Origin of the sequence: Massilia cellulosiltytica (genome assembly GCF_047325105.1) — a bacterium.
In the GTDB taxonomy this organism is placed as follows: domain Bacteria; phylum Pseudomonadota; class Gammaproteobacteria; order Burkholderiales; family Burkholderiaceae_D; genus Telluria; species Telluria orientalis.
In genome coordinates this window covers 6,566,526-6,624,196 of the sequence record NZ_CP168562.1, presented here as the reverse complement: position 1 = coordinate 6,624,196, position 57,671 = coordinate 6,566,526, and the positions used below count along the sequence as shown (strand labels likewise).

Here is a 57,671-nt window from a genome sequence, read left to right as displayed (position 1 = left end):
ACAATCCGCCGATGTACGGCGAAGCCTGCGCCGCGCTCGTCAACCAGCTCGTCCAGTCCGGCCAGTTCACGAACAATGATTTGCTGGCGCAATTACGCCTGGCCGGTGAGATGCATGCGACCGGGCCGTCGCGCCGCACGGCGCTGCTGCTGGGTGCGTCCGACACGCGCGCGGCGCAGGCCGTCGACCTGCCGGCCGTGGCGATGGCGCGCGGCATCGGCAGCACGCGCGCCGACCACGAGATCTACCTCGTCGCCATCGGCCGCATGGCGCGCACGAGCCTGAAACTGGCGACGGTGGCGCTCAACAAGAACGCATCGAAACTGTCGGCCGAGGAAAGGGCGATCGGCTGGGCGAACATCGCGCTGGCAGCGTCGCTGACCTTGGCGCCCGAAGCGTATGACGACTGGAAGAAGGCGGAAGCGGCGCCGCTGACGTGGAACCAGCTGGAGTGGAAGACGCGCATCGCGCTGCGCCGCGGCGACTGGAAGACGGTGCGTGCGACGATCGAGGCGATGCCGCCGCAGCAGCATGACGAGCCCGCCTGGACGTACTGGCTGGGCCGCGCGCTGCAGGCAGAAGGCCGGCGCGAGGATGCGCAGGCCTTGTACCGCGGCATCGCCGACCAGAACAGTTTCTATGGCCAGCTGGCGATGGAAGAGCTGGGCATGCAGATCAGCATCCCGCCCAGCGCCGCGCCGCCCACGCCGGCCGAGCTGGCGCAGGTGGCCACGAACCCCGGCTTCAAGCGCGCCTTGAAATTCTTTTCGATGCGCATGCGTTTCGAAGGCACGCGCGAATGGAATTGGGCGCTCACCGGATTCACGGAACGGCAATTGCTCGCCGCCGCCGAATTCGCGCGCCAGAACGATATCCTCGACCGCATGCTGTCCACGTCCGAACGCACGCGCACCGAGTTCGACTACACGCAGCGCTTCCCGGCGCCGCACAACGACATCCTGCATCCGACGGCGCAGGGCCTCGGCCTGGACCAGGCCTGGGTCTATGGCCTGATCCGCCAGGAATCGCGTTTCGTCTCCGATGCGCAGTCGGGCGTGGGCGCGTCCGGGCTGATGCAGGTGATGCCGTCGACCGGTAAATGGGTGGCGGAAAAGATCGGCCTGACGGACTACGGCCACGGCATGCTCAGCGATATCCGGACGAATATCGTGCTCGGCACCAATTACCTGAACATGGTGCTGAACAGTGCGGAAGGCTCGCAGGTGCTGGCGACGGCCGCGTACAACGCCGGACCGGGGCGCGCGCGTACGTGGCGCGGGCTGTTGACGGCGCCGATGGAAGGGGCCGTGTTCGTCGAGTCGATCCCGTTCGAGGAAACGCGAACCTACGTGCGCAACGTGATGTCGAACGCGACGAACTATGCCGCGCTGTTCGACAAGCGTCCGCAATCGCTCAAGGCGCGCCTGGGTACGATCACGCCGCGCGGCGGGGGCATCGGCCTCCCGTAAGGAGAGCGAACAACGAGCAGGAGGACAGCATGCACGCGCAATCGGTCGTATTGTTCGGCGGGACCGGATTCATCGGCAGCCACCTGGCGGCCAGGCTGTCCGAGCACGCCATCGACATCGTCGTGCCCACGCGGCACGAAAGCCACGCGATGCACCTGATGCCGCTGGGCGTCGACATCGTGCAGGCGGATCCTTACGACGACACGGCGCTCCGCAAGCTCGTGGCCGGGCGCGATGCCGTGATCAACCTGGTCGGCATCTTGCACTCGCGCCGCGGCAATCCGTACGGGCCGGACTTCCGCCGGGCCCACGTCGATTTGCCGCACCGCATCGCCGCCGCCTGCGCGCTCGAGGCCGTGCCGCGTTATCTGCACATGAGCGCGCTGGGCGCTGCCCGCAACGGCCCCTCGATGTACCAGCGCTCGAAGGCCGACGGCGAGGCGGCCGCGGCGAGCCAGCCCAGCGTCGCGGCGACGATCTTCCGGCCGTCCGTCGTGTTCGGCCCGGAAGATAAATTTCTCAACATGTTCGCGCGCCTGCAGCGCCACCTGCCCGTCGTCCCGCTCGCCTGCGCGCATGCGCGCTTCCAGCCCGTGTACGTGGGCGACGTGGCCGAGGCGTTCGTGCGTGCGCTGCTCGATCCGCACACGGCCGGCCTCACCTATGAACTGGGTGGGCCGCAAGTCTACGAGCTGGCGGAACTGGTGCGGCTGGCGGGGCGCTATGCGGGGCACGAGCGCAAAGTGATCGCCTTGCCGGATGCGCTCGCGCGGCTGCAGGCGATGTTGTTCGAGCTGCTGCCGGGCGAGCCCGTCATCACGCGCGACAATCTCGATTCGATGAAGGTCGACAATGTGCTCCAGCCGTCCAGGGACAATAAAGTCTTGACAACAGCGGCGCTGGGAATCAAGCTCACGGCGCTCGAGGCCGTCGCGCCGCAGTACCTGGCGCCGCCCGGCGGACTCGACGCTCTGCGCGCCCGTGCCGGGCGCTGACCTCAACGATCACGCCACACCATGCAGACTCTCGAACTCGACCCGACATTGACGCAGACCCTCGACAACGCACGCCAGGCCGGCCTGACCCTGGTCATCGGCAACAAGAATTACTCTTCGTGGTCGATGCGCCCCTGGGTGGCGCTCGTCGCCGCCGGCATCCCGTTCACGGAAGTGCGCGTCCTGCTCGACCAGCCGGACACGGCCACCAACATCGCGCAGTATTCGGCTTCCGGCCGCGTGCCCGTGCTGCTGGCCGGCGAGATGACCATCTGGGACAGTCTCGCCATCTGCGAATACGTAGCAGAGCAATTTCCTGAGAAGCATATGTGGCCGCAGGACGTGGCCGCCCGCGCGCTGGCCCGCTCCGTCGTGGCCGAGATGCATTCCGGCTTCGGCGACCTGCGCACCGCGATGACGATGAACATCAAGGCGCGCCTGCCGGGCCGCGGCCGCACGCCGGGCGCCCAGGCCGACATCGGCCGCATCTGCGAGATCTGGGAAGAGTGCCTGTCCCGCTTCGGCCACCACAACTTCCTGTTCGGCGATTTCTCCATCGCCGACGCGTTCTTCGCGCCCGTCGTCACGCGCTTCCAGACCTATGGCGTGGCGCTGGCGCCCGCGCTGCAGGCCTATTGCACGCGCGTGCTCGCGCACCCGGCCGTCGCGCGCTGGGTCGAGGAAGCGATGGCCGAAACGGAAATCGCCGGCCTGCACGAAGACGAGTTGCCGGACTGATGACGATGCAGGCGTACGTCGTCGGCGGCGCCGTCCGCGATGAGCTGCTGGGGCTGCCCGTGCAGGACCACGACTGGGTCGTCGTCGGGGCCACGCCCGAGGACATGATCGCCAAGGGGTTCCGGCCCGTCGGCAAGGATTTCCCCGTGTTCCTGCACCCGCAGACGCACGAGGAATACGCGCTCGCGCGCACCGAGCGCAAGACGGCGCCGGGCTACCACGGCTTCGTGTTCCACACCGCCCCCGACGTCAAGCTCGAAGACGACCTGATCCGGCGCGACCTGACGATCAATGCGATGGCGCGCGCCGAGGACGGCACCATCGTCGACCCCTACGGCGGCTTGCAGGATCTGCAGGACCGCGTGTTCCGCCACGTGTCGCCCGCGTTCGCCGAAGACCCCGTGCGCATCCTGCGCCTGGCCCGCTTCGCCGCGCGCTTCCCGGCATTCACGGTGGCCGACACGACGCTCGCGCTGATGCGCCAGATGGTCGAGGCGGGCGAGGTGGATGCGCTCGTGCCGGAGCGCGTGTGGCAGGAACTGTCGCGCGGGCTGATGGAGCAAAAGCCGTCGCGCATGCTGGCCGTGCTGCGCGACTGCGGCGCGCTGGCGCGCATCCTGCCCGAGCTCGATGCGCTGTGGGGCGTGCCGCAGCCGCCGCTGCACCATCCCGAAGTCGACACGGGTGTGCACATGATGCTCGTGATCGATTACGCAGCCGAACAGGGCTACGACCTGCCCGTGCGCTTCGCCGCGCTCATGCACGACCTGGGTAAAGGGTCAACGTCGCCCGAACACTGGCCCAAGCACCATGGCCACGAAGGCATGGGGCCGCGCCTGATCACGGAACTGAGCAAGCGCCTGCGCGTGCCGACGGACTGCCGCGACCTGGCCGTGATGACGGCGCGCGAGCACGGCAACGTGAGCCGCGCGCTCGACCTGCGGCCGAACACGATCGTGACCCTGTTCGAACGCTGCGACGCGTTCCGCAAGCCGGACCGCTTCGCGCAGATGCTGCTGGCGTCCGAATGCGATGCGCGCGGGCGCGGCGACGAACGACATGAGATGCGCAGCCGCGCCTATCCGCAGGCGCCCTGGCTGCTGCGCGCGCTGGACGCGGCGCGCGGCGTGAACGCGGGCGAGGTGGCGGCGCGCTACGCCGAGAACCGCGAAAAAATCCCCGAAGCCGTGCACGCCGCGCGGGTGAGCGCCGTGAAGGCGGCGCTGGGCGACGTGCGCGACTGAACCTAGGCCGCCGCGGTGTCGGCCCCGAACCTGCACCACGTGTCGCGGCCCGCTTCCTTGGCGCAGTACAGCGCCGTATCGGCGTTCTTGTACAGGGCGTCCGTGTCCACACCGTCCCGCCAGGCCACGGCGGCGCCGACGCTGGCGCTGACGCGCATGTCGTGGGCGCCGAACGCGATCGGAGCGCGCATCGAATCGACGATGCGCTGGGCCACGTCGCCCACGATGGCGTCGCTGGCCGGCGTCAGCAGGACGGCGAATTCGTCGCCGCCCAGCCGCGCCACGCAGTCGGTCTGGCGCACGGCCGCACGCAGGCGCTCCGCCGCCGCGACCAGCAGCGCGTCGCCCGCATCGTGGCCGAGCGTATCGTTGATGTGCTTGAAGCGGTCCAGGTCGATCAGGAGCAGCGCGAACGGGTCGCCGCCGCGCCGGCCGAGGGCGGCCAGGCGCTGCAGTTCGTCGTTGAAGCGGCGCCGGTTGGGCAGGTCCGTCAACGCGTCGTTGTAGGCCATGGTTTCCAGTTTCAGCTGGGTGGCGCGCAGCTCGGCGGTGCGGCTGGCGACCACGGCCTCCAGCTCGCGCTGGCGCCGGCGCAGCAGCGACGTGCGGGCCTGCATCAGGGCGGCAAGGATGCCCAGCACGGCGATCGCACCCATTGCCCGCACCCAGGCCAGCTGGTGCCAGGCGGGGAGGACGCGGACCGGCAGCTCCAGGTTGACGGTATCGTCGCTGTTACCGGAGGCACGCACGCGCAGGCGGTAGTTCCCTGGCGGCAGGTTGTTGTAGCTGGCACGGCGCACGGTCGTGTCGGCTTCGATCCATCCGGTGTCGAAGCCTTCGAGCTGGTAGGCGTAGTGGCGGTGCTCGGCCGGCATGTAATCCAGGGTCGCGAACTCGACCGCGAAACCGCGTTCGCGATCGGCGGGCGTGACGGTCAGCGCGGCGGGCTCGCGGCCCGATGCAACCGGCGCAAGCGCACGGATCGCACGCCCGCCGAGCATCAGTTGCGTGATGGCGAGCGGGGGCAGGGGACGGCGGGTGTCCAGCCGGTCGGGGAATACGACGGAGAGGCCGGTGAAACCGCCGAACAGCACCTCGCCGTCCGCCCCCAGCGCGCCCGAGCTGGTCCAGTAACTCGGCACGTGGGCGCCGTCGGCCTCACCCAGCCGGCGGACCTGCAGGGTGTCGGGGTGCACGCCGGCCAGGCCGAGGTCGGTGCTCAGCCAGATCTGCCCGCTGCGGTCCTGTACCAGCATGTTGACGCTGTTGTCGGGCAGGCCGTCGGCCGTCGTCAGGCGCCGGAACCAGCGGCGCCCGCCGGCATCGGTGCGATCGAGGATGGCGACGCCGTTGCCGAACGAGGACACCCACAGGCGGCCCGTGCGGTCGACGAGCAGGGACGAGACGAAGCCGTTCGGCACGCGCGTGCGGTCGGCGTTGTCGGTCGGCAGGCGCTCCACCGTCGTGCCGTCCCGGTCCAGCCGCACGACGCCGCGCCGGGTGCCGATCCACACGCTGCCGTCCGCGAGCGGCAGCAGGGCGGTGACGCGGCGGTCGCCCAGCGCCTCGTCTTCGTGGCGCAACACGGTCGCCGGCCCGGCGGAGGACGGCCGCACCGCCCATGCCCCGTCGAGCCCGCCCAGCCACAGGAGACCGTCGCGCCATGCCAGGGCCCAGACGGACGCGTCGGGACGGCGGCCCGCAATCTCGACGTGCCGTACGGTACGCCCGGTGCCGTCGCTGCGATACAGGCCTTGCTGGGTGCCGATGTAGACGCTGCCGTCCGGCGCATTCGCCATGGCGAGCACCCGGCCCTTGGGCAGGGCATCGGCGTCCGCCCTGATCTCGGCCAGCGCGCCGGTGTGCGGCTCGACGATGCTCACGCCACCGCCGGGAACGCTCAGCCATACCTTGCCGTCCGGGCGGGGCAGCAGATGATAAATGTTGAGGCCGGTAATGCTGCCGATCGTCCGCACCGTCACGATGCCGCGCGGGAGGGGATCGTGCTGGCTCAGGGTGCCGCCGGTGGCAACGAAGATCTGGCCGCCGCGCTCGCGCAGCATGGCGAGGATCTCGTCGCTGCGCAGGCTGTCCGGCACATCGCCGCGGTAGCGCAGGCGCCGCGTCGTGCCCTGGCGTACGTCGACCTCGACGATGCCGCCGCTCTCCGTGCCGAGCCAGACGACGTCGTCATCCTTTTGCACGATCGTGAACACGCGCTCGCCCTGCAAGGCGGGCTGCGGACCCGTTTCCACGATGGGACGGGGCGCCGCGCCCCGCGTGGCGATGACGAAGGCGCCATGGGTGCGGGTGCCGATCCATACGCGCCCCGCGCTGTCCTGGTACAAGGCGTTGATCGACGGTTCGTTCGGCGCCGGCAGCCCCAGGTGCACGACCTCCAGCCGGTCGTGGTCGCCGGACCGGTAGAACAGGCCCTCGCGGGTGCCGATCCAGAGACCGCCCTGGCGGTCGCGCAACAGCACGTCCACCCCATCCGGTGCGAGCACGGATGCGGCCAGCTGCGGGGCGCCGCTGGCGGCGGCATGCACCTTGCCGGCGGCGTCGACGCGTCCCAGTCCCGCGCCGGTGCCGACCCAGATGCCGCCGGCGCCGTCGTCGACGATGCTGGAGACGCGTGCATGGCCCAGGCCGCCCGGGCCGGCCGGGATGACGGTGAAGCGATCGCGCGCCGCGTCGTAGCGCGCCAGGCCGCCCGCGCTCGTACCGATCCACAGGCGGCCGCCCGCGTCCACGTGCACGCTCTGGATATAGCCGTCCGGCAGGCTACCTTCCCGCGCCGGATCGGCCACATAGCGCCGCACCCGGAAACCGTCCCAGCGAACCAGGCCGGTCTGCGTACCCAGCCACAGGAAACCGTCGCGATCCTGGGCGAGAGACGTGCCGAAACGCAGCGCTTCTTCGGTGTGATGCCGGAACGAGACATGAGAAAATGGTTGCCAGGCTGCGGATGCATCTGCGTTGGCTGCGGTGGACGGAAACGCGAGCAGCGCGCTCATCCAGAAGATCAGGCAGGGCAGGGCCTGGCGAAAAAATGGCATGCGACACTCTCGATTTCTCTTTAGAATCAAGTATATGCCGCTTTACCCTTGGTATCCCGTTCGCAGCGATAAGTGATCAAATTCTGTTGTATCGACGCAAGAATAGAGCGCCCATGCAGGACCATCCACTCCGCCGCTGGCTGAACCACCTGATCAAGAAGAAGGGTCAGGCCGTGCTGGTCAAGGCATTGGCCAGGCGCGACCGGCGGCGGATCCTGCGCCACTTCCTGGCCCTCGACCGCGACGACCGCCTGCTGCGCTTCGGCAGCGTGTTGCCGGACGAGCTGATCGAAGCGTATGTCGCGAAACTCGATTTTTCGAAGGACATCGTGTTCGGCGTCTACAACGGGCGGTTCCAGCTCGTGGGCGTCGGCCACCTCGCGTTCACGTCGCGCGAGGCGCATCCGGACAGCATCCATTACACGGACAAGGAAAAGGTGGCCGAGTTCGGTGTCTCCGTCTCGGCATCCGCGCGGGGGCAGGGCGTCGGCACGCGGCTGTTCGAACGGGCCGCCATCCACTGCCGCAATTCCGACGTCGACACGTTGTACATGCAGTGCCTGTCGTCGAACCGCACGATGATGCACATTGCGAAGAAGGCCGGCATGGAGATCCGCCGCGAATACGGAGAAGCGGACGCCCACCTGCACCTGCCGCCGCCCAGCCCGGGCAGCGTGCTTGCGGAGGCGCTGGAAGAGCAGTTCGCCAAGATCGATTACACGGTCAAGGCCAATGCGCGCGCTGCCGTCAAATGGTTCCGGCCGAAGCGCTGAACGTTCCTAAGCCGAATCGCGCGGCACCAATCCGCCCGTAAACCGCTTGCGGTACGGCGCCACGTCGGCGCCGTCCAGCTGCGCCTGCAGGCATTCCATCGCCGCGACGCCGATGGCCGCGACGTCCTGCCGGAACGTCGTCAGCGGCGGGTAGAGGTAGGCGGAGATCGGCAGGTCGTCGTGGCCCACGATCGCGAGGTCCTTGCCCGGTTCGAGGCCGAAGCGGCGGCACGCGGACATCGCGCCGATGGCGAGCCTGTCGGTGCCGCAGGCGAGCGCCGTGACGCCGGCGCGCTTCCACGCGCCGCTCGCGAGCCAGTCGAGCACGTGGCGGAACGCGTACGCTTCGAAATCCCACGACGGCTGCGTGCTGGCCGGCACGAGGTACGGCTGCATGCCGGCTTCCGCCATCGCGTCCTGGTAGCCGGCCAGCCGTTCTTCCGGCGACGGATGCGCGACCGGCGGCGCGCCCAGGTAGGCCGGACGGTGGCCGCGGCCCAGCAGGTAGCGGGTCAGCATCGCCATGCTCTGGCGGTTGTCGTTCATGACGTAGTTGCAGTCTTCGTGGACATAGCTGTCCATGTAGACGATGCGCATTTCCTGCTCCAGCCGCAGCAGCAGGTCGAGGTTCGCCGTCGACGCGACCGCGGTCAGGATCACGCCCGCCACCTTCATCGACCGCATCGTCATCAGCGCCGCCGCTTCCTCGGCCGGGTCGTTGTACGAGCACTGGATGATCACGTCCATGCCCAGCGCCTTGGCCTTCGCCTCGATCGCGCGCAGCGCCTCGGCGAAGAACGGTTCGTTCACCACCGGCAGGATGACGCCGACCATGCGCGAGCGCCCGCGCACGAGGCTCACGGCGTGCGGGTCGGGCACGTATTCGAGGTCGCGGCAGGCCTGCTCGATGCGGGCCCGCGTATCGGCCTTCAATCCCTCGCGGTCGTTGAAATACTTCGACACCGTGGCGCGCGACACGCCGGCCCGCGCGGCGACGTCGTGCATGGTCACCGGGCCACGAGAGGCTGGGCCACGGGGATTTTGCGCTGTTTTCATCAGTTTGTTGACTCGTGTAAAGTAAGCGCCCGCCGACAGGCGCGTCACCATCATAGCAAAAATACTTGCGTGCAATAAGAGCGCGGATTCCCCTAGCACACGCGCCATTCGCCCGCCGTGGATCACGTGTTGTTGTGGTCACTCAACCATTAAAAATTTTGTAAAAAAATCTGTTGACGACAAAAAGTCGACACGTGTAAAGTTCTTTCGTCAGGCAGTATCCCATACCTAAAACAGCTCGGAGACACCGTCATGAAAAGATCCGCCGTGTTCGCGTGCATCGCGGCATTCGCCTTCTCCCTGGCCGGCGTGGCGCACGCCGCGCGCCCGCTGAAGTCCGTCGGCGTCGCCGTCAGCGACCTGGCCAATCCATACTTTGTCGCCATCGGCAAGGGCGCGCTTGACGCCGCGAAAAAGGTCGGCGGCGACAAGGTCAAGGTCACCACCGTCTCCAGCAAGTACGACCTCAACACCCAGGTCGGCCAGATCGAAAACTTCATCGCCAACAAGGTCGACATCCTCATCGTCAACGCGTCCGATCCGAAAGGCATCGCGCCCGTGCTGCAAAAGGCGCGCAATGCCGGCATCGTGGTGGTGGCCGTCGACGTCGGCGCGGACAATGCGGATGCGACGGTCATGTCCGACAACACGATGGCGGGTACCGAGTCCTGCAAGCGCATCGCCCTTCGCCTGCACGGCAAGGGCAATGTCGTCATCGTCAACGGGCCACCCGTCACCGCCGTGATCGCGCGCGTGGCCGGCTGCAAGCAGGCCTTTGCCGGCACCGGCATCCGCATCGTGTCCGACAACCAGGATGCGAAGGGCAGCCTCGATGGCGGCATGGAAGTGATGACGAACCTCCTGATCGCGCACCGCCGCATCGATGCCGTCTTCGCCATCAACGACCCGTCCGCGATCGGTGCCGAACTCGCGGTCAAGCAGGCGGGCCGCCCGGACGTGCAGATGGTCGCGTCGGTCGACGGCGCGCCGGATGCGGAAGCGGCGCTCAGGTCGAAGAACAGCATCTTCGCCGTCACCACCGCGCAAGACCCCTACAAGATGGCCACGCTGGCCGTCGACATCGGCTACGGGATCATGAACGGCAAGCGTCCCGCGAACCCGGTCGTGCTGATTCCCACCCCCGCAATCACCAAGCAGAACGTACTGGCCTACAAGGGCTGGGCCAGTCATTAAAAGACACCTCTCATTGGAGGAGACATGGCAACAATTAATCCACCGCCCGTGCTGGAGGTCGCCGGCATCCGCAAGCGGTTCGGCGCCGTCACGGTGCTCGACGGCGTCCAGCTGACCATCCGCCCCGGCGAGATCCACGCGCTGATGGGAGAAAACGGTGCCGGCAAGAGCACGCTCATGAAAATCCTCGCCGGCGTGTACCAGCCGGACGCCGGCGAGATCCGCGTGGCCGGCAAGCCAGTCCGCATCGGGTGTCCCGCCGATGCGCGTGCGTGCGGCATCAACCTGATCTACCAGGAGCTGTCGGTCGCGGCCAATCTCACGGTCGCGCAGAACATCTTCATGGGCGCGGAACCGCGCGGACGCTTCGGCGTCGTCGACACGGCGCAGATGAACCGGTGCGCGGCCGAGGTATTGAAAAGTCTCGGCGCCACGTTCGCGCCGAACCGTCTCGCGAGCGGCCTGTCGATCGCCGACCAGCAGCAGGTCGAAATCGCCCGCGCCCTCGTGCACGACAGCCGCGTGCTGATCATGGACGAGCCGACGGCCGCGCTGTCCGAGCGCGAGACCGAGCGCCTGTTCGACGTGATGCGCGCCCTGCGCGAACGGGGCATCGCGATCATCTACATCAGCCATCGCATGGCGGAAGTGCGCATGCTGGCCGACCGCGTCACCGTGCTGCGCGACGGCACGTGGATCGGCGAGCTGCCGCGCGACGAAGCGACGCCGGACACGGTCGTGCGGATGATGGTCGGCCGTGAGATCGGCGGCTTCTACGAACATACGGAGCGGCGCGTGCCGGGCCCCGTGCGCCTGAAGCTCGCCGACGTGCATGGCGCCAGGGTGCATCCCGTGTCGCTGGACGTGCGCGCCGGCGAGATCGTCGGCCTTGCGGGCCTCGTCGGCGCCGGCCGCACGGAACTGGCGCGGCTCGTGTTCGGCGCGGACCCTCTGTCCGGCGGCACGCTCGAAGTCGATGGCCGCGCAGTGGCGATCCGCACGCCGGGCGATGCGATCCGCCTCGGCATCGCCTACGTGCCGGAAGACCGCAAGGGGCAGGGCCTGTTCCTGCAACAGTCGCTGCTGGCGAACGTGACGATGAACGTGCTCGGCAAGCATGCCCGCTGCGGGGTACTCCGGCGCGGGGAACTGCTGGACGTCACGCGCGGCGCGATTGCCAGACTGTCGGCGCGCGGCGCGGGGCCGGACGGCATCATCGGCGGCCTCTCGGGCGGCAACCAGCAAAAGCTGCTGCTCGCGCGCTGGCTGGAGATCAAGCCGCGCGTGCTGATCCTCGACGAGCCGACGCGCGGCGTCGACATCGGCGCCAAGCACGAGATCTACCGGATCATCCACGAGCTGGCGGATGCGGGCGTGGCCGTGCTGTGCATCTCGAGCGAGCTGGCGGAAATCATCGGCGTGTGCGACCGCGTGCTCGTCATGCGCGAAGGCTGGCTGTCCGGCGAGCTGCTTGGCGAACGCATCACCCAGGAAAACATCATGGCACTGGCCACCCAGGCCCAGGCCGCATAGGAGACGACATCATGCAGACCCTCAAATCATCCCTTCCCACGGCGCCGCGTGCAAGCGCGCACGGCGGCATTGGCCAGGCCTTTTCCCGCATGTTCGCGACGATGGGCATGCTGCCCGTGCTCGTCGCGCTGTACATCGTGTTCTACTTCCTGACCGGCTACTTCGCCGAAGACGGCGTGTCGAATTTCGCGACGACGGCCAACACGATGAACGTGCTGCGCCAGAGTTCCATCAACGTCGTGCTGGCGACGGGCATGACGTTCGTGATCCTCACGGGCGGCATCGACCTGTCCGTCGGCTCCGTGCTGGCGGTGTCCGCGGTGCTGGGCATGATCGCGTCGCTGCCGGGCCACGCGCCCGCGCTGTCGCTGCCGATCTTCCTGCTCGCGGGCCTCGGCATGGGCCTGCTGAACGGCACGCTCGTCGCCGTCTTCAAGATCAACCCGTTCGTCGTCACGCTTGGCACGATGACGGCGCTGCGCGGCACGGCGTACCTGCTCGCGGACGGCACCACGATCCTGAACCGCGAGATCCCGACCTTCGAATGGATCGGCAACGATTCGTTCGCCGGCCTGCCGTGGCTCGTGTGGGTCGCCGCCGCGCTCGTGCTGGTGGCCTGGTTCATCCTGCGCCGCACGGTGCTGGGCATGCATGTGTACGCGGTCGGCGGCAATCCGCAGGCGGCGCGGCTCACGGGCATCAAGGTCGGCCTGGTCCTCGTCTTCGTCTATGCGTTCTCCGGCCTGTGCGCCGGCACCGCGGGCGCGATGTCGGCCAGCCGCCTGTATGGCGCGAACGGCAACTGGGGCTCGGGCTACGAGCTCGATGCGATCGCCGCGGTGGTCCTCGGCGGCACGAGCCTGATGGGCGGCGTGGGCACGATCTGGGGCACCGTCATCGGCGCGCTGATCATCGGCCTGCTCAACAACGGTCTCACGATCCTCGGCCTGTCCTCGTTCTGGCAGTACGTGGCGAAGGGCACGGTCATCGTGCTCGCCGTGATGCTCGATAAATGGCGTTATCAACAACAGGCGAACTGACATGCAAGCACAACGACTCCCCCGCTACGTGGTCTTCGGCGAAGCGCTGACCGACATGATCCGCCAGGACGACGGCACGTGGCGCTCGCTGCCCGGCGGTTCGTGCTGGAACGTTGCGCGCGTCGGCGCAAGGCTCGGGCTGCACACGGGGTATGCCGGCGCCGTCAGCATGGATGCCTTCGGCGACGAGATCGCGGACGCCGGCGCGCAGGCTGGCCTGGACGAACGCTTCCTGCAGCGCGTGGACGCGCCGCCGTTCATCGCGATGGTGACGTCGCGCCATCCGCCCCGTTACGTCTTCCTGGGCGAGAACAGCGCGGACCTGCACTTCCGGCCCGAGCTGCTGCCGGACGGCTGGCTGGAAGCGGCCGACTTCATCCACGTGGGCAGCCTCGCGCTCGCGCGCGGTCCGCTGGCGCGGCGTCTCGTGGAGCAGGCGCTGATGGCGCGCCAGGCCGGCAAGCGCATCGCCTTCGATCCGAACTTCCGCAACGCGATGCGCGACGCGGCGTACCGGCCCACGTTCGAACTCATCGCGGGTCTCGCCAGCCACATCAAGGTGTCGGACGAAGACCTGGAAGGTTTGTTCCCGGGCTTCGAACAGCGCGACGCGCTGGCCGCGCTGCGCGCGCTGGCGCCCGATGCCGAGATCCTGTACACGCGCGGTGCCGATGGCCTGTCGCTGATCCGCGGCGACGAGGTGCTCGATGCGCCCGCGCGCCGCGTGGACGTCGTCGACACCGTCGGCTGCGGCGACGCGTCGATGGCCGGCTGGATCACCGGCCTGCTGCTGCATCCGGAGATGCGCGCGCCGTGCCAGCTCGCGCGCATCGCGGCGGTGGCCGCCACGGCCGCCATGCATGCCGGGCCGTATGCGCCGACGGCGCAAGAAGTCAGCGCACTGCTCGACTAAGCCGTCATCCGATCCTGTTCCGTTGACCTGCCGCGGCATCTGCGCCGCGGCCGGACGGGATCCGCTTTGCCCATAAAAACAATCAGGAGATACCATGCGCATGCCAACCATCGCGCCGGCGCTGCTCGCGCTCGCGTTTTGCATCCCTGCGTCCGCCGTGGACGTCCAGAATTACCTGCGCGCCAACGCGGCCGCGAATTCCGAAGGCGGCGGCCAGACCTGCTTCGGCCTGGCCGGCGCGGGCGCCAAGTACCGCTTGGGGAATGAATGCGGCGTCTACGGTGAGATGCTGCTGGGCCAGCACCTCGTGCGGGGCGACGCCGGCGAGGACGTGAAGGCGTACGCCATGCTCAACCTGGGCAACGCGGCCGCGTCGAGCAATGCAAGGCGGCCGCAGGGCGGCTGGAAGATCGGCCTGCCGCAAGCGTACCTCGCCATCGAACACGTGAGCGGACTCGGTGACGCCGCGCTGTGGATCGGGCGCCGCTACTACAAGCGCGAAGGCGCGAACGTCAACGATTTCCTGTACTGGAATCCGTCCGGCATGGGCGTCGGCATCGAGGACGTGCCGCTGGGACCCATGAAGTTCAGCTACGCCTACCTGCACGACGACCAGCAGACGATGCCGATCATGCGCGTCGGCGACACGGCGAACCGCCACGATGTTCAGCTGCGCGGCGTGCCCGTGAATCCGGGCGGCACGCTGGAACTGGGCCTGGCGCTGATCCGCAGCGATGGCCAGCGTGATCATCACGGCGGTTCGATGATCACGGTGCAGCACCGCCAGCGCGTGCTGGACGGCGCCGGCGACAACCGTCTCGCGGTCCAGTGGGGCACGGGCGCCGGCACGGACAATGGCGCGACGGGCGACATCACGAGCGGCGACGACGTGCACCGGCTGCGCATCGTCGACAGCTGGTACGCGCAAGTCACGCGCCGCTTCGGCGGAGAACTCGTCGCCGTCTGGCAGCGCGATTCGGCTCACACTTCGGCACACGATCCGGCCAAGGCAAAAACGTGGGCCTCCGCCGGCGGCCGCATGTCGTATGCGCTGTCCGACAAGATAAAACTGCTGGCGGATATCGGCCATGACCGCGTGGCGCCGCAGAACGGCGACGTGCGCCGGCTGACCAAGGTCACGGGCGCCGTCGCGCTGATGTCGAAGCCCGGCTATTTCGACCGTCCGGAATTGCGCCTGTTCGTCACGCACGCGCGCTGGAACGAGGCCGCGCGCGCGGCCGCGCGGATGAACGATCCGCTGGCCGCGAACGGCATCCATGGCACGACGCTGTCCGGATTCACCGTCGGCGCCACCTACGAAAACTGCTGGAAGTGATCAGGCGTGCATCCCGGCCAGCAAGGTATCGATGGCGGCCAGCGACGGCGGCGTGGCGCCGGCCGCGAGGCAGGCCGCGGCGCCCGCCGCCACGGCGAAGCGCAGGTGGGCGAGGCCATCGCGTTCGGGCGCATGCAGCATGCTCCACGCCAGCGCGGCGATGCTGGCGTCGCCCGCGCCGACCGTGTCCACGGGCGTGATGCGCGGCGCCGCCATCTCCCACGATCCTGCCGGCGTATGCAGCGAGGCGCCGGCCGCCCCCTTCGTGTACAGATAGGTGGCGTCCGGGTTCCAGCCGCGCAGCGTCGCGAAGGCGGCATCGGCGTCGTCCGTCCGGAGGAGGCCCACGAGATCCTCTTCCGAGACCTTCACGACGTCGGCCAGGGCCGTCATGCGCCGGAGTGTCGGGTCGTAGTTCTCGTCCATCAGCGCGCGGAAGTTCGGGTCGTAGCTGATGCGCACGCCCCGCGCCTTCAACGTTTCGGCCAGCGCGACGAGCTTGCCGGCCAGCGGCTGGCGCGCCAGGCTGATGCCGCCGAAGTGCGCCCAGCGGCAGGCGCCCATCCAGTCTTGCGGCAGCTGCGCGGCGTCGAAATGCAGGTCCGCGCTGTCGTCGCCGACGAAGAAATAGCTGGGCGGGTCGAGGCGGTGCACGATCGCGAGCAGCGGCGATTTGTCCAGGCGCTGCAGGAAGCGCTCGTCCAGGCCTGCATCGAGGGTGGCGCGCCACAGCTGGTCGCCGAACACGTCGCGGCTGACGGCGCCGGCGAAGGCGCTGGGCGCGCCCAGCTTGGCCATCGCGCGCGCCACGTTCCACGTCGAGCCGCCCGTCACGCTGTGCCAGCGCGTGGCGCCGGCGTCGTCGACAATCATGTCGGTCAGGGCTTCCCCTGCCGCGACGAATACGGGAAAGTCCGCCATGTCAGTCCTTCACGAGAACGGTCAATACTTCATAGCAGGCGCCCATCGTGTGGTAGTCGACCTTGCCGGCCGGGCTCTTCTCGTCCGTGAGCTTTTCGTTCGCCGGGCCGAGGATGCGGTACCAGCCGCCGTGTTCGTGATCGACGAAATGTTCCCAGCTGTAGGCCCAGATGCGGTCGTACCAGTCCCAGTACGCTTTATCTCCCGTGCGCGCGCCCAGCAGCGCGGCGGCGGCGAGGCTCTCGGCCTGCACCCAGAAGTACTTGTCGGCGTCGCAGATTTCGTTTTCCGGACCGAAGCCGTAATGGATGCCGCCGTGCTTCGCGTCCCATGCCTTGGTCAGCGCCGCGTCGAACAGCTGGCGCGCGCGCGGCACGAGCCAGTCGGACGGGCCGGCCATCTGGTCCTTGTGGCGTTCCATGATCAGGAGGAGCTTGGCCCATTCCGTCAGGTGGCCCGGCTGGTAGCCCCACGGGCGGAAGATGTTCGTCTTGTCGTCGCGGTTGTAGTCCGGGTCGACGGACCAGTCGCTGTTGTAGTGTTCCCAGACCAGGTTGCCGTACAGGGCCGCCTGGCGCACGGTGATGTTGTGCGCGAGCGTCTCGGCACGCCACAGGAATTTCGTGTCGCCCGTCGCGTCGAACGCGGCCAGCATCGCTTCGCACGCATGCATGTTGGCATTCTGGCCGCGGTACGGGTACAGCGTCGACCAGTCGCCGCTCGCTTCGTCCGCGTACAGGCCGTGCGCCGGTTCCCAGAAGCGGCGTTCCATCAGGTCGTACGTCTCGTCCAGCCAGGCGCGCGCTTCGTCGACGCCGGCCATGACCGCGTGGGCGTACGCCAGCAGCACGAAGGCCAGGCCGTAGCAGTGGTTCGTGTCGTCCGTGACTTTCTTCTGTCCGTCGTTCCAGTCCAGCGTCCAGGCATAGCCGCCCGTCTCCGGGTTGCGGTGCGCGTCGCGCAGGAAGCGCAGGCCGTGCAGCACGCGTTCGCGGTCGGCCGGCTCCTGGAACTGGCGCCACGCCATCGAAAAATTAAACACGAAGCGGGTGCTGCTCACCAGGTGGCGCGTGCGCGCGTCGTAGATCGCGCCGTCGTCCTTGTAGAAGTGATAGAAGCCGCCGCTCGGGTCGACGCAGCGCGGGTCGTAGAACTGGCGGGTGTGGCGGATGTGCTGCAGCAGCGTCGAGCGGGAATGGAAATCGGGAAGCATGGTGGGTGTAGGTGGATAAAAAGTGACTTACTTACGGATGCGGAAGTCTTCGCACACGGTGCTGGCGCGCACGACGAGTTCCACGGGCGCCACCTGTTCCAGCGGCGGATCCTGCGGACCGCGCAGCAGCAGCTCGACGCCCAGCGCGCCCAGCTCCTTCTTGTTGATGCGCAGCGTCGTCAGCGGACGGTGGCCCAGCACGGCGCCGGGGATGTCGTCGAAGCCGACGATCGAGATATCGTGCGGCACCGTCTTCCCGGCCGCGAGGCAGGCGCGCATCGCGACGAGGGCGGCGGCGTCGTTGTAGCAGAACACGGCGTCGGGCGGGTGGGGCTGGTCGAGCAGCGCCTGCATCGCTTCGTAGGCGCCCGTCTCGAGGTCGACGCCGTCCGGCAGGCACGTCTCCAGGCGCGGGTCGGCCAGCATGCCCGCTTCGTACAAGGCCTGGCGGTAGCCGCGGTTGCGCTCGCGGATGCTGTAGTGGCCGAGCGAGCCGGAGATCATGGCGATGCGTTCGCGTCCCAGCGAAATCAGATGCCGGGTGGCGAGGTAGCCGCCCATGTGGTTGTCCGGGTTGACCGAGCTGTAGCCGCGCAGCTTCATGTCGATGAGGACGAGGGGCTTGCCGCTGGCGCGCAGGGCGTTCAGCAGTTCGGGTTCGAAGAAGCCGGCGCACACGATGGCGTCCGGCGCGTGCATGCGCAGCTGTTCCGTGACGCCGTCGGCCGGGCCGACCGCCATGAACGACAGCACGATGCCCTGCTTGCGGCAGGCTTCCTCGGCCCCGTGCAGCACGGGCGAGTAAAACGGGCTGCTGGCGGCCGTATTGTGTTGTCGATGCAACAGGAACGTGAGGCGGCGGATGCGCTTGCGGCGCAGCTTGCAGAAGTCATACCCCAGTTCGTGGGCTGCCGACAACACCATCTGGCGCGTGCTTTCCGTGAGGCCGGGCTCGTTTTTCAGGGCGCGCGAGATCGTGCCGGCCGAGACGCCGGCGTACTTGGCCAGGTCGCGGATCGTGACCGGTGCGGGGCTGTCGCCCGCCCGGGGGCGTGAGGTGACGGGATTCACGTTGTCTCCGATATCGTTGCTGCGCACGCCTTGGGCGTCGCTCATTTGAATGGAGTCTTGCATATGAAAATTCCCTTGGTCAAACGCGAAGGTGCATTTACAGGGAAGTTTAGTCGGCTTTACTAAACAGCTGTTTGCCCGGTATATTCTCATGTAAGAAACCGATTTCATAAGAGGGGAGGCCGTGTTTAGTGGCACCTGACTAAACTTCGCGGCGAATCGCATACCCCGTTTGACCCCTTTACCCTGCTTCTGCAGAATCTTTTCACAATAAAAGTTGCCGTCCTGTTAGCGGTAACATCTCAAGGAGACTTATCCATGGAACGTGCACCACAGGCTGTCGTCGAGCCTGCTAACCGGGCCCAGCCCAGCTACACCTTTCCGCTGACCGTCGTCACCGCACTGTTTTTCATGTGGGGCCTGCTGACGTCGCTGAACGACATCCTGATCCCGCACCTGAAATCGGTCTACAACCTGACGTACGTACAGGCGATGATGGTGAACCTGGCCTTCTTCAGCGGTTACTTCCTGCTGTCGATCCCGGCCGGCGCCCTGATCCGCCGCATCGGTTACAAAGCCGGCGCCGTCGTCGGCCTGGCCGTGTGCGCCGTCGGTGCCGCGCTGTTCTACCCGGCCGCCACCAGCGTGTACGCGCTGTTCCTGTTCGCCCTGTTCGTGCTGGCCGGCGGCATCACCATCCTGCAGGTGGCCGCCAACCCGTACGTCACCGTACTGGGCCCGCCGGCCACCGCGTCGAGCCGCCTGAACCTGACCCAGGCCCTGAATTCCTTCGGCACCTTCGTCGGCCCCCCGATCGGTGGCTACCTGATCCTGTCGCACATCTCGACGGTCGCCGATCCGAACAACATGACCGCCGCCGAGAAGCTGGCGCAGGCGCAGGCCGTGCAGGGTCCGTACCTGGGCCTGGCCGCCACGCTGGCGATCCTGGCCATCCTGTTCGCCGTGATCCGCCTGCCGATCATCCGTGACGAGGACACCGGCACGGTGCGCACCGGCTCGATCCTCAAGCAGAAGCGCCTGATGCTGGGCGTGCTGGCGATCTTCGTGTACGTCGGCGCCGAGGTGAGCATCGGCAGCTTCCTGATCAACTACATGGGCGACTCGTCCATCGCCGGCTTCTCGCCGGAAGTCGGCGCGAACTATGTCGCCTACTATTGGGGCGGCGCGATGGTCGGCCGCTTCATCGGTTCGGCCGTGATGCGCACCGTCAGCCCGGGCAAGGTCCTCGCGTTCAACGCCGCCGTGTGCATCGCGCTGCTGGTGGCGACCACGTTCGGCCATGGCCACTTCGCGATGTGGGCCGTGCTGGCCGTCGGCCTGTTCAACTCGATCATGTTCCCGACCATCTTCAGCATGTCGGTGCACGAACTGGGCCCGCAGACCAGCCAGGGCTCCGGCCTGCTGGTGATGGCCATCGCCGGCGGCGCCGTGGTGCCCGTCATCCAGGCCCAGGCCGCGGACATGATCGGCCTGCAGACGTCGTTCCTGATCCCGGCCGTCTGCTACGCCTTCATCCTGTACTTCGGCGCGAAATACGCCCGCATGTACGTGGACATCAAGGCCGTCTGACCGCCTGATCCGAATTGCCGCCGCGTGGTTCTCACGCGGCGGCACATTGCATATCCAAAGCGTCGCATACCTATAACGATCCGTACCCTAAGAGAGCCTCGTCCCATGCGTTTGAATCAACTGACCCTCGTTGCCGCCCTGGCTGCCGCCTTCCCCCTGTTCGCCACCGCCGCCGACGCGCCCGCCGCGCCGGCCCAGAAGCCGTGGCTGGACCGTTCCCTCAGCGCCGACAAGCGCGCCGAACTCGCCGTCAAGGCCATGACCCGCGAAGAAAAGCTGCGTTGGGTGTTCGGCTATTTCGGCACGTCGTTCGCCCCGAAGGGCACCACGCCGCCGAAAGACGCGATCCCGTTCTCGGCCGGCTTCGTGCCGGGTAACCCGCGTCTCGGCCTGCCGGACCTGCTGGAAACGGACGCCGGCCTCGGCGTCGCCACCCAGGCCACCCCGACCCCGCGCGAGCGCACGGCGCTGCCGTCGGGCCTCGCCACCGCATCGACGTGGGATACGCAGATGGCCTATGCCGGCGGCGCGATGATCGGCTCGGAAGCGCGCCTTTCCGGCTTCAACGTGATGCTGGCCGGCGGCGTGAACCTGATGCGCGATCCGCGCAACGGCCGCAACTTCGAATACGCCGGTGAAGACCCGCTGCTGGCCGGCACGATGGTCGGCCATGCCGTCAAGGGCATCGAATCGAACCACGTCATCTCGACCGTCAAGCACTATGCGCTGAACGACCAGGAGACGGGCCGCAACGAGCACGACGTCCGCATCGACAAGGCCGCGGCCCGCATGTCGGACCTGCTCGCGATGCAGCTCGCGCTGGAGCAGTCGGACGCCGGTTCCGTCATGTGCTCGTACAACCGCGTGTTCGGCACCTATGCGTGCGAGAACGACTACCTGCTGAACGAAGTGCTGAAGAAGGACTGGGGCTTCAAGGGCTACGTGATGTCCGACTGGGGCGCGACGCACAGCACCGTGCAGGCCGCGAACAATGGCCTGGACCGCCAGTCGGGCCAGGAATTCGACAAGTCGCCGTACTTCGGCGGCGCGCTCGACGAAGCCGTGAAGAACGGCTACGTGTCGGAAGCGCGCCTGGACGACATGGCCACGCGCATCGTGCGCGCCATGTTCGCCAAGGGCGTCGTCGACAATCCGGTCGCGCAGGGCGGCAAGATCGACTTCGCGAAGAACGGCGCCGTCAGCCGCGCGACGGCGGAAGAGGGCATCGTCCTGCTGAAGAACGACAACCGCGTGCTGCCGCTGTCGAAAGACGTGAAGACCATCGCCATCATCGGCGGCCATGCCGACGTGGGCGTGCTGTCGGGCGGCGGTTCGTCGCAGGTGTATCCGGTCGGCGGCAATGCCGTGCCGGGCCTGGAGCCGAAGGTCTGGCCGGGTCCGGTCGTGTACTACCCGTCGTCGCCGCTGCGTCACATCCAGGCGCTGGCGCCGAACGCGAAGGTCGTGTACGACGACGGCACCGATCCGGCACGCGCCGCGCGCGTGGCCGCGCAGGCCGACGTCGCGCTCGTGTTCGCGACGCAGTGGATCGGCGAGGCGAACGACGCGACGTCGCTGGCGCTGCCGGACAACCAGGACACCCTGATCGACAACGTGGCCGGCGCCAACCCGCGCACCGTCGTCGTGCTGGAAACGGGCGGCCCGGTCGCGATGCCGTGGGTGTCGAAGATCCCGGCCGTGCTGGAAGCGTGGTACCCGGGCACGAGCGGCGGCGAAGCGATCGCGCGCGTGCTGTTCGGCGCCGTGAATCCATCCGGCCACCTGCCGGCCACGTTCCCGGTCTCCGAGCAGCAGCTGCCGCGTCCGAAGCTGGACGGCGATCCGAAACAGCCGGAGCAGCGCTTCACCGTCGATTACACGAAGGAAGGCGCGGCCGTCGGCTATAAATGGTTCGACCAGAAGGGCCTGACCCCGCTGTTCCCGTTCGGCCACGGCCTGTCGTACACGACGTTCTCGTACTCGGGTCTCGCGAGCCAGGTCAAGGACGGGCGCCTGCACGTGCGCTTCAAGGTCACGAACACGGGCAACGTCGCCGGCAAGGACGTGCCGCAGGTGTACGTGTCGCCGCTCGCCGCCAAGTGGGAAGCGCCGAAGCGCCTGGCCGGCTGGGACAAGGTCGCGCTGCAGCCGGGTGAATCGAAGGAAGTCGACGTCGTCGTCGAGCCGCGCATCCTCGGCCTGTTCGACGAGAAGAGCAAGACCTGGCGCATCGCCAAGGGCAAGTACAAGCTGGTGCTGGCCGAAGACGCGGCCGGCAAGAACGCGACCAGCGTGACGGTCGACCTGCCGGCGTCCACGCTGGACGTGCGCGGCCGCCAGCGCAAGTAAGCATCACCCCCCTGCCGCCCACCGCCCGGTGGGCGGCGCATGATCCCACACAATGACGTTCCCCAAGGAGCGCGAGGAGACTACGACCATGCAACGCAAGTTCGGCAACATCGCTTTGGCCGCCACCCTGCTGATGGCGGGTGCGACCCAAGCGGCACAAGCGGCAGACAACAGCGGCTTCGTGGCCGTCAAGGACAGCCATTTCGAACGCAACGGCCAGCGCTACATGATCGCCGGTGCGAACTTCTGGTATGGCGGCTACCTCGGCGCGCCGACGGGCGTGGGCCAGCGGGCCCGCCTCGTCAAGGAGCTGGACCGCATGAAGGCGCTCGGCATCAACAACGTGCGCGTGCTGGCCGTGTCGGAGAAGACGGCAATGAAAAGCGCCGTCAGCCCCGCCACGACGGGCGCGCCCGGGCAGTACGACGAGCAGCTGCTGCAAGGCCTCGACTTCATGATGGCCGAACTGGCAAAGCGTGACATGACGGCCGTGCTCTACCTGAATAATTTCTGGCAGTGGTCCGGCGGGATGACCCAGTACCTGAACTGGTTCACCGGCTCGCCCGCGCACGATCCCAACGTGAGCAAGGACTACGAACGCTACATGGCCGAAAACGCGACGTTCTACACGAACGCCCGCGCCCAGGCCGAATACCGCAACGTGATCGCGAAGATCGTCCAGCGCACGAACACGGTGACGAAGAAGGCTTACCGCGACGACCCGACGATCCTGTCGTGGCAGCTCGCGAACGAGCCGCGCCCCGGCAACAGCAAGTCGACGCCGCGGGAAAAGGCGACGTACGTGAAGTGGATCGCCGAGACCGCCCACTACATCCGCTCGCTCGATGGCCGCCACATGGTCAGCACGGGCAGCGAGGGCCTGGCCGGCTCCGCGCAGGATGCGCAGCTGTACCTGGACGCGCACCGCACGCCGGACATCGCCTACCTGACGTACCACCTGTGGCCGACGAACTGGGGCTGGTTCGATCCGAAGAAGCCCGACGCCACGTGGAACGGCATGATGGAGAAGGCCAGCCACTACCTGAACGTGCATGTCGACTATGCGAAGAAGCTCGGCAAGCCGATCGTGCTGGAGGAGTTCGGCCTGAACCGCGACGGCGGCTCGTTCGACATCAAGGCGTCGACCAAGGTGCGCGACCGCTTCTATGACGCAGTCTTCACGACGCTGGAGAAGCGCGCGGCAGCGGGCGATCCGGTCGCCGGCTGGAACTTCTGGGCGTGGGGCGGTGCGGGGCGTGCGGCCAATGCGGATTACTGGTGGAAGCCGGGTAACGATTTCGTCGGCGATCCGCCGCAGGAAGAGCAGGGCCTTTATTCCGTGTTCGACAGCGATGCCAGCTCGCTCAAGTTGATCGCGGACCACGATAAACGCCTGAAGACGATTGGAGCAAAATAGTGAAACGTAGTGCCTCCCTGATCCTTGCCGCCACCATCGCGGCGTCCCCGGCCGCGGCCTGGGCGCAGAAATTCGACGGCCTCGCGGCCACCCCGCAGATGGGCTGGAACAGCTGGAATAAATTCGCCTGCGACATCGACGAAAAACTGATCCGCGAGACGGCCGATGCCATGGTCAAGCTGGGCCTGAAGGATGCCGGCTACCAGTACATCAACATCGACGACTGCTGGCACGGCGCGCGCGACGAGAACGGCAACATCCAGGCGGACGCGCAGCGCTTCCCGTCCGGGATGAAGGCGCTGTCCGACTACGTGCATGCGCGCGGCCTGAAGCTGGGCATCTACTCGGACGCCGGCGACAAGACGTGCGGCGGCCGTCCCGGCAGCCGCGGCCACGAATACCAGGATGCGAAGACGTACGCCGCCTGGGGCATCGACTACCTGAAATACGACTGGTGCGAGACCAAGGGCCTGAACGCGGTCGGCGCCTACACGACGATGCGCGACGCGATCCGCGCGGCCAACCGCCCGATTCTCTTCAGCATCTGCGAATGGGGCGACAACAAGCCGTGGGAATGGGCGGCCGACGTCGGCCACTCGTGGCGCACGACGGGCGACATCTATCCGTGCTGGGATTGCGAAAAGAGCGCCGGCTCGTGGTCCGCATGGGGCGTGATGCGCATCCTCGACATGCAGGCGGGCCTGCGCAAGCACGCGGGGCCGGGCCACTGGAACGACATGGACATGCTGGAAGTCGGCATGGGCATGACGGAAGACGAGGACCGCGCGCACTTCTCGATCTGGGCCATGATGAATTCGCCGCTCATCCTCGGCAACGACCTGCGTTCGATGCCGGACTCGGTCAAGAAGATCATCGGCCGCCGCGAAGTCATCGCCCTCAACCAGGACCCGCTGGGCGTGCCGGCGCTGCGCTTCTGGAAGCAGGGTCCCGTCGAACTGTGGGCCAAGCCGCTGGCCAACGACGAGTGGGCGTTCATGGTGCTGAACCGCGGCGAGTCCGCGCTGCCGCTGCACTATGACTGGAAGCAGAACGCCATCGCCGACGACCTGTCCAAGCGTGAAGTCGACTTCAAGAAGGCGACCTGGCACTGGACGGATGCGTGGACCGGCAAGACGGGCGACACGAGCAAGCGTCTCGACGCGACCGTGCCGTCGCACGGCGTGCTGCTGCTGCGCCTGAAGAAGGGGGCGTGATGCGCCGGCCGCTCGTTGCCGCGCTGCTGGCTGTGTGCGCGGCTGCGGCGGCCGCCGAGCAGACGATACCCGCCGCCGATACGCACGTCGCGCGCATGGGCCGCTCGGTGGCGGAAGCCGATGGCACCGTGCGCTTCGGCTATCCCGGCGTGACGTTGTCCCTGGTCGTCGACGGCACCCGGCTCGCCGTCGATGCGGCAGGCAGTGCCAGCAGCCTCGTCGACGTCATCGTGGACGGCAAACCCGCCGGCACGTTGCATCTGGCGCCGCAGGTGCAGTCCTATGACGTCTTCAAGGGCGCGGCGCGCGGCTCGCATCGCGTCGAACTCGTGCACCGCAGCGAGACTTGGCTGGGCGTGACGTCCATCGCGCGTTTCACGGCCGATGGCCGGTTCCTCGCCGCCCCCACGCTGCCCAGGCGGCGCCTGCTCGTGCTGGGCGATTCCGTCACGTGCGGCGCCGACATGGAGCGGGGCGCCGGCGACAAGGACACGCCCGATTGGTGGAATCCACGCCTGTCCTACGGCATGCTGGCCGCGCGTGCGCTCGACGCGCAGGTGCAGCTGGTCTGCTATGGCGGCCGGGGTCTCGTGCGCAGCTGGAACGACCGGACCGACGAATTTCAGCTGCCGGCGTTCTACGACCTCGCCATCGCCGATGCCGCGCATCCGGTGCGATGGAACCAGGCCGATTACGCTCCGGACCTGATCGTCATCGCGATCGGCACCAATGACTTCAACCCCGGCATCCCGGAGCGTGCGGCGTATGTCGATACGTACACGGCCTTGTTGCGCCGCGTGCTGCGCGACCATCCGCACGCGCAGATCGCGCTGACGGAAGGCGTGCTGCTGAATGGCGACAAGAAGGCGGCGCTGATCGGTTATCTGAAGGAAGCGATGGGCCGGGTGGGCGACAGGCGCGTGCACCTGCTCGCACCGGTGGCGTACCAGCCCGGTGACGCCGTCAATGGCCATCCGACGACGGCCCAGCATGCGGCCATGGCGGCCGAACTGCTGCCGCAACTGCGGCGCATCACCGGCTGGTAGGCCAAAAAAAATGGCTGTGTTCGCGCTATTTATGTGAACTGAAATTCGTTGTGGAGGTCATACGTATCGCCGAGTTAACTCATGAGGAGTGACGATGCGCGGCCTGACGTTCGACGAATTGTTCGCCCTGCTGTTGGCGGTGCAGTTGTCCCCAGACGACTTGGCTCGGCTACGGGAATGGATTGCCGGCATCGTGGATCCGGCCGAGTGCATTGCCCTGATCGAGCAGGCGGCGGCGGGCCGGCCGTGTCCGCACTGCCGCTGCGCCCGCAAGCACCGCTGCGGCCAGGCCAGCGGACTGCAGCGCTTTCGCTGTCTCGGCTGCGGGCACAGCCACAACGCACTGACCGGTACGCCGCTAGCAAGGCTGCGCAAGAAGGAGCTCTGGCTGCCGTACCTGCAATGCGTGCTCGAATCGCGCACGGTGCGCGATGCCGCGCAAGTCGTCGGGGTGCATCGCACGACCAGCTTCCGGTGGCGCCACCGGTTCGTGCCCGGAGTCATGCGCGACCGGCCGGCGACATTGTCGGCCATCGTCGAGGCCGACGAAACCTACCGGCTGGAGTCGCAGAAGGGTGCGCGCAACCTGACGCGGCCACCCCGAAAACGTGGCGGCGTTGCCAAGCGGCGCGGTATCAACCGGGAACACGATTGCCTGCTCGTCGCGCGCGACCGCAGTGGCCGGACGCTCGATTTTCATACGGGGCGCGGCCAGGTGACGGTGGGGCAATTGCATGAGTGCCTCAAACCCGTGCTGCAAGACGACGCCCTCTTGATCACCGACGGCGCCATCGTCTATCAGCATTTCGCGGAGCAGGCTGGCATCACGCACGAAGCGGTGAACGTGAAATCCGGCGTTCGGGCGCGTGGCGCGATCCATGTGCAGAACGTGAACAGCTGGCACAGCCGGTTCAAAAGCTGGCTGGTGCGGTTCCGCGGCGTGGCGAGCCGCTACCTGATCCATTACTCGGGCTGGCAGCGCGTGCTGGACGATCGTCGGCTCACGAAGCCGGCTCATCTGCTGTCTGCCGCGGTCCAGCTCGGCTAGACGAGCGGGTTACCGAACTACCGCGAACACAGCCAAAAAAATCCGACGGACCGGGCGCGCCCGGTGCATCGGAAAGAGAGCCGGACCACACCGGCTGGAGACGAACCGGCCGCCCCCTGAAGCGACGGCCGGGCCGAGACCAGGTCGAGATTAGCGAGACCGCCGCGCCGGGTCAAACGCGCGCGCGCATCGGACTGCGAGTTTCGTGCTTATTACTAAACAGCCTCAAACAATGGGCAGCGCCGTCGTTTCCTTGATGCGCTGCAGGGCGAAGCTCGACTTGACGTCCAGCACGGCCGGGTGGCGCAGCAAGGTGCTCATCATGAAGCGCGAGAAGTGGTCCATGTCCTCCACGTGCACGCGCAGCAGGAAATCCATCTCCCCCGTCATCGCATAGCAGGCCACCACTTCCGGCCAGGTCGACACGGCCTGGGCGAATTCGAAGCGCGGCGACGTGGCCGGCACGCGCGCGTTCGCCGCGCCTTCGCTGTGTTTTTCCAGGCGGACATTCACATAGGCCAGCAGGCCCAGGCCCAGCTTGTCGGGATCGAGCAGGGCGACATATTGCCGGATGACGCCGGCCTCTTCCAGCCGCTTGATGCGCCGCAGGCAGGGCGACGGCGACAGGCTGACGCGCTCGGCCACGTCCTGGTTCGACAGGCGGCCATCCGACTGGAGGATGGCCAGGATTTTGCGATCGGTTTTATCCAGCTCGATTTTTGACATGAATTCTCCACGGGGCGGGCGTACGTCGCAATTTTATTGCGCAAATCGTCCGGCGGGGGGAATTCATTGAAATTTAATGCTGGGGGTGCGGGTCTATACTGGCCTCAACCGAAACACGACAAACATAATCGGAGACACGCATGAACGCCCCCCTGGACCGCAGCCAGCTGGAACCGCTATCCCCGCACGAGATCACGCTCGACGACAAATGGACGCTCGAGCGCGGCCGCGCCTTCATGACCGGCACCCAGGCGCTGATCCGCCTGCCGATGCTGCAGCGCGAACGCGACCTGAAGGCCGGCCTGAACACGGCGGGCTATATCACCGGCTACCGGGGCTCGCCCGTCACCCAGGTCGACCAGACCGCGTGGAAGGCGAAGAAGCACCTGGAATCGCACCACGTCCACTTCCACCCCGGCATGAACGAAGACCTGGCGGCCACCGCCGTCTGGGGCACGCAGCAGACCAATCTGTTCAAGGATGCGAAGTACGACGGCGTGTTCGCCATGTGGTACGGCAAGGGCCCGGGCGTGGACCGCTGCGGCGACGTCTTTAAACACGGCAACAACGCGGGCTCCGCGAAGAATGGCGGTGTGCTCGTGCTGGCGGGCGACGACCACGCAGCGAAATCGTCGTCCACGGCGCACCAGTCCGACCACATCCTGCACCACTGCGGCATCCCCGTGCTGTATCCGTCGTCCGTGCAGGAATACATCGACTACGGCCTGCATGCGTGGGCGATGAGCCGCTACAGCGGGCTATGGGTGTCGATGAAATGCGTGACCGACATCATCGAATCGGGCGCCGTCGTCGACCTCGATCCGGACCGCGTGCAGACCATCCTGCCGACCGATTTCGAGATGCCGCCGGGCGGCCTGAACATCCGCTGGCCGGACGCCGTGCTGGACCAGGAAGTGCGCATGAACCACTACAAGTGGTATGCCGCGCTGGCCTATGCGCGAGCCAATAAACTCAACCAGATCATCTGGGACAGCCCCCAGCCCAGGATCGGCATCATCACCGCCGGCAAAAGCTACCTCGACACGCGCCAGGCGCTGGCGGATCTCGGCATCGACGAGCAGGCCGCGCGCGACATCGGCCTGCGCGTGTACAAGGTCGGCATGACGTGGCCGCTGGACTCGGTCGGCGTGCACGAATTCGCGCGCGGCCTGGACGAGATCCTCGTCGTCGAGGAAAAGCGGCAAGTGCTGGAATACGCGCTGAAGGAAGAGCTGTACAACCTGCCGGACAGCGAGCGTCCGCGCGTCGTCGGCAAGTTCGACGACGCCGGCGAGTGGAGCGTCAAGAACCGCTCCGGCCAGGGCGACTGGCTGCTGTCGGCGAACTACGAGCTGAATCCGGCCCAGGTCGCGCGCGCGATCGCGTCGCGCATCTCGCACTACTGCGCCGGCCATCCGGTCGCGGAGCGCGTAAAGGAACGCATCGCCTTCCTCGAAGCGAAGGAACTGATCCTCAAGAACATCCCGAAGGCGAACCCGGAAACGGACCGCATCCCGTACTTCTGCTCCGGCTGCCCGCACAACAGCTCGACGAAGGTGCCGGAAGGCTCGCGCGCGATGGCGGGCATCGGCTGCCACTACATGGTGCTGTGGATGGACCGCGAGACGTCCACGTTCACGCACATGGGCGGCGAAGGCGTCACGTGGATCGGCCAGGCCCCGTTCACGGGCGAGAAGCACGTGTTCGCGAACCTCGGCGACGGCACCTATTTCCACTCGGGCGTGCTGGCGATCCGTGCCTCGGTCGCGGCCAAGGTCAACATCACGTACAAGATTCTCTACAACGACGCCGTCGCGATGACGGGCGGCCAGGTCGTCGACGGTCCGCTCGACCCGGCCAGGATCAGCCGCCAGCTCGCGGCCGAAGGCGTGACGCCGATCATCGTCGTCACCGACGAGCCGGACAAATATCCGGACGATTATCCGTGGGCCGAAGGCGTCACCGTGCGCCACCGCGCGGAACTGATGGACGTGCAGCGCGAACTGCGCGAGATGCCGGGCGTGTCGGCCATGATCTACGACCAGACCTGCGCGTCGGAAAAGCGCCGCCGCCGCAAGAAGGGCGCCTATCCGGATCCGGCCAAGCGCGCGGTGATCAACGAAGCCGTGTGCGAAGGCTGCGGCGACTGCTCGAAGCAGTCGAACTGCCTGTCCGTCGAACCGCTGGAGACGGAACTGGGCCGCAAGCGCCAGATCAACCAATCGTCGTGCAACAAGGATTTCTCGTGCGTCACCGGGTTCTGCCCGAGCTTCGTCACGGTCGAAGGCGGCGGACTCAAAAAGCCGAAGAAGACTGCTGCCGAAGCGGCGCCGCCGTCGCTGCCGATGCCGAAGATTCCTGCGACGACGAACCCGTTCGGCATCCTCGTCACCGGCGTCGGCGGCACGGGTGTCGTGACGGTCGGCCAGATCCTCGCGGTGGCCGCCCACGTCGAAGGCAAGGGTGCCCTCGTGCTGGACATGAGCGGCCTCGCGCAGAAGGGCGGTCCGGTGATGTCGCACGTGCGCCTGGCGGACCGCCAGGGCGATTTGTACTCGACGCGCGTCGGCACTGGTAACGCGGACCTCGTGATCGGCTGCGACCAGATCGTGACGGCCAGCCGCGACGCGCTGTCGCGCATGGGCGAAGGCCGCACGTGGGCTGCCGTCAACGGCACCGGCGCCACGACCGCCGCGTTCATCAAGAACCCGGACTGGCAATTCCCGGCCGAAGGTTCGCGCGGCGCCATCGTGCAGGCTTGCGGCGAAGGCAACGTCGACTTCATCGACGCCGGCCACATCGCGACCACGCTGATGGGCGACGCCATCGCCACCAACATGTTCATGCTGGGCTACGCGTTCCAGAAGGGCCACGTGCCGCTGCAGGAAGCGTCGATCCTGAAGGCGATCGAGTTGAACGGCGTGTCGGTCGCCTTCAACAAGGCCGCGTTCAACTGGGGCCGCACGGCGGCGCATGATCTGCCGTCCGTGCAGAAGCTCGTCACGCCCGCGAAGGTGATCGAGTTCAAGCGCGCGCAGACGCTCGACGAGCTCGTCAAGCGCCGCGTCGAACTCTTGACCGCGTACCAGAATGCCGACTATGCCGCGCAGTACAAGGCCTTCGTCGACCGCGTCCGCGCCGCCGAGGAAAAGCTGGGCAAGGGCACGCGCCTGACGGAAGCCGTCGCGCGCTACCTGCACAAGCTGATGGCCTACAAGGACGAGTACGAAGTCGCGCGCCTGTACACGGATCCCGCGTTCATGGCCAGGATCGACGGCATGTTCGAAGGCGACGTCACACTGAAATTCCACCTGGCGCCGCCGCTGTTCGCGAAGAAGGACAAGGACGGCCACCTGGTAAAACAGGAATTCGGCCCGTGGATGATGAAGGCGTTCGGCGTGCTGGCGAAGCTGAAGGGTTTGCGTGGCACGGCATTCGATCCGTTCGGCCACACGGCCGAGCGCCGGATGGAACGCGCCCTGAACCAGGAATACCGCGCCACCATCGAGGGCCTGCTGCCCAGGCTGACGGCCGACAACCTGGCGCAGGCCGTGGCCATCGCGAGTATCCCGGAAGACATCCGCGGCTTCGGCCACGTCAAGGAGCGCAACCTCAAGGTAGCCAAGCGCAAGGAAGCGGAACTGGTATCTGCCTTCCACGCGGGCGGCACCGTCACCCGCGCCGCCTGATGCTGTTCTTTTGATACGACGCCGCCCGCCGGTTTCGGCAGGCGGCGTTGTTACAGTTGGATGTATTTGCGCGAAGCGGCCGGGTCTATAATCGGACGCATGAAATCGCCTTCTACCGCTGCTTCGCCGACCCGTTTTTCCCGCCTGTTCGCTTGCGCTTTCGCGACGCTCGTCACGCTGTCCGGCTGTGGCGGCGGCGGGGGGAGTCCAGGCATCGGCGCCTCGACGCCCGTCGCCGGCAATCCCGGCACCGGGACGACCACGCCGCCGACCACGACGCCCACGCCACCGGCCGTGACCCCGGACCCGATCCCGTCCGACTACATCAGTTACCAAGACCTGTGCGCCGCGCCACGCACGGGCGTCGACGCCGAGGGTCATGCGTTCCCGGACCGCCAGGGCACGCTGCAGGACGAGATGAAATTCCTGCGCGGCTGGACCGACGCGACTTATCTCTGGTACAGCGAGATCCCGTCGACGGTCCGCATGGCCGACTACACGAACACGCTCGACTATTTCGATGCGCTCAAGACGCCCGCGCTGACCGCGTCGGGCAAGGACAAGGACCGTTTCCATTTCACCTACACGACGGCGGAATGGGATGCGCTGACCAATGCGAGCCAGGATACGGGCTATGGCCTGACGTGGTCCGTCAACTCCACGACGGCACCGCGCACCTGGATCGCGGCGATCGTCGAGCCGGGGTCGCCCGCGGCCGCGGCCGGCATCCAGCGGGGCGACCTGCTGACGGCCGTCGACGGCATCGACTTCATCAATACCGCCGACGAGGCGCAGATCGAACGGCTGAACGACGGCCTGTCGCCGGACACCGCGGGCGAGCGCCACACGCTCACGATACGCCGCGGCGACACCACGATGGACATCGCGCTGACGTCCGCCGTCGTCACGACGACGCCCGTGAAAAACGTGAAAGTGATCGACACGCCGACCGGCAAGGTGGGCTACCTGAGCTTCGAGGACCACAATGCCGTCTCCGAACTGCAGCTCGTGAATGCGTTCACGAGCCTGAAGAACCAGGGCGCGGCGGACCTCGTGCTCGACATGCGCTACAACGGCGGCGGCCTCCTGTACGTCGCCAGCGAACTGGCGTACATGATCGCGGGACCGGCCACGGCCGGGAAGACGTTCGAGCGCGCGCTGTACAACGACAAGACGGCGCCCGATGCCCCGATCCCGTTCCGCAACACGGCCTACGGCTTTTCCGCGCCGCGCAATATGGCGTTGCCCTACCTGGGCCTGAAGCGCGTGACCGTGCTGACGACGTCCGACACGTGCTCGGCCAGCGAAGCCGTCATCAACGGCCTGCGCGGGGTGGACGTCCAGGTCGATATCATCGGCGCCACGACCTGTGGCAAGCCCTACGGCTTCCTGCCGGCGGATAACTGCGGCACGACGTATTTCACGATCCAGTTCCAGGGCGTGAACGCGAAGGGTTTCGGCGATTTCGCCGACGGCTTCGCGCCGACCTGCGCCGTGTCCGACGACATGGCGCATGCGCTGGGCGATCCCGCCGAGGGCATGCTGGCCGCCGCGCTCGCGTACCGCGCCACCAATGCCTGCCCGGCGGCGTCGACGGCGCGGGCGCGTCGCGTGCCGATGCACATCGCGCGGTCGCAGATGAAGGAGATCGCGATTTATCCGCCGCGCACACGCTGACCGGATCACCGATCTATAATTTCCGGCTTGAATCTTTTTCAATCCTGCCGGAGTGTATCGATGATCCGCATTGCGTTCTTGCTGGCCCTGCTGGCTGCGCCCCTGGCGCACGCCGCCCCCGACCTCGTCACCGTCTCGGAGCGCTCCGGCTTCCAGGCCACGGGCCGCTACGACGAGGTCGTCAAGCTGTGCGGCGCCTTCCAGCAGGCGTATCCGAAGCAGGTGAAATGCTTCCAGTTCGGCACGACGCCGGAAGGCCGGCCGATGCTGGCGCTGGCCGTCAACGCACGCGGCGTGTTCACGCCCGACGCGGCGCGCAAGGCGAACCTGCCGGTCACGCTGATCCAGGGCGGCATCCACGCGGGCGAGATCGACGGCAAGGACGCGGGCTTCCTCGCCCTGCGTGAAATCCTCGACGGCAAACTCGCGGCGGGCGTGCTGGACAGGCAGGTGCTGCTGTTCGTCCCCGTGTTCAACGTCGACGGCCATGAACGCTTCGCGAAATGGAACCGCCCGAACCAGCGCGGCCCCGTCGAGATGGGCTGGCGCACCACCGCGCAGAACACCAACCTGAACCGCGACTACGTGAAGGCCGACGCGCCCGAGATGCAGGCCATGCTGGCGCTGGTGAACGCGTGGGACCCGTTGACCTATGTCGACCTGCACGTCACGGACGGCGCCATGTTCCAGCACGACGTCTCCATCCAGGTCGAACCCGTGTACTCGGGCGACCCGGAATTCCGCGAGATCGGCCGGGCACTGCGCGCGAACGTCATCGCCGACATCAGCAAGCAGGGCTCGATGCCGCAGTCCTATTACATGTCGTTCAAGGAGACGGACGACCCGGCCTCCGGCTTCGTCGACGGCGTCTCCGATCCGCGCTTCTCGACCGGTTATTTCCAGCTGCGCAACCGGATGGCCATGCTCGTCGAGACGCACTCGTGGAAGGACTATCCGACCCGCGTGCGCATCACGCACAATGCCATCGTCTCGGTGCTGCAGCAGGTGGCCGCCCACGGCGCGGCATGGACGCAGGCGGCACGCGCCGCCGACGCGCGCGCCACGCACATCGCCGGCCAGCCCGTGGCGCTGACGTACCGCACCACCGACAAGACCACGATGGTCGACTTCCAGGGCTATGCCTACACGCGCACGATGTCCGACGTGTCCGGCATGCTGATGACGCACTACGACGAAACGAAGCCGCAGGTCTGGCACGTGCCGCTGCGCGACGAGGTCGTGGCCGACCTGCAGGTGCGGGCGCCGGGTGCGGGCTACGTCGTGCCGGCCGCGTGGGCGCAGATGGTCGCGACGAAGCTCGTGCAACACGGCATCGTGTTCCGCAAGATCGACAAGGCGGTCGATGCCGCGCCCGTGCAAACCTTCCGTGCCGACCAGGCCACGTTCTCTCCGACGTCGTTCGAATCGCACCAGCGCCTGAAGGTCGAAGGCAGCTGGAAGCCCGAGCCGCGCAACCTCGGCAAAGGTGCGCTGTTCGTGCCGGTCGCCCAGCCCAAGGCGCGCCTCGTCATGGCCCTGTTCGAGCCGCAGGCCCCGGATTCGCTGCTGGCCTGGGGCGAGTTCAACAACGCCTTCGAGCGCAAGGAATACATGGAGGAATACGTGGCCGAGGACGTGGCGCGCGAACAGATGGCGCGCGATCCGGCCCTGGCCGCCGAATTCCGGCGCAAGGTCGAGACCGATCCGGCATTCGCGAAGAATGCCCACGCGCGCCTGGAATTCTTTGCGCGCCGCCACCCGTCCTGGGATGAGCGTTTCAACCTGTATCCGGTACTGCGCACCGACGTGGCGCTGTAACCGTTCGACCTCTTTCATATCCATTTGTCGGCGGCAGATGCTTGCAGTCTGATCCTGCGCAAGCGCCGTCGATTCCACTGCAACCGTCGCGCACGGCGCCACTCTGAACCCATGTGTTTCGTTCGATGGAGGGCGCCATGGACAAGGAATTCCGTTTTGCAACTAACCGGCGTGCCGCGCATGCACCGCGCGCCCGGCGAACGCGCGCGCGCGGCGGGGGCTGAGCATGGGCGCCGCGGCCGTCCGGGCCAGCTGCTGCCTCGTCTGCGGCGGGGCGACACCGGACCGGATCGAGCATCTGCTGCTCAGCCTCACGACGGCCTGTCCGCACCTGCGGGTCTACCTGGTCGACGATGCGCAACAGCCAGCGCTGGCCGCGCTGGCCGGACGCTACGGGGCGCACTACCGCCCGCAACCGGACTGGCCCCGTCAGGCGCGCGCCCATAACCGCATCCTGCGCGAGGCCGCGGCGGCGGGGAGTGTCTATCACCTGCTGCTTGCACCCGACATCGGCTTGCCGCTCGACGCGGTGGCCCGGATGGTCGCCTACATGGAGCAGCATCCCGACGTGGGCCTGCTGGCGCCACGGGTGCAGGATGTGGACGGGCGCCTGCAGCCGCTGTGCAGCCTGCTGCCGGGGCCGCTGGAACTGCTGCTGGGGCGCTGCTTTCCGCTGCTGCGCCGGTCCAGCGGCAGGCTGGCGCGCTACCAGCTGCACGCGGGCGGCTACAGCCGGGTGATGGAGGTGCCGGTGCCGCCGGGCTGCTGCCTGCTGATGCGGGTCGAGACCGTGCTGCGCGCGGGCATGTTCGACGAGCGCTTCCTGCAGCGGTTCGACACCGTCGACCTGGCGCGCCGTACCGCATGCATCGCGCGCACCGTGTTCGTGCCGCATGTCACGGTGTTGCGTCACCCTGTGCGCGACCCGGCCCAGGCAAGCGCGCGCGGCTGGCGCAGGCGGTCGGCAGCGCTCTGGTGGCGGTGCGTGTCGGCGTGGCGCTACTTCGACAAGTGGGGCTGGCTGCGCGATGCCGAGCGCGACCGCATCAACGCCCGCGCGCTGCGCCAGCTCGGCCAGGCGCGCAGGCAGCCGGACGGCGTGAGCCCGGCGGGCACGGATGTCGCGGGTTGACGCTCAGCCGTGCTGCAGCGGCCGGCGCGCGTACCAGCCGAACACGAGGATCAGCAGGTAGCACAGCGCGGGCACGGCGAGCGCGAGGCGCAGGCCGGCGGCGTCGGCGGCGTAGCCCGTGATCAACGGCACGATGGCTCCGCCGACGATGGCCACGCAAATCAGGCCCGAGCCTTCGGCCGCGCGCTCGCCCAGGCCTTCCGACGCCAGCGTGAAGATGGTGGGGAACATGATCGAGTTGACGAGGCCGATGGCGAGCAGCGCCCAGCCCGATGTGGCGCCCTGCGTGGTGGCCGAGACGAGCAGCAGCAGGGCGGCGGTGGCGCCGGCGCCGGCCAGCACCTTGCCCGGCGCGCAGATGCGCAGGACGTAGGCGCCGAGGAAACGGCCGACCATGGCGCCGCCCCAGTACAGCGGCACGTGCTTGCCGGCCGCTTCCGCGCCGAGGCCCAGCACGTCGTGCTGCATCAGGTAGTTGACGATCAGCGAGCCGACGGCCACTTCGGCGCCGACGTACAGGAAGATGCACAGGGTGCCGAACGCGAAGCGGGGCTGTTTCAGCAGGTCGAAGGCGCTCCACATGCTGCCGGCGGGATGGGGACGTTCGACGAGCTTGTTACGGTTCGTCCAGACAAGGAGGGCGACGACGGCCAGCGCGACGGCCAGGCCGAGGTAGGTGTGCACGACGACCTGGCTCTCGGCCGCGCGGTAGGCGGCGAGCGCGTCGGCCGACAGGGTCGCCTGGTCGACGTGGGCCAGCGAGCCGAGGATCAGGATGGCGCCGACGTACGGAAAGACGGTCGTGCCGAGCGAGTTGAAGGCCTGTGCGAAGGTCAGGCGGCTGGACGCGGTGGCGGGGGCGCCCAGCATCGAGATGAGCGGATTGGCCACGACCTGCACGATGGTGATGCCGGCGGCCAACACGAACAGCGCGAGCAGGAAGGTGATGAACATGCCGGACGAGGAGGCGGGGATGAACAACAGGCAGCCGGCCGTCATCGTGAGCAGGCCGACGACGGCCGTGCGCATGTAGCCGATGCGCTGCACGATGGCGGCGGCCGGCAGCGACACGATGAAATAGGCGGCAAAGAAGGCCGACTGCACGAGCATCGCCTGCGCGTACGACAGCGTGAACAGGTCTTTCAGTTTCGGGATGATGACGTCGTTCAGGCTCGTGATGCCGCCGAACGTGAAGAACAGGGCGAACACGAAAACGCGCAGGCTCGCGACCTGGGTGTTGGCGTGGGTAGTGGCGCCGCCCGGCTGGGCGGTACCGGCGGGTTGGCCGATTTGCATGAGGAATCCAGGTGGGCGTGGCAGAAAGGTAGGAATATTACATCCGTTTCCCCGCTCGTGGTGGAGGTTCCTCTACACGCTATAGAGTGAAATCGATCTCATAAGAAACGATCAACCTGCGATAGTGAAACTATATTACACAGAAAACGTTACGCCGACGAGATTGGTCGCCGGCGCATGTATTACAGCGGCTGCAGCGGAATGGTCCCCGTCGCCGGCGTCGAGCACGGCTCCTCGTCGAACGCGATGTCGCCGGCCGGATTCGCCACGCCGTCCGCCTTCAGGTCCGTGAAGCCGAACATCTCGCGGTCCATCAGGTGCGACGGCACGACGGTCGACAGCGACGAGAAGATGTTTTCCACACGGCCCGGATATTTCTTCTCCCAGTCGCGCAACATCGCCTTGATCTGTTTTCTCTGCAGGTTTTCCTGCGAGCCGCACAGGTCGCACGGGATGATCGGGAACTCCTTCACTTCCGCATAGCGTTCCGTATCCGCTTCCTTCACGTAGGCCAGCGGGCGGATCACGACGTGCTTGCCGTCGTCCGAGACGAGCTTGGCCGGCATGCCCTTGATCTTCGCACCGAAGAACATGTTCAGGAAGAAGGTCTCGAGGATGTCGTCGCGGTGGTGGCCCAGGGCGATCTTCGTGCAGCCCAGTTCGTCCGCCACGCGGTACAGGATGCCGCGTCGCAGGCGCGAGCACAGCGAGCACGTCGTCTTGCCTTCCGGGATCAGGCGCTTGACGATGCTGTACGTGTCCTGGTTCTCGATGTGGTACGGGATGCCCAGCTTGTCCAGATAGGCCGGCAGCACGTCGGCCGGGAAGTTCGGCTGTTTCTGGTCGAGGTTGACGGCGACGATGTCGAAGTGGATCGGAGCACGCTCGCGCAAGGTCATCAGGATGTCCAGCAGCGCATAGCTGTCCTTGCCGCCGGACAGGCAGACCATGACCTTGTCGCCGTCCTCGATCATGTTGAAATCGCCGATCGCCTGGCCGACGAGCCGGCACAGCCGCTTGTGCAGCTTGTTGTTTTCGTAGGCCTGCTTCTCGGCCTTCTTGTCGGCGGCGTCGGGCAGGGCCTCGGACGGGCGCGCCATCGTTACTTCATTCATGCTTCATCCTTGATCTGGAACACTTCGACGCCGACGCCTTCGCAGTCGGGATACACGTCGGGCTTCATCGTCGACACGCGCGCCGCGCGCACGTTCGGGTGCGCCAGCATCGCCTTCACGACGTCGTCGCACAGGGTTTCCTGCAGGTGCACGTGGCCCTGCGCCATGCGCCTGGCGATGGTCTCGCGCATGAAGTCGTAGTCGACCACTTCGTGCAATTGATCGTCCTTCGGCGTCGACAGGGCGAGCGGGATGTACAGGTCGACATTGATCAGGACGCGTTGCTCGCCCTTCTTTTCGAACTCATGGACACCGATGTTGATCATGACTTCGTAATTGCGCAGGAACAGCCTGCGGCAATCGCGCAGCTGCGGGTAGAACAGGGCGGACAACATAGGAAACCTTCGAAATAAGAGGGGGACGGGGTTGATTCAGTCTTCAGTCAAAAACATCACGTCGCGCGCCAGCGGCATCAGGTGCTGGCCGCCGTCGACGAGCAGGGTGGTGCCGGTCAGCGCCTTCGCGTTGGCCGCGTAGCACACGGCGTCGACGATGTCCTGCGGCGTGGACGAGCGTCCCAGCGGCGTGACCTTGTGCGCGCGCTCGAAGCCGTCCGCGCTCTGGTCGCCCGAGACGAGCGTGATGCCGGGCGCGATGCCGACGACGCGCAGTGTCGGCGCCAGCGCCTGGGCCAGCATCGTGGTCGCCGTCTGCAATGCCGCCTTCGACAACGTGTACGACAAAAAATCCGGGTTGAGATTGTACAGTTTCTGGTCGAGCAAGTTGATCACGACGGCCTGGCCGCCGTCCGGCACCAGCGCGTGCAAGGCCTGCGCGAGCAGCAGCGGCGCGCCCACGTTGCACTGCATGTGGGCGGCCAGCAGGGCCGGAGAAAAGGCGTCCGGCTTGTCGTATTCGAACAACGACGCGTTGTTGACGATGCAATCCAGCCCGCCCAGCAGGTGCGCGGCCTGGCCGGGCAGGGCGCGCACGGCCGCCTCGTCGGCGAGGTCCGCATGCAGCGCGACGGCCCGCCGGCCCAGGGCGCGGATCGCCGCGACGACCTCGTCGGCATCCTGTGCGGACTGGCGGTAGTGCACGGCGACGTCCCAGCCGGCTTCGGCCATGCCAAGCGCGATGGCGCGCCCGATGCGCCGGCCGCCGCCCGTGACGAGGGCCACGCGCGCGCGTCCCGCGTGCGGGCGGGCCAGGGATGTGCCAACTGGGTCAGGCGTCGAAAATGTCTGTGTCATCGTGGTTTGTGGGTCGCTGCCGATTCTCGCTACAATGGCCGGATGTCCTTACCTCTTCCCTCCAGCGACGCGCTGGCCGCGTCCCAAGCCCTGCAGCGCATGATCGCTGCCGAGATCGCCGACCAGGGCGGCGCCATCCCGTTTTCGCGGTTCATGGAACTGGCACTGTATGCGCCGAATCTCGGCTATTACAGCGGCGGCGCCGCGAAGCTGGGCCGCGATGGCGATTTCACCACGTCGCCCGAGATCAGCCCGCTGTTCGGTGCCACGCTGGCGCGCGCGGCAGCCGCTATTATGGCGCAAAGTGCCCCCGACATTATCGAATTCGGCGCCGGCACGGGCAAACTCGCCCATGACGTCCTGACGGCGTTGGCCGAACTGGGCGTGCGCGTCGACAGTTATACGATCATCGAACTGTCGGGCGAATTGCGCGCGCGCCAGCAGGAAGCGCTGAAGGATTTCCCGCAGGTGCGCTGGACGCACGATTTTCCCGTGGCGTTCCGTGGCGTCGTGCTCGCCAACGAAGTGCTGGACGCGATGCCGGTCGAGCTCGTCGTGCGCGACGGCGGCCGCTGGCTGCGCCAGGTGGTGACGGTAGAAGACGGCCGCTTCGCCTTCACGCCCGCAGAGCCGGACGCGGCATTGCTCGACCAGATCGGCCGCCAGATTCCCGACGCCGACACCTTGCAGGACGGCTATCTCACCGAAGTCCACCCGGTCGCCTGCGGCTTCATGCGCTCGCTGGCGCAGATGTTCGAGAAAGGCAAGGGCGCCGCGATCCTGATCGACTACGGTTTCCCGGCCCACGAATATTATTTCGACGAGCGCACCAGCGGCACGCTGATGTGTCATTACCGCCACCATGCGCACCCGGCCCCGTTTTATTTGCCGGGCCTGCAGGACATCACGGCGCACGTCGATTTCACGGCGATGGCGCTGGCGGCCCACGGCGCGGGGCTGGACGTGCTCGGCTACATGAGCCAGGCGGCCTTCCTGCTGGCGGCGGGCATCGGCGAACTGCTGCTGAAGACGGACCCGGAAGATGCGCTGCGCTACCTGCCGCAGTCGAAGGCCGTGCAGAAGCTCGTCTCGCCGGCCGAAATGGGGGAATTGTTCAAGGTGCTCATCGTCGGCAGCGGGGTCGCGCTCGACCCCGCCATCGAGCGCGCCGATCGCAGCCACAAGTTGTGATACTGACATCTTGCGCTGTGGACACAAACCCGGCTATGCTGTAATGCCGCCCGTACGGCAGGCTGTCCTTTGCCTCTGCCGTTAAAGAACGAATCGGCTAATATTGAAGCAGCTGGCGCCCCTGTGCAACCCGACCCTGACCCATGGCCAAGATCCATACCCATTATGACAACCTGAAGGTGTCGCGCCACGCACCGCAGGAAGTCATTCGCGCGGCCTACAAGGCCTTGAGTCAGAAATATCACCCCGACAAGAATCCGGGCGACGAGCGCGCCGCCCGCATCATGGCCATCGTCAATACGGCCTACAACATCCTGTCCGATCCCGTGCGCCGCAAGGAACACGACGAGTGGATCGCGTCGGAAGAGTGGGAAGTCGAGTGGCTGGAAAGTTCCCATGGCGAGGATGGCCGCGAGAAGCCGCGCGGCGACGGGCACTGGGAACCGCGCCAGGTCGCGGCGCCGTCGCGCTGGCGCGTGCTGCGCGACCCGCGCTGGTGGGGCCTGATGCTTGCCTCCTTCGCGGGCGGCGGCGCGCTGGCCATCGTCCTGCTCGATCCCCCCAGGATACTGCCGAGCGTACCGAGCGCGCTGGCCTGGCCGGGCAAAGCCCAGCCTGCGGCCGCAGTACCCGCGCCGGCCTCCGCATCGGCCTCCGCGTCGGCCTCCGCCTCTACGCCGAACACCCCGCCGGACCCCCTCGGCAGCGACGCCAGCGCCGACGGCTGGGCGCGGCCGGCCGGGCAGGCCGATGCGCCGCCCGACATCAAGGCCCTCGGCGTGACCCAGTTGATCGTCCCGGCCCGCGCACCCGATTGCGACACCGACCTGCAGGCCCAGGTCGCACCGACGGGCGATCCGTGGCCGCCCCAGTCCGGCTACATCGACGGTTATCCGCTCGGCAACCAGGGCGACGAGATGCAGGTATTGGTCGACAACAGCAACAATCCGTCGCCTGTGCTGGTCAAGATCTACGACCTGGACCGCCGCTCGAACGTGCGCCACGCCTACGTGCTGGGCCGCGCCAAGTTCCTGATCGATAAACTCGCGGCCGGCAAATACGAAGTCCGTTACCAAAACATCATGATCGGCGGTGCCCGCCCCGAATGCGCTCCCGGCCACCGCGCGCCGCTGCGCCAGGCCGCCGCACGCCAGCCCGGCGCCTGATAACCGAAAGTGTGGTTTTTCGCGACATTTTGCCGGTTTGATGGTGGGTGAAATTCAAGAATTTAGTTCCCTGGACGTAATATACTCGGTAGACCACACGGGCCCATGCAGCCCGCCAGCCCATCGCAGGCACACACGGAAAACCGGGACATGAACGAACTTGACGGCCTCAACGCCCTGATCATCGAGCCGCACGCCGGGATGCGCTCGACGATCCACAACATGCTGAACATGTGCGGCCTGAGCAAGATCGACCACGTCGGCAGCTCCAACCAGGCCGTCAAGCACCTCGGCCTGAAGCAGTACGACCTGATCCTGTGCGAATACGCGCTGGAAGGCGGCCAGGACGGCCAGCAACTGCTCGAGGACGTGCGCCACCACAAGCTCATGCCGCTGTCGACCATGTTCTTCATGGTCACGGCCGAAGGCGATTACGGCAAGGTCGTCAGCGCCGCCGAACTGGGCCCCACCGACTACGTCCTGAAACCGTTCACGGCCGACCGCCTGCTCGAACGTATCGCGCGCGGGCTGGAACGGCGAAATGCGCTGCTGCCCGTGTACGACCTGATGGAGGCGGGCAACCAGCGCGAGGCGATCGCCGCCTGTCTCGACGGGGAAGAACGCTATCCGCGCTACCTCGTCGACTTCATGCGCCTGCGCGCCGAACTGCACATGTTCCTCGGTGAGCCGCACGAAGCGGAGCCGCTCTACCGCCAGCTCGTCGAGACCAAGGCGATCGCCTGGGCGCGCCTGGGCCTGGCCAAGACGCTGTTCCTGCGCGAGCGCTACGACGAAGCGCGCGAGATGCTCGAAGACCTCGTCGACGCCAACAAGAACTTCGTCGACGCCTACGACTGGCTCGCGCGCACCCACGAGGCGGCCGGCGCGCTCGATGCGGCGCAGGCCGTGCTGACGGAGGCGGTGACAGTCTCCCCGCACGCGGTGCGCCGGCTGCGCAAGCTGGGCGAAACGGCGCTGGAGGCGGGCGACCACGACACGGCCGAGAAGATCCTCAAGCAGGTCGTCAGCAAGGCCAAGTATTCCGAATTCAAGGACCCGCAGGACCACGTGCGCCTCGTGCAGACCCTCGTGCGCAAGGGCGACCCGGTGCAGGCCGCGGCCGTCATCCGCGACCTGGACAAATCGATGGCGTTCCAGAAGCACACGCCGCTGTGCAGCGCCATCGCGTCGAGCCTCGTGCACGAATACACGGGCAACGAGGCGCGCCTGGCCGAATCGCTGGCGGCGGCCCTCGCGGCCAGCCAGGACGCGCCGGACCTGCGCCCGGAGATCAAGCTGGAACTGGCGCGCACCTGCATCGAGAACGGCATGGAGGAGGGCGCCGCCGAGATCGTGCGCGACGTGATGCGCAATGCGCAGAACGGCGCCGCAGTGGCGCGCGCGATGGCCGTGTTCGAAAACGCGGGCCAGGCCGAGACGGCGCAGAAGCTCGCCATGGAAAGCCGCCAGCAGGTCGTCGACCTCGTCGCCACCGGCGCCGCCAAGGCGAAGAGCGGCGACTACAAGGGCGCCGTCGTGCTGATGCAGGAAGCGGCGACCAAGCTGCCGGACAATCCGCAGGTCGTGTTCAACGCCGCGCTGGCGATCCTGAAATGCCTGGACCACGAAGGCTGGGACGAGCGCCTCGGCCAGCAGGCCCTGGCCTACATCGCAGGCGTGCGCCGCCTCGATCCGGTCAACCCGAAGCTGCCGGCGCTGGCCGGGCTGCACCATCAAATTCTCAAGAAATACGACAAGGGCCCGCGTCCGAAAAGGGCCGGCTGAGCGATCATGATTCCTGCAGTCGGGAGCGCCGCTTCCAATCCCAACACGAACGCCGCGTCGTTCCAGCCGACGGACGGGGGCCGCCGCGTGCGCGCCGCGTTGCTGCAGAAGGTGTGCGGCGACGACGACATGTTCGCGCTGGGCAGCGCCATCGCGCGCGTCGTGCAGATGGCGACATCGGAAGACCAGGGCACCCACGATCTCGCGCACTACGTGCTGTCCGACGTCGCGCTCACGCAGCGCATCCTGCGCCTGGCGAACACGGTCCGCTACCGCACGGCGGCCGGCACGGCCGTCACGACGGTGTCGCGCGCCATTTCCCTGCTGGGCTTCGACAACGTGCGCACGGTCGCGCTGGCGATGCTGCTCGTCGACGCGCTGGCCAGCAGCGACCATGTGTACAGCGTGCGCATGGAACTGGAAGCGTCGCTGTGCGCGAGCCTCGTCGGGCGCGAAATGGCGCGCCACAGCTTTTACCAGGGCGCGGAGGAAGCATCGATCAGCGCGCTGTTCAAGAATCTCGGCGCGCTGCTGGTCGCGTCGCACGAGCATGACCGCTACCGCGAGATCCAGGCCCTGCTGGCGACCGGCAAGCACACGTCCGCACAGGCCGCGCAGATGATCCTCGGCTGCGGCTTCGACGCGCTGTCCGAAGCCGTGCTGGGCGAGTGGAAGATCCCAGGCGTGATCGTGCATGCCCAGCGCCCGCTGGAGGCAGGGGCGCTCAAGCTGGCCGTCAACCGCAGCGAGTGGATGCGCCAGGTGGCGTCGTTCAGCCTGGACGTGGCGCGCCTGATGGGCAGGACCCCCACGCCGACCGACGCGCCGGAAGCGCAGGCGCTGCTGGCGCGCTACGGCACCGCGCTGAACCTCGGCGCGGCCGAGCTGGACGAGTTGTTCGAGACGGTCGCGTTCGAAATGACGAGCCTCCTGCAGAGCATGAACCTGCAACCCATGCCGCGCCGCGCGCCGCAGGAAGACAAGGGCGGCCTGCCCAACGTGCTGCTGCTGGCGACCCTCGGCGGGGAAGAGGAAGCGCAGGGCACGTACCCGAGCGGCAAGCCGAAGAACGCGCGCGACCTGCTGCTGGCGGGCGTGCAGGACGTCACCCAGATGCGCGCGTCCGGCCGGCACAAGGTCAACGACGTCGTCATGGCCGTGCTGGAGACGTTGTACACGGCGCTGGGCTTCCGCTTCGCGACCGTCGTGCTGAAGGACGTGCGCGCCGGCCAGTACCGGGCCCGCGCATCGTTCGGGCTCGCGCAGGCGCGCGTGCAGGAAGGCTTCACGTTTCCGCTGGCGCCCGCCGGAGAAAAGAGTGCGCGCGACCTGTTTTACCTGGCGATGGAAAACGACGCCGACCTCATGATCTCGGACGCGCGCGGCGCCAAGATCCGCGACCTGCTGCCGGCCTGGCACAAGGCGTTGCTGCCCGACGCGCAGAGCTTCATCGTGCTGCCGCTGGTGGTCGGCAAGGTGCAACTGGGCCTGTTCTACGCCGACCGCACGGAGCCCGCGCCGGAAGGCGTGCCGCCCGACGAGACGGCCCTCATCAAGGCGCTCAAGGGCCAGGTACTGGCTGCGCTCGCGCCCTGACGAACTCGCGGAATTCGCGCGCCGGCATCGGCCGCCCGAACAGGTAGCCCTGCGCCTCGTCGCTGTTGCGGTCGCGCAGGAAGCCCCATTGCGCCTGGGTTTCCACGCCTTCCGCGATCACGCCCAGCCCGAGCGCATGCGCCAGGCCGATGGTCGCGTCGACGATGGCGGCGTCGTTCGGATTCGTCTCGATGTCGCGCACGAAGCCGCGGTCGATCTTGATGCGGTCGATCGCGAACAGCTTCAGGTAGGCCAGCGACGAATACCCCGTGCCGAAGTCGTCGATGGCCAGCTTGAAGCCGCGCGCGCGCAGCTGCTGGAGCAGGCTGCGCGTGTTTTCCGGGTCGCGCATTGCGGCCGTCTCCGTGATCTCCAGTTCCATCCGCGCCGGGTCGATCCCGTGCTCGGCGAGCAGCTCGTCGAGGCGCGACAGCAGTGCGCCGCCGCTGAACTGGCGCGCCGACAGGTTCACGGCCAGGCGCAGGTGATCCATGCCGTCGTCGCGCCATTCGGCCAGCAGGGCCATCGCGCGCGCCAGCACCCAGTCGCCGAGCGGCAGGATCAGGCCCGATTCCTCGGCGATGGGGATGAAGCGCCCGGGCTCCACGCTGCCCAGCTCCGGGTCGTGCCAGCGCAGCAGCACCTCGGCGCCGATCACGCGCCCCGTCTCGAGTTCGACCTGGGCCTGCAGGTGGACGTCGAAGCCGCCGTTCTCCAGCGTCGCCCACATGCGGTTTTCCAGCAGCAGGTGCTCGTGCGTGGCAGCGTTCATGGCGGGCGAGAAGAACTGGAAATTGCCGCGGCCTTCGCGCTTGGCCGCGTACATCGCCATGTCGGCGTGGCGCAACAGCGTGTCCGCATCGTGACCGTCTTCGGGGAACAGGGCCACGCCCACGCTGGCGCCGCTGTGCGCCGTCGTGCCGGCCAGGCGGTAGGGCTGCTGCAGCGATGCCACGAGGCGCACCGCCACCGCGCTCACGCTGTCGGGAGACAGGGGACCGCACAGCACGATGATGAATTCGTCGCCGCCGAGGCGGGCGAGGGCGTCGACGTCGCGCAGCAGGTCCTTCATGCGCGCGGCCGCGCCCACGAGCAGTTCGTCGCCGGCCTGGTGGCCGAGCGAATCGTTGATCTTCTTGAAGTGGTCGAGGTCGATGAACAGCACGGCCAGCGGCTGCCGGGTGCGGCGCGCCTGGGCGAGCTGCTGTTCCAGGCGCATGCCGAGCGCATGGCGGTTCTCCAGGCCCGTCAACGGGTCGTGGTGGGCCAGGCGGTGGATGCGCGCCTGGGCGCGCTGCTGCTCCGTCAGGTCGCGCAGGATGCACACGTACAGGCGCTCCCCGGCCAGGTCGACGATGGACACCGCCACCGCGAGCGGCAGCGGCTCGCCGCGCGCGTTCAGGCCGTCCAGCTGGCGTTCGTCGGGCCTGCTGCCGGCCAGGCGCGCCAGCAGGCCCAGGCTGTCTTCGTCGCCATGGCCCGGCACCAGCGTCGTGAACGCGAGGCCGGGCAGGTGATTCGGCGGGTAGCCGAACAGCGCGGCCGTGGCGCGGTTGGCCGACAGCACCGTGCCGCGCGCGTCGACGGTGACGATGGCGTCGGCGGCATTGTCCAGGATGGCCTGCAGGCGCGCCGTGCGCTCCGCCACCTGGGCCTCGATCTGGGCGCGTTCGCCGCTGACGATCAGCATCAGCGCGCCCAGCAGCGCGGCCAGCAGCAGGCCGGTCGTGATCACGATCCAGCTCGCGAGTCCCCGTTCGCCTTCCATGTAGGCAGCCGTGGGCGTGAAGCGCAGTTGCAGGGTGCGGCCGCCGTACGTGAGCGGCACGGTGTAGTCGCCGCTGACCACGTGCCGGCCGGGCGTGCCCACCAGCGCGACGGGCGCGCCGCGGTCGGTCGTATCGGCCAGACTGATGTCGAAGCCCGAGAAGCCGGCGCGCAGGACCGCCTGCCGGACGAAAACATGGGCATCCAGGATCAGGGCCAATACCCCCAGTGGCGGCTGGCCGGGCGCGCCGACCGAGCGGAACAGGCCGATGCCGTTGGCGCCGTTGGATACCAGCTCGACCGGCCCCGTGGCGACGGCGCGTGTGCCAGCCAGCGCGCGCGACACCGCTTCCGTGCGTCCCGGCGCCGTCAGGAAGTCCATGCCGCGGATGCGCGCATTGGACGGGGGCCAGGTGTACAGCAGGGGCAGGTATTGCGCGCGCCGGCCGGCCGGATGCAGGCCCTGTGTCCGCGTCACGTCGCGCACGCCGGCGAACGCGGGATCGACGTGCGTGCGCACCCACGTCTCGAACGCCGCGCGTTCGGCCAGCGTGACGGGTACCAGCCAGTTGATGGCGGCGATCTCCGGCCGGCCGTCGACGTAGCCGCTGGCGATGTTCAGGAACTTGGCGCGGTGCATGAACCGGTCTTCCGCCGCAAGCGTACGCGAGAACGTGCCGACGAAGCGTTCGTGCTCGCGCAGCTCGGCCTGCAGCTCGTCGGCCACCTGCTGGGCCTTCAGGCGGTAGGCCTGCAGGTATTGCTGGTGCTCCCAGTGCACGGTCTGCTCGTAGGCGGCCATGACGACGCCGGCCGCCAGCAGCAGCGGCAGGGCGACGAGGCGCGCCCGCCGGCGCCACAGCCGGCGCGGCTGGCCGCACACGATCCAGACGAGCGGGGCGGCCAGCAGGACGCCCACGGTGTCGCCGGCCCACCAGTTGATCCAGTTCGGCGCCCGTTCGGCCGCCGTCACCACGTCCAGCCGGTACAGGGCGGACACGTTGGCGGTGGCGTTGATCAGGCAGAACACCGGTGTGAGCGCGAGGAAACGGGCGACGTCGCGCGCCGTGCCGAGGGCCGGGTCGACGAAGCGGCGGAACCAGCGGGCGCCCAGCCAGGCCTGCACGAGCGAGCCCAGCGTGGCGACCGTCGTCGCGAGGACCGCGGTCGCGGGCGCGGTGTCCGGGTCCATCCAGCCGTCGGGCAGGTGCGACAGGCACGCGCCGATGGCGACGCCAGGGAGGGCGCGCCAGCCGAACGCGACGCTCAAGGCGAACCCGACGCCGGCCGGCAGGTATACGGGCGTTGCATAGCCCGCGGGCAGGGCCAGCGCGCGGCTGAGGAGAAGGGTGCCGATATAGACGGCAATGGTCGCCAGGTTGGCCAGCCACAGCCGAAGCCCGTGCCCTTCGTGATTGCCGGTGCGATGCTGGTCCATGGGGGGCCTCTGACGTCAATACAGTGTACGCGCAAACGCATGGTTGGACCGCTCTGCAGGGATTCTTGCAAACAGCCCTTGCGGAGTTGTACTGCGGCCGTTACAATCACGCCCCGAAGCAACGACACTGTTTGAGTTTGATCAGTACAAGCAAAAACAGTTGACGAAGTTGTTATCTTGCTTCATACTCTGCGGTTCTTCGCGGTGGGGTGGCCGAGTGGTTAAAGGCAGCAGACTGTAAATCTGCCCTCTCTGAGTACGCTGGTTCGAATCCAGCCCCCACCACCAATAGCGTTGATCGTGTAGTGAATCGAATGGGTGGTACCTCGCGGGTGTAGCTCAATGGTAGAGCTGAAGCCTTCCAAGCTTATGACGAGGGTTCGATTCCCTTCACCCGCTCCAGTTTCAAATCAGCCCTTGTAGCTCAGTGGTAGAGCACTCCCTTGGTAAGGGAGAGGCCACGTGTTCAATCCACGTCAAGGGCACCAGAATTTAAACGGCTGTCGGCTGTTTCGACCGTCAGGTGTGCCTGGTAATTTTCAATATCGTTAGGATCTTAGGAGTCTAGAATGGCAAAGGAAAAATTCGAACGGACCAAGCCGCACGTGAACGTCGGCACCATCGGTCACGTTGACCACGGCAAAACCACCCTGACGGCGGCAATCGCAACCGTTCTGTCGAAGAAATTCGGCGGCGAAGCCAAGGCGTACGACCAGATCGACGCGGCTCCGGAAGAAAAAGCACGCGGCATCACCATCAACACCGCGCACGTCGAGTACGAAACGGCCAACCGCCACTACGCACACGTCGACTGCCCGGGCCACGCCGACTACATCAAGAACATGATCACCGGCGCAGCGCAGATGGACGGCGCGATCCTGGTGTGCTCCGCTGCTGACGGCCCGATGCCGCAGACCCGCGAACACATCCTGCTGGCTCGCCAGGTGGGTGTTCCGTACATCATCGTGTTCCTGAACAAGTGCGACCTGGTCGACGACGCAGAACTGCTGGAACTGGTCGAAATGGAAGTGCGCGAACTGCTGTCGAAGTACGAGTTCCCGGGCGACGACCTGCCGATCATCAAGGGTTCGGCTCGTATGGCGCTGGAAGGCCAGCAGGGCGAAATGGGCGAAGACTGCATCATCCGCCTGGCTGAAGCTCTGGACACCTACATCCCGACCCCGGAACGTGCCGTTGACGGCGCCTTCCTGATGCCGGTGGAAGACGTGTTCTCGATCTCGGGCCGCGGTACCGTGGTGACCGGTCGTGTCGAGCGCGGCATCATCAAGGTCGGCGAAGAGATCGAAATCGTCGGTATCGTCGATACGGTCAAGACCACCTGCACCGGCGTGGAAATGTTCCGCAAGCTGCTGGACCAGGGTCAAGCTGGCGACAACGTCGGCCTGCTGCTGCGCGGTACCAAGCGTGAAGACGTCCAGCGTGGCCAGGTTCTGGCCAAGCCGGGTTCGATCAAGCCGCACACCGACTTCACGGGCGAAGTGTACGTCCTGTCGAAGGACGAAGGTGGCCGTCACACCCCGTTCTTCAACAACTACCGTCCGCAGTTCTACTTCCGTACGACTGACGTGACCGGCTCTATCGTTCTGCCGGCCGACAAAGAGATGGTCATGCCGGGCGACAACGTGTCGATCACCGTCAAGCTGATCGCTCCGATCGCGATGGAAGAAGGTCTGCGCTTCGCAATCCGCGAAGGCGGCCGTACCGTCGGCGCCGGCGTGGTTGCCAAGATCATCGCCTAAGTAATACTGCTGTACCTCCGGGCGGAACGATTCTGTTCCGCCCAACAATAGAGTGTTGCGCGAAATACCCAAGTAGCGTATAATGCTCGATTCAACTAGAAGTTTTTGTAGGGGCGTAGCTCAATTGGCAGAGCGTCGGTCTCCAAAACCGAAGGTTGGGGGTTCGATGCCCTCCGCCCCTGCCACCGAATTCGGTGCCAGGCACCCGAAAGTAAATTAAGTATGTCTAATCAATCCGTGCAAACCGTCGGCACCTCGAACGACAAGTTCAAGGTCGCGCTGGCAGTGGTTGCTACGATTGCAGGCGTGGTCGGCTTTTTCATTCTGAAAGGCCAGAACAAACCAGCCCTGATGTGCGCAGGCGCACTCGTGGCTGGTTTGGCTATTGCCGTCCTGCTGTTGTGGACTTCCGCGACCGGTCGCGATTTCCTGAGCTTCGCGAAGGAATCCGTACGTGAAACGAAGAAGGTTGTATGGCCTACCCGCAAGGAAGCGACCCAGATCACCGCCGTGGTGTTCGGGTTCGTGCTGGTGATGGCAATTTTCCTGTGGGGCACGGATAAGATTCTTGAATTTCTGATGTACGACGTGATCCTGGGGTGGAAATAATAATGAGCGAAAACGCTGACAACGTGCCGGGTGAAGTCCCGGCGGCCGGCGTTCCGGCACAAGACGCTGATGCGCCGCTGAGTACTCCGGTCAGCAACAAGCGCTGGTACGTCGTGCATGTCTACTCCGGCATGGAGAAGAGCGTGATGCGCGGCCTGACCGACCGCATCGAGCGCGGCGGCATGCAGGAACAATTCGGCCGTATCCTGGTTCCGACCGAAGAAGTGGTCGAAGTCAAGAATGGCAGCAAATCAGTGACCGAGCGTCGCTTCTTCCCGGGTTATGTGCTGGTCGAGATGGAAATGACCGACGAGACCTGGCACCTCGTGAAGAACACGCCGAAAGTCACCGGCTTCATCGGCGGCAAGAGCAACAAGCCGACGCCGATTCCGACGCGCGAGATCGACAAGATCATGCAGCAGGTCCAGGAAGGTGTCGAGAAGCCGCGGCCCAAAGTGCTGTACGAAGTGGGCGAGCAGGTGCGTATCAAGGAAGGCCCGTTCACCGACTTCAACGGCTCTGTCGAGGAAGTCAACTACGAAAAATCGAAGGTGCGTGTGTCTGTCACCATCTTCGGCCGCGCGACTCCGGTGGAACTGGAGTTCGGGCAGGTAGAGAAAGTCTAAAACGCCGAATCGGAGCGTCGCAGCAGCAAGGCGGAATCCGATAAGAGGAGCTCCGCCTGACTAAAAGGCACTCCGAGAAAGCGTAGCGAGCGGCGGCAGTTTTGATCGAGAAGCGCAGCTGTACGAATGTACAGCGAGCATCGCAGATCGAAAATGCAACGCGCAGTAGCTTGATCGGGGCGCCAGGTGGAGCGCTACCACTCATAATCGACAAAGGAGCCAATCATGGCAAAGAAAATCGTCGGTTTTATCAAGCTGCAAGTGCCGGCTGGTAAAGCAAACCCGTCCCCTCCGATCGGCCCGGCCCTCGGCCAGCGCGGTCTGAACATCATGGAATTCTGCAAGGCCTTCAATGCCAAGACTCAAGGCATGGAACCGGGCATGCCGATTCCGGTCGTGATCACCGCCTTCGCGGACAAGTCGTTCACCTTCGAGATGAAGACCCCGCCGGCAACGTACCTGATCAAGAAGCTGTCGGGCGTCACCAAAGGTTCGCCGAAGCCGCATACCGACAAGGTCGGCACGCTGACCCGTGCCCAGGCTGAAGAAATCGCAAAAATCAAGCAGCCGGACCTGACCGCCGCTGACCTGGACGCTGCTGTGCGCGTCGTGGCCGGCTCGGCACGTTCGATGGGCATCACGGTGGAGGGTATCTAATATGGCCAAGCTGTCCAAGCGCGTCAAAGAAATCAAAGCCAAGGTCGACCGTAACAAGGCCTACGCTTTCGACAACGCCGTTGCAATCGTCAAAGAATTCGCAACCGCCAAGTTCAACGAGTCGATCGACGTCGCCGTGCAACTGGGCGTGGATCCGAAGAAGTCGGACCAGGTCGTCCGCGGTTCCGTCGTCCTGCCGGCTGGTACCGGCAAGACCGTGCGTGTCGCCGTCTTCGCACAAGGCGACAAGGCCGAGCAGGCTAAAGCTGCCGGCGCCGACATCGTCGGTATGGAAGACCTGGCAGAGCGCGTCAAGGCCGGCGACATGCCGTTCGACGTCGTGATCGCTTCGCCGGACACCATGCGTATCGTCGGTACCCTGGGCCAGATCCTGGGCCCGCGCGGCCTGATGCCGAACCCGAAAGTCGGCACCGTGACCCCGGACGTGGCTGGCGCCGTGCGCAACGCCAAGGCCGGTCAGGTCCAGTACCGTACCGACAAGGCAGGTATCATCCACGCCACGATCGGCCGCAAGTCGTTCAGCGACGAACAGCTGAAGACCAACCTGGTCGCGCTGATCGACGCCCTGAACAAGGCCAAGCCGGCTTCGTCGAAGGGTATCTACCTGCGCAAGGTCGCGATCTCGTCGACCATGGGCGCTGGCGTGCGTGTCGATCACGCTACCCTGGCTGCTTAAGTAAAGAATAAAGCGACGAGAACTTGTTCTCGTCCTTCTCGGCACTGCCGAGAACGACTCCCCGCGAAGGCGGGGATCCAAGTTTTAGTCCCTGCAGTTTCATCGCGGGGCGGATCTTTGGGCTGGCGGACTGAACCCCGCCAGGCAATCAAAGACCGTTGGGCCGAATGCAGCAGGCAGGCAAGAGGTTAAAAAGCAAACCCAACGCAGATGGCGAACCCGAACAAGTTTTGTAGTCGATGCTTTGTCGTACTTCTTAACTTCGGACGCCGTGTTCGAACCGATGCGGGGGACGTCCCTCACATCATTTAAGGAGATTGACCGTGGGTCTTAATCTGAATGACAAAAAGGTCGTCGTCGAAGAAGTTAGCGCGAAAGTAGCAACCGCGCAAACCATCGTCGTCGCCGAGTACCGTGGCATCCAGGTTAGTGCTCTGACGAAACTCCGTGCAAATGCTCGTTCGCAGGGCGTGTACCTGCGTGTTCTGAAGAACACGCTGGCTCGTCGCGCTGTGGAAGGCACCCAGTTCGCACCGCTGGCTGAGACCATGGTTGGTCCGCTGATCTACTCGATCTCGGACGACGCCGTGGCAGCCGCCAAGGTGCTCAGCGACTTCTCGAAGACCAACGACAAACTGGTGGTCAAGGGCGGTAACTACGCTGGCAAGAACCTGGATGTCGCTGGCGTCAACGCGCTGGCAAGCATCCCGAGCCGTGAAGTCCTCATCGCCCAGCTGCTGGGCGTCATGCAGGCTCCGGTGTCCGGCTTTGCACGAGTTCTGGCTGCAATCGCAGCACAAAAAGGCGAAGGTTCCGCAGCTCCGGCAGAAGCCGCAGCAGCAGAATAAGCAAGCCTTTTTGGTCAAGTACTAATCACAATCAAATATTTGGAGTTTCAAATGGCAATTAGCAAAGAAGAGTTCCTGGACGCAGTTGGCGCAATGTCGGTCATGGAACTGAACGACCTGGTCAAGGCATTCGAAGAGAAGTTCGGCGTGTCGGCAGCTGCAATGGCCGCACCGGCAGCTGGCGGCGGCGCCGCTGCACCGGCTGCTGAAGAGCAGACCGAATTCAACGTCGTCCTGACCGAAGTCGGCGCGAACAAGGTCGGCGTCATCAAGGCCGTCCGCGAAATCACCGGCCTGGGCCTGAAAGAAGCCAAGGACGTCGTTGATGGCGCACCGAAGACCGTCAAGGAAGCCCTGCCGAAAGCTGACGCTGAAGCCGCCAAGAAGAAGCTGGAAGAAGCTGGCGCCAAGGCCGAGCTCAAGTAATACATATGCAAAGGGCGCTGAATCAGCGCCCCGCGCCGGAGTCAAAGCGCGCAGATCCCCGCCGGAAGGTGGGGTATGCGGCTTTGGCTCTTTTGTCGTCCCTACGACAAAATACGGAATACCCCTGTTTCAGAAGTACCGCAGCACAGCATTATCGTAACACAGCAGCACCGGTTCCCAATCACCCGGCGGAATGCGGCGAGATTTGAGGCCTTGCATGTGGTGGCTTAACCACTGGCAATTCCTGAATTCTCATCCTTTCTGTCACTCACGGAGTGTCCATGCACTACTCATTTACTGAGAAGAAACGCATTCGCAAGTCGTTCGCGAAGCGCGCCAACGTTCACAACGTTCCCTACCTCCTCGCTACGCAGCTGGAGTCTTACGAGAATTTCCTGCAAGCGGATGCAGGGCCCTCCGTACGCAAGAACGAAGGTCTGCAATCGGCTTTCACCTCCATCTTCCCGATCGTGTCGCACAACGGTTTTGCGCGCCTCGAGTTCCTCTCCTACGTGCTGGGTGACCCCGCTTTCGACGTCAAGGAATGCCAACAACGCGGCCTGACCTTCGCGTCGCCGCTGCGCGCCAAGGTGCGCCTGGTGATCCTGGACAAGGAATCGCCGACCAAGCCGGTCGTGAAGGAAATGAAGGAACAGGAAGTGTACATGGGCGAACTGCCGCTCATGACCGCCAACGGTTCGTTCGTGATCAACGGCACCGAGCGCGTGATCGTCTCGCAGCTGCACCGTTCGCCGGGCGTGTTCTTCGAGCACGACCGCGGCAAGACGCACTCGTCGGGCAAGCTGCTGTTCTCGGCACGTATCATTCCTTACCGCGGCTCGTGGCTGGACTTCGAGTTCGACCCGAAGGACATCCTGTTCTTCCGCGTCGACCGCCGCCGCAAGATGCCGGTGACGATCCTGCTGAAAGCCATCGGCATGACGCCGGAGCAGATCCTCGCGAACTTCTTCGTGTTCGACAACTTCAACCTGCGCTCGGAAGGCGCGGAACTGGAATTCGTGGCCGAGCGCCTGCGCGGTGAAGTCGCGCGCTTCGACATCGTCGATCCGAAAACCGGCAAGACGCTGGTCACGAAGGACAAGCGCATCAACGCCAAGAACGTGCGCGACGTCGAAAACGCCGGCATTACGCACATCTCGGTGCCGGAAGACTACCTGGTCGGCCGCGTGCTGGCGAAGAACGTCGTCGACGGCGACACCGGCGAGATCATCGCCAACGCCAACGACGAGCTGACCGACGAGCTGCTGGGCAAGCTGCGCGACGCCAACATCGACGCGATCCAGACGCTGTACACCAACGACCTGGACCAGGGCGCCTACATTTCGCAGACGCTGCGCACCGACGACACCGCCGACCAGACCGCTGCCCGCGTGGCGATCTATCGCATGATGCGTCCTGGCGAACCGCCGACCGAAGAATCGGTGGAAGCGCTGTTCCACGGCCTGTTCTACAGCCCGGAACGCTACGACCTGTCGGCCGTGGGCCGCATGAAGTTCAACCGCCGCATCGGCCGTGACGAACTGGTCGGCGACATGACCCTGTCGAACGAAGACATCCTGGCCGTGATCAAGATCCTGGTCGAGCTGCGCAATGGCCGCGGCGAAGTCGACGACATCGACCACCTGGGTAACCGCCGCGTGCGTTGCGTGGGCGAACTGGCCGAAAACCAGTTCCGCGCCGGCCTCGTGCGTGTTGAGCGCGCCGTCAAGGAACGCCTCGGCCAGGCCGAAGCGGACAACCTGATGCCGCACGACCTGATCAACAGCAAGCCGATCTCGGCCGCGATCCGCGAATTCTTCGGTTCGTCGCAGCTGTCGCAGTTCATGGACCAGACCAACCCGCTGTCGGAAATCACGCACAAACGCCGTGTCTCCGCACTGGGCCCGGGCGGCCTGACCCGCGAGCGCGCCGGCTTCGAAGTCCGCGACGTGCACCCGACCCACTACGGCCGCGTCTGCCCGATCGAAACGCCTGAAGGCCCGAACATCGGCCTGATCAACTCGCTGGCACTGTTTGCCCGCCTGAACGAATACGGCTTCCTGGAAACCCCGTACCGCAAGGTCGAAGGTTCGAAAGTCACCGACAAGATCGAATACCTGTCGGCGATCGAAGAAGGTCGCTACATCATCGCCCAGGCGAACGCGCAGATCAACGCAGAAGGCCAGTTGGTCGACGAGCTGGTCTCGGCACGTGAAGCGGGCGAGACCATCCTCGTGTCGCCGGAACGCATCCAGTACATGGACGTGGCCCCGGGCCAGATCGTGTCGGTGGCGGCATCGCTGATTCCGTTCCTCGAGCACGATGACGCGAACCGTGCACTGATGGGCGCCAACATGCAGCGCCAGGCCGTGCCTTGCCTGCGTCCGGAGAAAGCCTTCGTCGGTACCGGCATCGAGCGCACCGTGGCGGTGGACTCGGGCACGACCGTGCAGGCGACCCGTGGCGGTATCGTCGATTACGTCGACGCCGGCCGCGTGGTGATCCGCGTGAACGACGAAGAAGCGCAGGCTGGCGAAGTCGGTGTCGACATCTACAACCTGATCAAGTACACCCGTTCGAACCAGAACACCAACATCAACCAGCGTCCGATCGTGAAAGTGGGCGATCGCGTGGCACGCGGCGACGTCATCGCCGACGGCGCCTCCACCGACCTGGGCGAACTGGCACTGGGCCAGAACATGCTGGTGGCGTTCATGCCGTGGAACGGCCTGAACTTCGAGGACTCGATCCTGATCTCGGAAAACGTCGTCAAGGATGACCGCTACACCTCGATCCACATCGAGGAACTGTCGGTCGTCGCACGCGACACGAAGCTGGGCCCTGAAGAAATCACCCGCGACATCTCGAACCTGGCGGAAAACCAGCTGGCTCGCCTGGACGAGTCGGGCATCGTCTACATCGGCGCCGAAGTGCAGGCCGGTGACGTGCTGGTCGGTAAGGTGACGCCGAAGGGCGAAACCCAGCTGACGCCGGAAGAGAAGCTGCTGCGCGCGATCTTCGGTGAAAAAGCGTCGGACGTGAAGGACACGTCGCTGCGCGTGCCGTCGGGCATGGTCGGTACCGTGATCGACGTGCAGGTGTTCACCCGTGAAGGCATCGTGCGCGACAAGCGCGCCCAGCAGATCATCGACGACGAGCTGAAGCGCTTCCGCCTGGACC

43 protein-coding genes and 4 tRNA genes (2 of these 47 cut by a window edge) are annotated in these 57,671 nt (G+C 66.3%); 36 read left to right on the top strand and 11 right to left on the bottom strand.

The window, feature by feature from the left end:
- The 4 genes in view from ACEN9H_RS29055 to ACEN9H_RS29040 are tightly spaced (at most 29 nt apart) and all read left to right on the top strand, a layout consistent with a single transcriptional unit that may run on beyond the window.
- On the top strand, positions 1–1,469 hold the 3' portion of the coding sequence (locus ACEN9H_RS29055; protein ID WP_413672981.1) for a transglycosylase SLT domain-containing protein. Its footprint begins 553 nt before the window's first position; the window shows 1,469 of its 2,022 coding nt (coding positions 554–2,022); the start codon falls outside the window, past its left edge; it ends in the stop codon at positions 1,467–1,469.
- Between the two features lie 29 nt (positions 1,470–1,498).
- Positions 1,499–2,464 carry a complex I NDUFA9 subunit family protein gene (locus ACEN9H_RS29050; protein ID WP_413336804.1) on the top strand — a complete coding sequence of 322 codons (966 nt, stop codon included), beginning with the start codon at positions 1,499–1,501 and terminating at the stop codon, positions 2,462–2,464.
- Between the two features lie 21 nt (positions 2,465–2,485).
- Complete coding sequence (locus ACEN9H_RS29045; protein WP_413336805.1) at positions 2,486–3,202, top strand: glutathione S-transferase family protein; 717 nt, start codon at positions 2,486–2,488, stop codon at positions 3,200–3,202.
- A 5-nt stretch (positions 3,203–3,207) separates the two neighbouring features.
- A complete protein-coding gene (locus ACEN9H_RS29040) occupies positions 3,208–4,446 on the top strand; it encodes a multifunctional CCA addition/repair protein (RefSeq protein WP_413336851.1) in 1,239 nt (412 codons plus the stop codon).
- Between the two features lie 2 nt (positions 4,447–4,448).
- On the opposite strand, the gene ACEN9H_RS29035 is transcribed toward ACEN9H_RS29040, so the two are convergent.
- Positions 4,449–7,505: a two-component regulator propeller domain-containing protein gene (locus ACEN9H_RS29035; protein ID WP_413336806.1), complete on the bottom strand. Its 3,057-nt coding sequence runs from the start codon at positions 7,503–7,505 to the stop codon at positions 4,449–4,451.
- A gap of 113 nt (positions 7,506–7,618) precedes the next feature.
- Between ACEN9H_RS29035 and ACEN9H_RS29030 the strand changes: the two genes are divergently transcribed.
- Positions 7,619–8,278: an N-acetyltransferase family protein gene (locus ACEN9H_RS29030; RefSeq protein WP_413336807.1), complete on the top strand. Its 660-nt coding sequence runs from the start codon at positions 7,619–7,621 to the stop codon at positions 8,276–8,278.
- A gap of 6 nt (positions 8,279–8,284) precedes the next feature.
- Here the strand turns inward: ACEN9H_RS29030 and ACEN9H_RS29025 are convergent, their stop codons facing one another.
- Positions 8,285–9,283, bottom strand: a complete 999-nt coding sequence (locus ACEN9H_RS29025) for a LacI family DNA-binding transcriptional regulator (RefSeq protein ID WP_413336808.1) — start codon at positions 9,281–9,283, stop codon at positions 8,285–8,287.
- Between the two features lie 303 nt (positions 9,284–9,586).
- Here ACEN9H_RS29025 and ACEN9H_RS29020 point away from each other — a divergent pair, with 303 nt between their 5' ends.
- The 5 genes from ACEN9H_RS29020 (at position 9,587) to ACEN9H_RS29000 (ending at position 15,350) form a co-directional block, all read left to right on the top strand.
- Positions 9,587–10,528 carry a substrate-binding domain-containing protein gene (locus ACEN9H_RS29020; protein WP_413336809.1) on the top strand — a complete coding sequence of 314 codons (942 nt, stop codon included), beginning with the start codon at positions 9,587–9,589 and terminating at the stop codon, positions 10,526–10,528.
- A gap of 24 nt (positions 10,529–10,552) precedes the next feature.
- Positions 10,553–12,061, top strand: a complete 1,509-nt coding sequence (locus tag ACEN9H_RS29015) for a sugar ABC transporter ATP-binding protein (RefSeq protein ID WP_413672980.1) — start codon at positions 10,553–10,555, stop codon at positions 12,059–12,061.
- Positions 12,062–12,072: 11 nt separating this feature from the next.
- Positions 12,073–13,101: an ABC transporter permease subunit gene (locus tag ACEN9H_RS29010; RefSeq protein WP_413336811.1), complete on the top strand. Its 1,029-nt coding sequence runs from the start codon at positions 12,073–12,075 to the stop codon at positions 13,099–13,101.
- 1 nt (position 13,102) lies between these two features.
- Positions 13,103–14,014 (top strand): carbohydrate kinase family protein, encoded by a 912-nt coding sequence (locus ACEN9H_RS29005; protein WP_413672979.1) that lies wholly within the window; start codon positions 13,103–13,105, stop codon positions 14,012–14,014.
- Positions 14,015–14,108: 94 nt separating this feature from the next.
- Positions 14,109–15,350, top strand: a complete 1,242-nt coding sequence (locus tag ACEN9H_RS29000; protein WP_413336813.1) for a maltoporin — start codon at positions 14,109–14,111, stop codon at positions 15,348–15,350.
- Here ACEN9H_RS29000 and ACEN9H_RS28995 read toward each other — a convergent pair whose 3' ends face one another.
- The 3 genes from ACEN9H_RS28995 to ACEN9H_RS28985 are packed head-to-tail and all read right to left on the bottom strand — an operon-like array spanning position 15,351 to position 18,600.
- Positions 15,351–16,271, bottom strand: coding sequence for a carbohydrate kinase family protein (locus ACEN9H_RS28995; protein ID WP_413380448.1), 921 nt, complete (start codon positions 16,269–16,271; stop codon positions 15,351–15,353).
- Position 16,272: 1 nt separating this feature from the next.
- The gene (locus ACEN9H_RS28990; protein WP_413338218.1) at positions 16,273–17,484 is read right to left on the bottom strand and encodes an AGE family epimerase/isomerase; all 1,212 of its coding nucleotides are present in this window, start codon (positions 17,482–17,484) and stop codon (positions 16,273–16,275) included.
- A 27-nt stretch (positions 17,485–17,511) separates the two neighbouring features.
- Positions 17,512–18,600 (bottom strand): LacI family DNA-binding transcriptional regulator, encoded by a 1,089-nt coding sequence (locus ACEN9H_RS28985; RefSeq protein WP_413672978.1) that lies wholly within the window; start codon positions 18,598–18,600, stop codon positions 17,512–17,514.
- Positions 18,601–18,873: 273 nt separating this feature from the next.
- On the opposite strand from ACEN9H_RS28985, the gene ACEN9H_RS28980 reads away from it, so the two are divergent.
- The 6 genes from ACEN9H_RS28980 (at position 18,874) to ACEN9H_RS28955 (ending at position 27,219) form a co-directional block, all read left to right on the top strand.
- Positions 18,874–20,145 carry a sugar MFS transporter gene (locus tag ACEN9H_RS28980; RefSeq protein WP_413338215.1) on the top strand — a complete coding sequence of 424 codons (1,272 nt, stop codon included), beginning with the start codon at positions 18,874–18,876 and terminating at the stop codon, positions 20,143–20,145.
- Positions 20,146–20,250: 105 nt separating this feature from the next.
- Entirely contained in the window at positions 20,251–22,494 is a 2,244-nt protein-coding gene (locus ACEN9H_RS28975) for a glycoside hydrolase family 3 C-terminal domain-containing protein (RefSeq protein ID WP_413338214.1), read from the top strand.
- 88 nt (positions 22,495–22,582) lie between these two features.
- A complete protein-coding gene (locus ACEN9H_RS28970) occupies positions 22,583–23,911 on the top strand; it encodes a glycoside hydrolase 5 family protein (protein WP_413338212.1) in 1,329 nt (442 codons plus the stop codon).
- On the top strand, positions 23,911–25,125 hold the full coding sequence (locus ACEN9H_RS28965; protein ID WP_413338210.1) for a glycoside hydrolase family 27 protein: 1,215 nt from the start codon (positions 23,911–23,913) through the stop codon (positions 25,123–25,125). The genes ACEN9H_RS28970 and ACEN9H_RS28965 overlap by 1 nt, the downstream gene beginning before the upstream one ends.
- A complete protein-coding gene (gene axe2C / locus ACEN9H_RS28960) occupies positions 25,125–26,171 on the top strand; it encodes a bifunctional acetylxylan esterase/glucomannan deacetylase AxeC2 (protein ID WP_413338208.1) in 1,047 nt (348 codons plus the stop codon). The genes ACEN9H_RS28965 and axe2C overlap by 1 nt, the downstream gene beginning before the upstream one ends.
- 103 nt (positions 26,172–26,274) lie before the next feature.
- Positions 26,275–27,219, top strand: coding sequence for an IS1595 family transposase (locus ACEN9H_RS28955; protein WP_413675601.1), 945 nt, complete (start codon positions 26,275–26,277; stop codon positions 27,217–27,219).
- Between the two features lie 225 nt (positions 27,220–27,444).
- Here the strand turns inward: ACEN9H_RS28955 and ACEN9H_RS28950 are convergent, their stop codons facing one another.
- Positions 27,445–27,945 carry an Lrp/AsnC family transcriptional regulator gene (locus ACEN9H_RS28950; protein WP_036230990.1) on the bottom strand — a complete coding sequence of 167 codons (501 nt, stop codon included), beginning with the start codon at positions 27,943–27,945 and terminating at the stop codon, positions 27,445–27,447.
- Between the two features lie 140 nt (positions 27,946–28,085).
- Here ACEN9H_RS28950 and ACEN9H_RS28945 point away from each other — a divergent pair, with 140 nt between their 5' ends.
- The 4 genes from ACEN9H_RS28945 (at position 28,086) to ACEN9H_RS28930 (ending at position 36,261) form a co-directional block, all read left to right on the top strand.
- Positions 28,086–31,634 carry an indolepyruvate ferredoxin oxidoreductase family protein gene (locus tag ACEN9H_RS28945; protein ID WP_413338206.1) on the top strand — a complete coding sequence of 1,183 codons (3,549 nt, stop codon included), beginning with the start codon at positions 28,086–28,088 and terminating at the stop codon, positions 31,632–31,634.
- A 99-nt stretch (positions 31,635–31,733) separates the two neighbouring features.
- Positions 31,734–33,311 carry a S41 family peptidase gene (locus tag ACEN9H_RS28940; protein ID WP_413338204.1) on the top strand — a complete coding sequence of 526 codons (1,578 nt, stop codon included), beginning with the start codon at positions 31,734–31,736 and terminating at the stop codon, positions 33,309–33,311.
- A 60-nt stretch (positions 33,312–33,371) separates the two neighbouring features.
- A complete protein-coding gene (locus tag ACEN9H_RS28935) occupies positions 33,372–35,129 on the top strand; it encodes a M14 family metallopeptidase (RefSeq protein WP_413672977.1) in 1,758 nt (585 codons plus the stop codon).
- Positions 35,130–35,355: 226 nt separating this feature from the next.
- On the top strand, positions 35,356–36,261 hold the full coding sequence (locus ACEN9H_RS28930; protein WP_413672976.1) for a glycosyltransferase family 2 protein: 906 nt from the start codon (positions 35,356–35,358) through the stop codon (positions 36,259–36,261).
- A gap of 3 nt (positions 36,262–36,264) precedes the next feature.
- Here ACEN9H_RS28930 and ACEN9H_RS28925 read toward each other — a convergent pair whose 3' ends face one another.
- From ACEN9H_RS28925 to ACEN9H_RS28910, 4 genes are all read right to left on the bottom strand, one after another.
- Complete coding sequence (locus ACEN9H_RS28925; RefSeq protein ID WP_413672975.1) at positions 36,265–37,557, bottom strand: sugar MFS transporter; 1,293 nt, start codon at positions 37,555–37,557, stop codon at positions 36,265–36,267.
- 182 nt (positions 37,558–37,739) lie between these two features.
- On the bottom strand, positions 37,740–38,672 hold the full coding sequence (ttcA, locus tag ACEN9H_RS28920) for a tRNA 2-thiocytidine(32) synthetase TtcA (protein WP_160406827.1): 933 nt from the start codon (positions 38,670–38,672) through the stop codon (positions 37,740–37,742).
- Entirely contained in the window at positions 38,669–39,067 is a 399-nt protein-coding gene (locus ACEN9H_RS28915) for a dihydroneopterin aldolase (RefSeq protein WP_056134732.1), read from the bottom strand. Before ACEN9H_RS28915 ends, ttcA begins: the two co-directional genes overlap by 4 nt.
- A 36-nt stretch (positions 39,068–39,103) precedes the next feature.
- Positions 39,104–39,925 carry an SDR family oxidoreductase gene (locus ACEN9H_RS28910; protein ID WP_082577325.1) on the bottom strand — a complete coding sequence of 274 codons (822 nt, stop codon included), beginning with the start codon at positions 39,923–39,925 and terminating at the stop codon, positions 39,104–39,106.
- A gap of 42 nt (positions 39,926–39,967) precedes the next feature.
- On the opposite strand from ACEN9H_RS28910, the gene ACEN9H_RS28905 reads away from it, so the two are divergent.
- The 4 genes from ACEN9H_RS28905 to ACEN9H_RS28890 all read left to right on the top strand — a co-directional run bounded on the left by ACEN9H_RS28905 (position 39,968) and on the right by ACEN9H_RS28890 (position 45,663).
- Positions 39,968–41,116: a class I SAM-dependent methyltransferase gene (locus ACEN9H_RS28905; protein ID WP_413672974.1), complete on the top strand. Its 1,149-nt coding sequence runs from the start codon at positions 39,968–39,970 to the stop codon at positions 41,114–41,116.
- A gap of 143 nt (positions 41,117–41,259) precedes the next feature.
- The gene (locus ACEN9H_RS28900) at positions 41,260–42,282 is read left to right on the top strand and encodes a J domain-containing protein (RefSeq protein ID WP_413672973.1); all 1,023 of its coding nucleotides are present in this window, start codon (positions 41,260–41,262) and stop codon (positions 42,280–42,282) included.
- Positions 42,283–42,432: 150 nt separating this feature from the next.
- Complete coding sequence (locus tag ACEN9H_RS28895) at positions 42,433–44,067, top strand: tetratricopeptide repeat-containing response regulator (RefSeq protein ID WP_056134742.1); 1,635 nt, start codon at positions 42,433–42,435, stop codon at positions 44,065–44,067.
- A gap of 6 nt (positions 44,068–44,073) precedes the next feature.
- Positions 44,074–45,663 (top strand): HDOD domain-containing protein, encoded by a 1,590-nt coding sequence (locus tag ACEN9H_RS28890; RefSeq protein ID WP_413672972.1) that lies wholly within the window; start codon positions 44,074–44,076, stop codon positions 45,661–45,663.
- Here the strand turns inward: ACEN9H_RS28890 and ACEN9H_RS28885 are convergent.
- Positions 45,629–48,868, bottom strand: a complete 3,240-nt coding sequence (locus ACEN9H_RS28885; RefSeq protein ID WP_413672971.1) for an EAL domain-containing protein — start codon at positions 48,866–48,868, stop codon at positions 45,629–45,631. The genes ACEN9H_RS28890 and ACEN9H_RS28885 overlap by 35 nt on opposite strands.
- 203 nt (positions 48,869–49,071) lie before the next feature.
- Between ACEN9H_RS28885 and ACEN9H_RS28880 the strand changes: the two genes are divergently transcribed.
- The 12 genes from ACEN9H_RS28880 to rpoB form a co-directional block, all read left to right on the top strand.
- A tRNA-Tyr gene (locus ACEN9H_RS28880) sits at positions 49,072–49,156 on the top strand.
- Positions 49,157–49,196: 40 nt separating this feature from the next.
- Positions 49,197–49,270 (top strand) — tRNA-Gly (locus ACEN9H_RS28875).
- A gap of 11 nt (positions 49,271–49,281) precedes the next feature.
- Positions 49,282–49,356, top strand: a tRNA-Thr gene (locus ACEN9H_RS28870).
- A gap of 81 nt (positions 49,357–49,437) precedes the next feature.
- Positions 49,438–50,628, top strand: a complete 1,191-nt coding sequence (tuf, locus tag ACEN9H_RS28865; protein WP_160406738.1) for an elongation factor Tu — start codon at positions 49,438–49,440, stop codon at positions 50,626–50,628.
- A gap of 109 nt (positions 50,629–50,737) precedes the next feature.
- A tRNA-Trp gene (locus ACEN9H_RS28860) sits at positions 50,738–50,813 on the top strand.
- A 37-nt stretch (positions 50,814–50,850) separates the two neighbouring features.
- A complete protein-coding gene (gene secE / locus ACEN9H_RS28855) occupies positions 50,851–51,237 on the top strand; it encodes a preprotein translocase subunit SecE (protein ID WP_056128720.1) in 387 nt (128 codons plus the stop codon).
- 2 nt (positions 51,238–51,239) lie between these two features.
- Positions 51,240–51,863, top strand: coding sequence for a transcription termination/antitermination protein NusG (gene nusG, locus ACEN9H_RS28850; RefSeq protein ID WP_229412144.1), 624 nt, complete (start codon positions 51,240–51,242; stop codon positions 51,861–51,863).
- Between the two features lie 225 nt (positions 51,864–52,088).
- Positions 52,089–52,520, top strand: a complete 432-nt coding sequence (rplK, locus tag ACEN9H_RS28845; protein WP_056128716.1) for a 50S ribosomal protein L11 — start codon at positions 52,089–52,091, stop codon at positions 52,518–52,520.
- A 1-nt stretch (position 52,521) separates the two neighbouring features.
- Positions 52,522–53,217, top strand: a complete 696-nt coding sequence (gene rplA / locus ACEN9H_RS28840) for a 50S ribosomal protein L1 (RefSeq protein ID WP_056128713.1) — start codon at positions 52,522–52,524, stop codon at positions 53,215–53,217.
- Between the two features lie 323 nt (positions 53,218–53,540).
- Positions 53,541–54,065 carry a 50S ribosomal protein L10 gene (rplJ, locus tag ACEN9H_RS28835; protein WP_075794183.1) on the top strand — a complete coding sequence of 175 codons (525 nt, stop codon included), beginning with the start codon at positions 53,541–53,543 and terminating at the stop codon, positions 54,063–54,065.
- Positions 54,066–54,116: 51 nt separating this feature from the next.
- Positions 54,117–54,491, top strand: coding sequence for a 50S ribosomal protein L7/L12 (gene rplL, locus ACEN9H_RS28830; RefSeq protein WP_056128709.1), 375 nt, complete (start codon positions 54,117–54,119; stop codon positions 54,489–54,491).
- Positions 54,492–54,772: 281 nt separating this feature from the next.
- On the top strand, positions 54,773–57,671 hold the 5' portion of the coding sequence (gene rpoB / locus ACEN9H_RS28825) for a DNA-directed RNA polymerase subunit beta (protein WP_413672970.1). The gene runs 1,211 nt beyond the window's last position; only the first 2,899 of its 4,110 coding nucleotides appear in the window; the start codon lies at positions 54,773–54,775; the stop codon falls past the right edge of the window.

Coding starts and splice junctions, on each gene's coding strand:
- rplK (WP_056128716.1), top strand. CDS start 52,089: ATGGCAAAGAAAATCGTCGGTTTTATCAAGCTGCAAGTGCCGGCTGGT.
- ACEN9H_RS28980 (WP_413338215.1), top strand. CDS start 18,874: ATGGAACGTGCACCACAGGCTGTCGTCGAGCCTGCTAACCGGGCCCAG.
- ACEN9H_RS29015 (WP_413672980.1), top strand. CDS start 10,553: ATGGCAACAATTAATCCACCGCCCGTGCTGGAGGTCGCCGGCATCCGC.
- ACEN9H_RS29040 (WP_413336851.1), top strand. CDS start 3,208: ATGCAGGCGTACGTCGTCGGCGGCGCCGTCCGCGATGAGCTGCTGGGG.
- ACEN9H_RS29020 (WP_413336809.1), top strand. CDS start 9,587: ATGAAAAGATCCGCCGTGTTCGCGTGCATCGCGGCATTCGCCTTCTCC.
- ttcA (WP_160406827.1), bottom strand. CDS start 38,672: ATGAATGAAGTAACGATGGCGCGCCCGTCCGAGGCCCTGCCCGACGCC.
- ACEN9H_RS29000 (WP_413336813.1), top strand. CDS start 14,109: ATGCGCATGCCAACCATCGCGCCGGCGCTGCTCGCGCTCGCGTTTTGC.
- ACEN9H_RS28990 (WP_413338218.1), bottom strand. CDS start 17,484: ATGCTTCCCGATTTCCATTCCCGCTCGACGCTGCTGCAGCACATCCGC.
- ACEN9H_RS29025 (WP_413336808.1), bottom strand. CDS start 9,283: ATGCACGACGTCGCCGCGCGGGCCGGCGTGTCGCGCGCCACGGTGTCG.
- ACEN9H_RS29010 (WP_413336811.1), top strand. CDS start 12,073: ATGCAGACCCTCAAATCATCCCTTCCCACGGCGCCGCGTGCAAGCGCG.
- ACEN9H_RS28940 (WP_413338204.1), top strand. CDS start 31,734: ATGAAATCGCCTTCTACCGCTGCTTCGCCGACCCGTTTTTCCCGCCTG.
- ACEN9H_RS28900 (WP_413672973.1), top strand. CDS start 41,260: ATGGCCAAGATCCATACCCATTATGACAACCTGAAGGTGTCGCGCCAC.
- ACEN9H_RS28950 (WP_036230990.1), bottom strand. CDS start 27,945: ATGTCAAAAATCGAGCTGGATAAAACCGATCGCAAAATCCTGGCCATC.
- ACEN9H_RS28930 (WP_413672976.1), top strand. CDS start 35,356: ATGGGCGCCGCGGCCGTCCGGGCCAGCTGCTGCCTCGTCTGCGGCGGG.
- rplL (WP_056128709.1), top strand. CDS start 54,117: ATGGCAATTAGCAAAGAAGAGTTCCTGGACGCAGTTGGCGCAATGTCG.
- ACEN9H_RS29050 (WP_413336804.1), top strand. CDS start 1,499: ATGCACGCGCAATCGGTCGTATTGTTCGGCGGGACCGGATTCATCGGC.
- nusG (WP_229412144.1), top strand. CDS start 51,240: ATGAGCGAAAACGCTGACAACGTGCCGGGTGAAGTCCCGGCGGCCGGC.
- axe2C (WP_413338208.1), top strand. CDS start 25,125: ATGCGCCGGCCGCTCGTTGCCGCGCTGCTGGCTGTGTGCGCGGCTGCG.
- ACEN9H_RS28905 (WP_413672974.1), top strand. CDS start 39,968: ATGTCCTTACCTCTTCCCTCCAGCGACGCGCTGGCCGCGTCCCAAGCC.
- ACEN9H_RS29030 (WP_413336807.1), top strand. CDS start 7,619: ATGCAGGACCATCCACTCCGCCGCTGGCTGAACCACCTGATCAAGAAG.
- ACEN9H_RS28935 (WP_413672977.1), top strand. CDS start 33,372: ATGATCCGCATTGCGTTCTTGCTGGCCCTGCTGGCTGCGCCCCTGGCG.
- ACEN9H_RS28915 (WP_056134732.1), bottom strand. CDS start 39,067: ATGTTGTCCGCCCTGTTCTACCCGCAGCTGCGCGATTGCCGCAGGCTG.
- ACEN9H_RS29035 (WP_413336806.1), bottom strand. CDS start 7,505: ATGCCATTTTTTCGCCAGGCCCTGCCCTGCCTGATCTTCTGGATGAGC.
- rplA (WP_056128713.1), top strand. CDS start 52,522: ATGGCCAAGCTGTCCAAGCGCGTCAAAGAAATCAAAGCCAAGGTCGAC.
- ACEN9H_RS28910 (WP_082577325.1), bottom strand. CDS start 39,925: ATGACACAGACATTTTCGACGCCTGACCCAGTTGGCACATCCCTGGCC.
- ACEN9H_RS28890 (WP_413672972.1), top strand. CDS start 44,074: ATGATTCCTGCAGTCGGGAGCGCCGCTTCCAATCCCAACACGAACGCC.
- ACEN9H_RS28945 (WP_413338206.1), top strand. CDS start 28,086: ATGAACGCCCCCCTGGACCGCAGCCAGCTGGAACCGCTATCCCCGCAC.
- tuf (WP_160406738.1), top strand. CDS start 49,438: ATGGCAAAGGAAAAATTCGAACGGACCAAGCCGCACGTGAACGTCGGC.
- ACEN9H_RS29005 (WP_413672979.1), top strand. CDS start 13,103: ATGCAAGCACAACGACTCCCCCGCTACGTGGTCTTCGGCGAAGCGCTG.
- ACEN9H_RS29045 (WP_413336805.1), top strand. CDS start 2,486: ATGCAGACTCTCGAACTCGACCCGACATTGACGCAGACCCTCGACAAC.
- secE (WP_056128720.1), top strand. CDS start 50,851: ATGTCTAATCAATCCGTGCAAACCGTCGGCACCTCGAACGACAAGTTC.
- ACEN9H_RS28895 (WP_056134742.1), top strand. CDS start 42,433: ATGAACGAACTTGACGGCCTCAACGCCCTGATCATCGAGCCGCACGCC.
- ACEN9H_RS28970 (WP_413338212.1), top strand. CDS start 22,583: ATGCAACGCAAGTTCGGCAACATCGCTTTGGCCGCCACCCTGCTGATG.
- ACEN9H_RS28885 (WP_413672971.1), bottom strand. CDS start 48,868: ATGGACCAGCATCGCACCGGCAATCACGAAGGGCACGGGCTTCGGCTG.
- ACEN9H_RS28985 (WP_413672978.1), bottom strand. CDS start 18,600: ATGAGCGACGCCCAAGGCGTGCGCAGCAACGATATCGGAGACAACGTG.
- ACEN9H_RS28975 (WP_413338214.1), top strand. CDS start 20,251: ATGCGTTTGAATCAACTGACCCTCGTTGCCGCCCTGGCTGCCGCCTTC.
- ACEN9H_RS28995 (WP_413380448.1), bottom strand. CDS start 16,271: ATGGCGGACTTTCCCGTATTCGTCGCGGCAGGGGAAGCCCTGACCGAC.
- ACEN9H_RS28925 (WP_413672975.1), bottom strand. CDS start 37,557: ATGCAAATCGGCCAACCCGCCGGTACCGCCCAGCCGGGCGGCGCCACT.